Here is a 55417-nt window from a genome sequence, read left to right as displayed (position 1 = left end):
CGACGCGCCGGACCTCGTCGATGCGCTCGACGAATTGCTGGCAAGCATGTCCGAGCGAACCCGCAGGCCCATTCGCTTTCTGGAGCCTGAAGTCACGCAGCCGGCGCCGCTCGAGGCAGATTCAGCGCTGCCGGGAGAAGCCGACAGCCTGCTGCCTACTGAAGTGCTGGAACTGGGCCCGCGCGACGAAGCCGCTGCTAAGCAAACCGCCACCCGGCACTGACCGCCTGGCCGACGCGAAGCGTCTGGTCGATTCCGTTCACGATGATCAGGTTCATGCCGAACGTCACGGCCCCATCGACCACCGGGTTGCTGCGGTACGCCTGAAGTGCATCACTGACGAACGGCGCCGAGACTGCCGTCGCAGGATCGACATTCGGGATCGGGCAGCGGGCACACGGCTTCACGGCTTTGAGCACCACCTCGCCATCGGCGGCGATCGTGATCAGGTCGAAGCGATCCTCGTCATGCGCCTCCAGGCCCTCCAGCACGATATTGGGCCGGAATCGCTCCATGCCCACCGCATCGCGGCCTGATGCCTGCAAGCGCCGGTTCAATTCGGCGAGCGAGCCCTCGCTGGCAACGAGGATGGGAAAGCCATCGCTGAACTGGTTCAACGCCGGCGCACCACCCGTCCACTTCAGGCTGGACAAGCGCCGCTCGTCGGGATCGAAGCGCACCAGCCGCAGCTTCTGGCCCAGGAAATCCGTGAACCACTGCGCCGCCGTGTCACCCATGTCGAATGCGCTGACTTCGTCGTTCCAGATTCGCACGCGTGCAGGCGCCTCGACCGTGTCGATCTGAAGGTGCAGCGCCAGCATGCCGGGCGCGCGCAGGATCACTTCGCTGAACTTCATCTGCACCTTCACGAGCGCCATGCGCGGCAGCTCGCGCTGGCTCACGAATTCGCCCTCGCTGTCCACCACCATCCAGGCGCGGTCGAGGTCGAGGCCGGTTTCCGTGAGCACGGCCTCGTTGACCTCCACGCCCGCGCAGGACTTGATCGGGTACACGAACAGGCGGGCGATCCGGGTGGTGACGTCACTCATGGCGGGGCTTCAAAAGGTTGAGCCACGATTGTGCCTGCCGCTGCCTGCCTACAATGGCCCGATGGCCTTCGATGTATGTATCCGGGGCGCCGGCATTGTCGGGCGCACGCTCGCGCTGCTGTTGGCGCGCGACCGCCTGCACGTGGCGCTGGTGCGCGACAGCGCGCCCACCCACGACGCCAACAGCGATGTGCGCGCCTACGCACTCAACGCCGCATCCCGCGAATTGCTCGAAACACTGCGGGCCTGGCCCGACGCGCAACACGCCACGCCGGTGCTGGGCATGCGCATCCACGGCGACGATGGTGGTGAGGTCGCCTTCGATGCCGTCGCGCACGGCGCCAGCGCCATGGCATGGATCGTCGACGTGCAGGGGCTGCAGGCGCGCCTGGGCGATGCGCTGCGCTACCAGCCGACGGTCGAGTGGGTCGACGCTCCTGTCGAGGCGCCGCTCACCGTGGTGTGCGAGGGCCGCGCCAGCGTCACGCGCAAGCAGTACGGCGTGCAGTTCTCTGTCACCCCTTATCTCCAGACCGCGATTGCCGCGCGGCTGGATTGCGAGCAGGCGCATAGCCAGCTCGCGCGGCAGTGGTTCGACGACGGCGAGATCCTGGCCTTCCTGCCGCTGGGCGGGCCAGCGGGTGGAAGGAACTCCGTGGCCGTGGTGTGGTCTGTCAGTCCGACGCACGCTGACGCATTGCAGGCAGCGCCCGCCGAAGAGTTTGAAAGCCAGATCGCAGCGGCCAGCCACAACGCCCTCGGAAAAATGAGCCTCACCTCTGCACGCGCTGCCTGGCCGCTGCAGCTGGCCACGGCAGACAGGTGGTGCGGCACAGGCTGGGCACTGGCCGGGGACGCAGCGCACAACGTGCATCCGCTGGCCGGGCAGGGGCTCAACCTCGGGCTGGCCGACGCACGGGAATTGGCCCGTGTGCTGCACGAGCGCGAAGACTGGCGCAGCATTGGCAGCCTGGCCCTGCTGCGCCGCTACGAGCGCGCGCGCAAGGCCGACGTGCTGGCGATGGGTGCGGCAACGGATGGCCTCGCGCAGCTGTTTGCGCAGCCGTCGCAGCCGTGGGCCACACTGCGCAACTGGGGCATGACTGCGTTCGACAGCAGCGGCCCACTCAAGCGGTGGGTCGCCCGGCGGGCAATGGGGCAGTCGTGAGCAGGCAGACGAGTTTGACGTGACAACTGGAACAACAATGAAACTGAATTTTCGAGCGGCCATGGCGGCCATGACTTGCCTGATGGCGCTGGCCGTGACACTTCCCGTGCAGGCACAAACCGCAGCGCAGGAAGCAGCGATCCGCAAGAACCTGACAGAGCGGCTGCCGCGCATGGGCAAGATCGACGATGTGGCCACCTCGCCCATCAACGGCCTGTTCGAAATCCGCGTCGGCACCGAAATCTTCTATACCGACGCCGAGGGCAACTACCTGATCCAGGGTGCGCTTATCGACACCAAGCAAAAGAAGAACCTGACGGAAGAGCGCCAGGAAAAGCTGCTCGCCATCGACTTCTCGAAGCTGCCGCTGGCTGACTCGTTCACCATCGTGCGCGGCAACGGCAGCCGCAAGATGGCCATGTTCGAAGACCCCAACTGCGGCTATTGCAAGCGCTTCGAGCGGGACCTGCAAAAGATCGACAACGTGACGGTGCATGTGTTCCTGCTGCCGATCCTCGGGCCAGACTCTGTCGAGAAATCGCGCAACCTCTGGTGCACCGCCGACAAGGGCAAAGCCTGGCTCGACTGGATGCTGCGCAACGTGGCCGCACCGAAGAACACCTGCGACACCTCGGCGCTCGCGCGCAATGTGGAATTCGGCAAAACCCATCGCATCAGTGGCACTCCCACGCTCTTCTTTGCCAATGGCACACGCGTGCCGGGGGCGATCGGCGCCGCCGACGTGGAGAAACTGCTGGCCGAAGCGAAGTGAAGACGGCATTGCGCAACACAGCGGGCATTCACTACCGCGTTGAGGCGGCAGACCTTCACGCCCACCTGTTCCGTATCACGCTGGTCATTGTGCAGCCTGCGGCGCAGCAGCGAGTCTCGCTGCCGGTCTGGATTCCCGGCAGCTACCTTGTTCGCGAATTCGCGAAGAACCTGCAACGCCTGGCCGCAAAGCAACGCGCCAAGGCTGTTGCTGCCCAGCAGCTCGACAAGGCCCACTGGCAGATCGACTGCGTGCCTGGCAGCCCACTGGAGCTGACGTACGAGGTGTACGCATTCGACAATTCCGTGCGCACCGCATGGCTGGACACGCAGCGCGGTTTTTTCAACGGCACGAGCGTTTGCCTGCGAGTGCACGGCCAGGAAGAAAGCGCTCACTCACTGGAACTGATGCCTGTTGCGGGCAAACCCGCCTGGCAGGCCGCAACGGGCCTGCCCGCGCACAAGGTGGGCAAGAAGGGCTTCGGCACCTACCTTGCCGCCGACTACGACGAACTTGTCGATTGCCCGGTCGAGCTGGGCGCTTTCTGGTCGGCAGAATTCAAGTCGGGCGGCGTGCCGCATCGCCTTGTCGTGGCTGGCGCCACCGAGGCATTCGACGGCGCGCGCTTCACCGCAGACGTGCAGAAAATCTGCGACACCGAAATCCGCTTCTGGCACGACCGCAAGAAGCCGCCGTACAAGAGCTACCTGTTCCTGCTCAACGCCGTGGACGACAGCTACGGCGGCCTCGAGCATCGCAATTCCACTGCGCTCATTGCCTCGCGCCGTGACTTGCCGCGCATCGGCGAATCGAGGATGACCGATGGCTACATCACGCTGCTGGGGCTGGTGAGCCACGAGTACTTCCACACCTGGAACGTCAAGCGGCTGAGGCCCTCGGAATTCACGCGCTACGACTACGAGCGCGAGAACTACACGCAGATGCTGTGGTTCTTTGAAGGCTTCACGAGCTACTACGACGACTTGCTGCTGCGGCGCGCCGGGCTGATCGACGACACGGCGTACCTCAAGCTGCTCAACAAGACGATCAACCAGGTGATGCAGGCGCCGGGGCGCGAAGTGCAATCCGTGGCGCAAGCCAGCTTCGATGCCTGGGTGAAGTACTACCGGCAGGACGAGAACACGCCCAACGCCACGATCAGCTACTACACGAAGGGCGCACTGGTCGCGCTGTGCTTTGACCTGACGTTGCGTGCGGAAGGCCACACCAGTCTCGATGAAGTCATGCGCGCCCTGTGGCTGCGCTGCAAGTCCGGGCCGATGGCGGAAACCGACTTTGCCCTCGTGCTGAAGGAGCTCGGCGGCCGCGCCTTCACGCGCGAGCTGGCAGCCTGGGTGCATGGCACACGGGAGCTGCCGCTCGAATCGCTGTTCAAGCCCTTCGGCGTCGACGTGACGCAAGACCCGGCGCAGTTGCAGCAACGTCTGGGCATTCGCGCGACAGAGGCATCAGGCATCCAGATCAAGACCGTGCTGCGCGGGGGCGCCGCCGAGCAGGCCGGCATGGCGGCGGGCGACGAATGGATCGGCATTGAAGTGGCCGGCTGCGCGTGGCGCATGAACAAGATCGACGACCTGCTGCTCTACTGCGGCGGCCACCGCAAGGCCATTGCCCTGGTCGCGCGCGACAGGCGTTTGCTGCGGCTCGAGCTCAACCTGCCGCCCGCGGTCACGACGTGGCGGCTCGTCCTGCGCGAGCCTGCGCTCGCCCAACCGTGGCTGGCAGCCGCCCACTGACAGCGGCGCCGCGAGGCGTTCGCTTCGCCGTGCTGTGCGCGGCGGTGGTGGTGGCCCACATTCTCGTGCTGGCATGGGTGCGTTACGTGATCGATGCGAGCTCATTGTTGCGGCCGATGCCAGCGCCGATGTATTCGCGCCTGCTGCAGCCGGACGCACCAGCGCCCATGCCCGTGCCGCAGGCCAAGCCCGACACGCGCGTGACGCGGCCCGCCCGTCCGAGCGTCACGTCGATCACTTCCAAGGCTTCGCCCGCGCCGCCTGTCGCGCTTGCGAGCGACGCAGGCACAACCCCGGCGGACAAGCCCGCGTCGCAGCCAACGCCAGAGCCTGCGCTCCAGCCAGCATCTGCCGCTTCAGCGGCTGCCGATCCAGTCAACGCGCCGGATGCTGCGACGGTTGCCACGGCGCCGACAACGGCCGGCAGCCAGGTGAACACCACTGGCCCCACCAATCCGGAGACGTGGCCGACCGACACGCAACTCACGTACAACGTGACCGGCTACTTTCGCGGCCCGCTCAATGGCACCGCCCACGTGCAATGGCAGCGTGACGGCACGAAGTACCAGGTGCGTGTGGACGTGAAGGTGCAGCCGATCTTCACGTACACCTTCACGAGCCAGGGCGACATCGAGCCGGCCGGTCTCTCACCACGCGCCTACGAAGAAGTGCGGCCAGGAGGCAAGGCGCGAGGCGTGAAGTTCACTGCCGACAGTGTCGTTCGCGACAACGGCAGCAGTGAGCCGCGCCCGCCGGGCGTGCAGGACACCGCCAGCCAGTTCATCGAGCTGAGTCATCGTTTCCAGATGGGGCAGGAGCCGCTGCAGGTTCCTGGCGTGGTCAGCGTGCACCTCGCCCGCCCCGGTGGCGTCGACTTGTGGACCTACGACATCGTCGCGCGCGAAGTGCTGACGATCTACGCCGGCCCGACCGACACGTTCCACCTCAAGCCGCGCCCGCTCGCCAATCCGCGCGGCAACATCTACCCCGAGATGTGGTTCGCGCCGAGCCTGCTGTACTTGCCCGTGCGCATCAAGCTGAACATGGGTGAGGACGTGTATCTCGATCTGGTTGTCGAGAAGATTGAGCAGGCGCGGTAGCTTCCGTTGCCGGGGTTTTGGTTCGTTCCGGGGGCGTGCTTTGCGGACCGGGGTGGACTGCGAGCGACGGGCGGCCTTTTCCCTCCGTGTCATTCCGCCGGCCACGAGGCCGGGCTCCCTTCTTTACCTGCGGGAAAAGGCCGCCCATCGCTCACAGTCTGAGCAGTGCGGTGGTGGATCAACTCGGTGATTGCGGCTCTGAGCGACAAGACAATTCACCGCGCCGGTGGAGGCCGTGGCTGAGAAGCCGAGACGTCGCTTCGCTCTCTTCACTAACAGCCCGGAATCGACCCTTTCACAACACGCCGGGCTTCGACACTTGGGCTCGCGCCTGTTGCCGCCCGCAACACATTCATCCGCGACGCTCGCATACGCTCCTTACCACCGCGCGTGTACTCCTCCCACGACATCAGGGTGTATCGAATGCGCGGCGCGCGGGTGTCTACGGCACTGGTTGGCAGATCCTTCCCGTCCAACATGAAGAATGCCCTGTTGGACGTGCCAGGCTCCCGTGCTCCTTCTTGAAACACTGGCGCCAGCCACTCGGTGTAGCTGCCGCTCGCTATTCGCTGCGGCGGCTTGAACCAGAAGGTAGTCATCTCCTTCTTGCCGCGTCGCTCCAAGTGCAGCTCCACATTCAGAGCAACGAGTTCGCCTTGCTGTTTCGTCGTGATGGCCTGATACACCGGCTGCTCTCGGTCGGTGCTGTCAGCAAGGGGCAGCGTGGGAAAACCGACACTGCCCACGCCCCGACTGATCGCCACTTCACCCATGCCAAGTCTGGGTGGTACAGCATCAGGACCTTCGGCCGGGCGAGCGGCGCGCATGGTTACCACTGCGCGCTGGGCCGCTTCGGGCCTGTCGTAGCGGCCGGTCACTTTGGCCTTCAGCAGCATGTCTTGCCAATCCTGCTGCGACAAATCCTCAGGAATGTCGGTCACGTCAACCGTTATCTCCTCGACAACTGCCTTGCCGTCAGGCACACATATCTGAATGTAAACCGCACGTTTTTCTAGAGAGGTCGAGAGAGGGTCAGAGTTGGCATTTGGCACCGCGCCGCCGCCGACATGCGATGCGGCAACGAGCGTCAAAGCACAAATTCGAAAAACCTTCAGCCCAGTGAATATCCCCATCTTGCCTCTTTGCTGTTGACTGCCTATTTCGCGAAGAGGGAAACGTAAACCAGACTGTTTACGCATCCCGCACCCTCTCCATCCCACCCCAGATCGGCCCAAGGACGTGGACGTCCGGTGGCCGATTCACGCAGGTAAAGAAGGGAGCCCGGCCTCGTGGCCGGCGGAATGACACGGAGTGAATCGGCCACCGGACGGCCGCGGCCCCGTCAACGAATGGTCATACGGGCGGCGACAAACCAACGCCGCGCAAAACAAGAACATCACTTGCGAAGATCCACCACCCGCTTGGCCTTGCCCATGCTGCGCTCGACACCGCCCGTCGCGCGCAATTCAATCCGCGCACTCGTGCCGATGTAGGTCTTGATCTCGTACGCAAGGCGCTCGGCGGCAACAAGCGCTTCGCTTGAATCGTGTGCGACGTCATGCCGCGTTTCAACAGCGACGGTGAGCGCATCGAGCGGGCCTTCCTTGCTCAGGATGCACTGGTAGTGCGGCGCGAGCTCTGCGAACTTCAACAGCAGCTCTTCGATCTGCGTGGGGAACACATTCACGCCGCGCACGATCATCATGTCGTCGCTGCGGCCAGTGATCTTTTCCATGCGGCGCATGGTGCGCGCGGTGCCGGGCAACAGACGCGTGAGGTCGCGCGTGCGATAGCGAATGATCGGCAGCGCCTCCTTCGTCAGGCTGGTGAAGACCAGCTCGCCCAATTCACCATCAGGCAGCAACTCGCCCGTGTCGGGGTCGATGATCTCGGGGTAGAAGTGGTCTTCCCAGATCGTCGGGCCGTCTTTGGTTTCCACGCACTCGTTCGCCACGCCCGGGCCCATCACTTCCGACAGGCCGTAGATGTCAACAGCGTCGATGCCCATTCGCGTCTCGATCTTCACACGCATATCGTTGGTCCACGGCTCGGCGCCGAAGATGCCGGTGCGCAAACTCGAGTCACGCGGGTTGAGCCCCTGCCGCTCGAATTCGTCCGCGATCGCCAGCATGTAGCTGGGCGTGACCATGATGATGTCGGGCCTGAAATCGTTGATCAGCTGCACCTGCCGCTCGGTCTGGCCACCACCAAATGGCACGACCGTGAGGCCGAGCTTCTCGGCGCCGTAGTGCGCGCCGAGGCCACCCGTGAACAAGCCGTAGCCGTAGCTCACATGCACCAGGTCACCGGGCCGCGCGCCCGATGCGCGAATGCTGCGCGCGACCAGGCCCGCCCACGTATCGATATCGTTCTTTGTGTAGCCCACCACCGTCGGCTTGCCTGTGGTGCCGCTGGATGCATGGATGCGCGCGCACTGCTCGCGCGGCACGGCGAACATGCCGAAGGGGTAGCTGTCGCGCAAGTCCTTCTTCGTCGTGAACGGAAACTTCGCCAGGTCTGCGAGTGACTTACAGTCGTCGGGCCGAACGCCAGCCTCATCGAACTTCGCGCGGTACACCGGCGAGTTGGCATAAGCGTGCTGCAGTGTCGATTGCAGGCGCTTGAACTGCAGCGAACGCAGTTCATCGATCGATGCTTTCTCAATGGGTTCGAGCGGAAAACTTTTCATGATTCTTTCGCTACTGGCGGGATCACGTGCCCCTGGATCTGAGCGCTCTTGCCGCGAAACATGGCCACGACTTCACCGCGCTGGTTGCTCACCTTCATGTCGTAGATGCCGTGCCGGCCCTGCAGCATCTGCTCGACGCCTTCGCACGTCAACACATCGCCCAGCTTGCCGGGCTTGAGAAATTCGATGCTGCAACCGGCTGCGACCGTGACGTGGTTGCGGCTGTTGCAGGCGAATGCAAACGTCGAATCAGCCAGCGTGAAGATCAGGCCGCCATGGCAGATCTCATGGCCGTTGAGCATCGGCTCGCGCACTGTCATGCGCATGGTGGCGCGGCCGGGCGCACAACTGACCAGTTCCATCTGCATGAATTCGCGGCTCGCACGGTCTTGCGCGAACATCGTCGCGCCCACGCGGGCTGCCAGATGGTGGTCGCTGTCGTTGTCGTTCGATGGCTGCTGCGACATCATTCGCCCTTGAACTGTGCCGGGCGTTTTTGCAGGAATGCCGTCACGCCTTCGATGTAGTCGTGCGTGCGGCCCAGCGCCGACTGCACGTCACGCTCCAGGTCAAGCTGGCGGTCGATGTCGTTGCTCGCCGCCGCGCGAATGAGGTTGCGTGTTTCGACAAGTGCCTTGGTCGGCATCGTTGCAAGTCGCCCGGCCAGCTGCATCGCCGCCTCAACGCAATCCTGGCCCTCGGGCGCAACGTCCCAGATCATTCCCCACTCTTTCGCGTCTTTAGCGCTGACCTTGTCGCCGAGCATCGCGGTGCCCAGCGCGCGCGCCAGGCCCACTTTCTTGATCAGCAACCAGGTGCCGCCGGTGTCAGGCACCAGGCCGATCTTGGCGAAGGCCTGGATGAAGCTGGCCGCAGGCGCAGCAATGGCGAAATCGCATGCCATGGCAAGCGACGCGCCTGCACCGGCAGCGACGCCATTGACGGCGGCGATGGTCGGCACGCGCAGCGCGAGCAGCTTGCGCGCGGTGGGATTGAACGTGGCTTCAATGAGCGGACCCGGGTCCGCGCGCTCGATGAGGTTCGGGCCTTCGGAGAAATCAAACCCCGACAAATCGGCGCCAGCGCAAAAGCCGCGCCCTGCACCGGTGATGACGGCCACGCGAATCGACGTGTCGGCCTCGATCTTGTCGAAGCATGCCCACAGGTCATGATGCATTTGCCGCGAAAAGCTGTTCAGCGACGCAGGCCGGTTCAGCGTGATGACGGCGACTGCGCCGCGCTTGTCGAAAAGAACCGTGTCTTCACTCATGGGTGGATGCTCCTTTGCCTGCTGCACTCTAGCATTCCCGGTTTATGCGGATGGACACAAATGCGTCGCGGCTATAGTGACGCGAACCCATGAAAACGAGGAGCACCGGATGACCTACGAAGCAATCGAAGTCCGCACCGAGGCCGGCAAAGTCGGCATCGTCACACTCAATCGCCCACAGGCGCTGAACGCGTTGAACGACCAGCTGATGGACGAGTTGGGCGCTGCGCTCAAGGCCTTCGACGCTGACCCCGCCATCGGCTGCATGATCGTCACCGGCAGCGCGAAGGCCTTTGCCGCGGGCGCCGACATCAGCGCCATGGCGAAGTTCACCTTCAAGGACAGCTACGGCAGCGACTTCATCACGCGCAACTGGGAAACGATCCGCACGATCCGCAAACCGGTCATCGCTGCCGTGAGCGGTTTCGCACTCGGCGGCGGCTGCGAGCTGGCGATGATGTGCGACTTCATCATCGCCGCCGACAACGCAAAGTTCGGCCAGCCCGAAATCAAGATCGGCATCATCCCCGGCGCGGGCGGCACGCAGCGGCTGCCGCGCGCCGTCGGCAAATCCAAGGCGATGGATATGGCGCTGACGGCCCGGATGATGGATGCGACTGAGGCCGAGCGCTCGGGGCTCGTCAGCCGGGTCGTCGCGCTCGACAAGCTGATGGAAGAATCGCTGGCCGTCGCACTCACCATCGCCGACATGCCGCGTCTGGCAGTTTTGGCTGCCAAGGAATCAGTGAACCGCGCCTTCGAGAGCGGCCTGTCGGACGGGGTGATGTTCGAGCGGCGCCTCTTCCACTCGATGTTTGCCACGCACGACCAGAAGGAAGGCATGGACGCCTTCCTGGGCAAGCGCAAGCCTGCGTTCAAGAACGAATAGTTGCCGGGCGCGTTGCGCTCGGCCTTGTCGCCAGGTCGACGTCCGGTCAGCGCCCGAGCAGGCGATCAGCTTCGGCTTGCAGCGCCTGGAGCTGCGCGGCGTTGGGTGTCAACACGGTGACGGCTTTGGGCTGGCCATCACGCAGGCGCGTGTACCGCACTTGCGCGCCCATGATATCCACGGTGTCAGCGCTACCCGGGCCGGTGAGTTCAATCGTGAGCGACGGCTGCAAATCGGCCGCTGATGGCGGCGCAGCCGGGCCACGCACGACTGCGTTCAACAACGCCGGCAGGCGATCTGCTTGCGCGCGCTGCAGGCGCACACTGCGGCCGCGCGCCTGAACCATCGCCTCAGCCCAGTTGTCGTCGATCACGGCAGACCCCGCACGCGACACAGTCGCCGCCTCGCGCGTCACCGATGGTGCAAGGGCAGATGGCGCGAGGGGCGCTTGCACAGCAGTAGGTGGTGGAGGGGCAAACGCGGGTGCTGGTGCGGCCGCCGGAGCCGGGGCCTGCGGCGCGGCGTTGAGGCCCGCTTCCGCCTTTGCTTCAGGCGCAGCAGCCTTCGACAGGGCGGGCGCGGCCTGATCACGCAGGGCATCTTGCCTGCGTGGCGAGTCTGGCGATGAGCCTGCCGATGGCGTGCCGCTCCTGGCGGCCTCTTTCGCGACATCCTTCGCGCGCCCTGCCGCGGCAGGTGCGGCTTGCGGGGCCACCGGCGATTGCCCCTGCGCTGCCTCTGCCACGGAGGAGGCCGGACGTACCGGCACCGGCGCCTGCTTGTCCGCGCTCGGTGGCGTCACCCCCGCATCGGGGATCTCGCGGTCATACCAGAGCAGGGTGACCAGCGTGGCCAGCGCAAGGCTGGCAAGGGCGGCGCCCCACACGGGCCTGCCGCTGCCCGTCGCCTTCCACCACTTCACGCTGCGCGAAGGTGCTGCCGCACGGGCCGCATCGCGAATATAGGCGCGCACGCGCGCATCCGGACGCAGCTGCGCATCGGGCGCGGCATCGAGAGCGCGCTTGAAGCGGGCATCGCGAAGCTGCGTCATCGCTGGCCTCTCATGCCGGGTGCCCCAGCACATCGAGGTAGCCACGCATGCAGCCACGCAGCTTTTGCAGCGCGTAGCGCAAGCGGCTCTTGGCGGTTTCGAATTGCAGGCCCAGCCGTTGCGCCAGGTCTTCCACGGTCGCGCCGTCTTCGTGGTGCAGCAGGAAGGCCGCGCGCTGTGCGTCGGGCAGCTCGTCCAGGCAATGCAACAGCTGCAAGCCCGCCGCGCGCCAGAACGCCGTGTCTTCGCTCGACGGATGAGTCTGGTCGAGCGAGGCAGCGATCCAGTCGAGCGGCTCATCGCTGGCGTCGTCCTGGGCGGGCAAGTCCACTTCACGACCACTGGTGCGCAGGCGGTCCATGGCCAGGTTGTGCGCGATCGTGAACGCCCACGTGCGCCATGCCGCGCCCTGCGGCGAAAAGCTCGCGCGCGCCGAGACGATGCGCAGCCAGGTGTCCTGGAATACTTCATCGGCCTGCGCAGCGAGGCGCACGCCGAGCAGGCGCCGCACAAAGCGGTAAAGGCCAGCCTCATGACGGCTGTAGAGCTCGTCGAACGCGTCTGTGTCGCCGGCTGCGTAAGCGAGCATCAGCTGGTCGTCCGGCATGTCGCGGCGCGCGAGGGGCATGGGGGGATTTTCACACCAGGTGATACGTGCGGCGGCGGGGTTCGGGGTCAATCGCGGATGCACAGCGACCTGACACCAGATCAGCCATGCTGACCGCCGTGCCGCTCATTGGCTATAATTGCTGGCTTGGCGCGAATCAAAAAAGCGCCAGAGATGGCGCTTTAGCTCAGTCGGTTAGAGCGATGGAATCATAATCCACAGGTCCGCGGTTCGAATCCGTGAAGCGCCACCAGACATCCCCGAAGGGCCAGCACACGCGTGCTGGCCCTTTTTCATGGGCCGCGATCATCAATAATCGATGCTTACGCACCCAACCAGACGGAGACGCACGTGCCCAGCGATCAAGAAGTATTTGAAGATTTCAAGTTCAAGATCAGTGAAGACCGCCAGTCGGTCACGCTGTCGAGCCCCGGCTCGAACATGACTGCGCAGCAGCTCGACCACCTGATCCACTCGCTGGCGATGTTGCGCACGACGCTGGAGCCGCAGCATCCCTACACAATGCCCGCGCTCGACGAGTGGCTCTACTACCCGATCGACGGCTGGTATGTGCTGCCGCGCAAAGAGGCCAAGGGCACACCGGCCGAAGAAGGCTTCCTGCTCACGGTGCGTTCACCGGGCATCGGCTGGTGCCAGGCAGAAATCCCGCCCGAGCAGGCCCAGTCGATTCTGGCGTTCCTCAATTCGAAGCGGCCTGACGGCACTTGACCCAAGCCATGGGCCTGCGCCAAAAACTGGCCCTTTGTTAGACTGCGCCGCATCCCGCGAGGTGCGCCGCACTTCGTTTTTCCCTTCAACAGCCTCTGGATGTAAACCATGAACCGCTGCCACAAGACCGGGGCCCGACTCGCCAGCGCACTGATGATGTGTGCAGCACTTGCCGGCGCCTCCTTGTCGATCGCCCCCGCACCCGCCTTCGCGCAAATGATCCGCAGCGTGCCCGCTGACGTGAAGCTGGCCAAGATGGTCATCACGCAGCCGCCTGTCATCACGCTGAACGGCCAGGTTGATCGCCTCTCGCCCGGCTCGCGCATCCGCGACCTGAACAACATGGTCGTGCTCTCGGGCAGCATCACCAACCTCGAGCTGCCAGTCGTTTACAAGCGCGATGCCGCGGGTCTTGTACATGAAGTGTGGCTCCTCACGCCCGCCGAATACACCAAGCTCGGCGGCGTGAACACGGGCGACCCTGAAGGTGTCGTGCGCTTTGCGGCATTGCTCGCCGCCATCTTCGGCGCCCGGCCCTGAAGGTGGCGAAGATGACCAAGAAAGTCTTCATCAAAACCTTCGGCTGCCAGATGAACGAGTACGACTCGGACAAGATGGCAGACGTGATGAACGCAGCGCAAGGCTATGAGCCCACGCAGGACGTCGAAGAGGCCGACCTGATTCTCTTCAACACGTGCTCGGTGCGCGAGAAAGCGCAAGAGAAAGTCTTCAGCGATCTCGGCCGCGTGAAGCATTTGAAAGCCAAGGGCGTGCTCATCGGGGTGGGCGGCTGCGTGGCCAGCCAGGAGGGCGCGGCGATTGTCGAGCGCGCGCCGTTTGTCGATGTGGTGTTCGGCCCGCAAACGCTGCACCGCCTGCCGCAACTGCTGGAGCAGCGCGCGCGCCTGCACAAGCCGCAGATCGACATCAGCTTTCCTGAAATCGAAAAGTTCGATCACCTGCCGCCCGCACGCGTCGAAGGCGCCAGCGCCTTCGTGAGCATCATGGAAGGCTGCTCGAAGTACTGCAGCTATTGCGTTGTGCCCTACACGCGCGGCGAAGAAGTGTCACGGCCGTTTGACGATGTGCTGACCGAGGTCGCCGGCCTGGCCGACCAGGGCGTGAAAGAAGTGACGCTGCTCGGCCAGAACGTGAACGCCTATCGCGGCGCGATGACCAGCAGCACCAGCGCGGCAGGCACGGGCGAGATCGCCGATTTCGCCTTGCTGCTCGAGTACGTGGCGGACATTCCGGGCATCGAACGCATCCGCTACACGACGAGCCATCCGAACGAATTCACGCAACGCCTGATCGACGCCTACGCAAAGATCCCGCAGCTCGTGAGCCATTTGCACCTGCCGGTGCAGCATGGCAGCGACCGCATCCTGATGGCAATGAAGCGCGGCTACACGGCGATGGAATTCAAGAGCACCGTGCGCAAGCTGCGCGCCATCCGCCCGGACATCGCGATGTCCAGCGACTTCATCGTCGGCTTCCCGGGCGAGACCGATGAAGACCACACCAAGCTGATGAAGCTGATCGACGACATCGGCTTTGACAACAGCTTCAGCTTCATCTTCTCGCCGCGGCCCGGCACACCCGCTGCGGCGCTGCATGACGACACGCCGCATGAGGTCAAGCTCAAGCGGCTGCAGCAGGTGCAACAGACGATCGACGCGAACATGAAGCGCATCAGCGAACAGCGCGTGGGCACCGTGCAGCGCATCCTGGTCGAAGGCCCTTCGCGCAAGGACGCGAGCGAACTCGCTGGCCGCACGGAGTGCAACCGCATGGTGAACTTCAAGGGCGACGCGCGGCTGGTGGGTCAGCTCGTCGATGTGCGAGTGACGTCGGCTGCGACGCACTCGCTGCGCGGCGAGGTGTTGATCAAGGAAGAGGCTGCGGCCTGAGTCTGCATTTCTCCCTCCTCCTCTGGGGGAGGGCTGGGGTGGGGGCACGACGGCGGCTGGGGGGGGGGGGGGGGGGGGGCCCCCCCCCCCCCCCCCACGACGGCGGCTGTGCCCCCACCCTAACCCTCCCCCAGAGGGGGAGGGAACAGATAGCGCTAAAAAGGAAGCTTCGGCATTCCCTTGCCGCCGCCCATGCCGGCCATGCCGCCCATGCGCTTCATCATCTTCATGAGGCCGCCGCCCTTCATCTTCTTCATCATGTCCTGCATCTGGCCGAATTCATTGAGCAGGCGATTGACTTCCTGAACGTGCACACCGGCGCCGGCGGCAATGCGGCGCTTGCGGGTGGCCTTGATCAACTCGGGCTTGCGGCGCTCCAGCGGCGTCATGCTCTGGATGATGCCTTCCTTGCGCTTGATGTCTTTCTCGGCCTTGTCCATGTCGACGCCGCTGGTCTTGGCCTGCATCTGCGCCGGCATCTTGTCGAGCAGGCTCGACAGGCCGCCCATGCTCTTCATCTGCTGGATCTGCGAGAGGAAGTCGTTCAGGTCAAACCCTTCACCGCTCTTGACCTTGGCAGCGAGTTTTTGCGCCGCAGCGATGTCGACACCGGCCGTGACTTGCTCGACCAGCGCGACGATGTCGCCCATGCCCAGGATGCGACCCGCATGACGCTCGGCGTCGAACACTTCCAGGCCATCGAGCTTTTCGCTCACGCCCGCGAACTTGATCGGCGCGCCAGTGACTTGCCGCACCGACAGCGCCGCGCCGCCGCGCGAATCGCCGTCCATCTTCGTGAGGATGATGCCGGTGAGCGGCAGTGCTTCCTTGAAGGCCTTGGCCGTGTTCACCGCGTCCTGGCCCTGCATCGCATCGACGACGAAGAGCGTCTCGACCGGGTTCAACGCCGCATGCAGTTCCTTGATTTCCGCCATCAGCGCTTCGTCGATCGCGAGGCGGCCTGCCGTGTCAACGAGCAGCACATCGAAGTACTGCTTGCGCGCGAAGTCCAGCGCAGCGCGCGCGATGTCGACCGGTTTTTGGTCGGGCGTGCTCGGAAACCATTGCGCGCCCGCTTGCGCCGTCACGGTTTTCAACTGCTCGATGGCCGCCGGGCGGTACACGTCGCCAGAAACCGTCAGCACTTTCTTCTTGCGCTTTTCGATCAGGTGCTTGGCGAGCTTGGCGGTAGTCGTCGTCTTGCCCGCGCCCTGCAGGCCAGCCATCAGGATCACGGCGGGCGGCTGCGCTGCCAGGTTGATGTCGGCAATGCCCTCGCCCATGGTGGCGGCGAGCTCGCGGTTGACGATGCCCACCAGCGCCTGGCCGGGCGAGAGCGATCCCATCACCTCCTGCCCGAGCGCCTTCTCCTTGACGCGCGCGATGAAGTCGCGCACGACGGGCAGCGCGACATCGGCTTCGAGCAACGCCATTCGAACCTCGCGCAGCATGTCCTGCACGTTGGTTTCGGTGATTCGGGCCTGGCCGCGGATTTCCTTGGCGAGTTGCGAGAGTTTGTCGGTGAGAGCGGAGGCCATGGGGGGAAGGTTGAGCGTTGAGCGTGGGGCGTTTAGCGGGAATTCGCTCAACGCACAACGCTGAACGCTAAACTGCTGCCATGATACTAGCGAGTGCCTCCGCAGCAAGCATGGTGATGGCCCTGTCCACCGCCGCCGCTTATGCCGTTCCGGCCGTCGGTGCACGGCATCTGTCCAACGCAGCGTCGCGCCTGACGCTGATCGTTGCATGGCTGCTCCATGCGTCCGTCCTCGCCTGGGGACTGATGGGCGAGACGCCCCGCTTCGGCTTCGCGCCCGCGCTTTCAGTCACGGCCTGGCTCGTCCTGACGGTCTACGCCATCGAGCGTGAAATGTTCCCGCAACTTGAAGCGCGCTGGGCCGTTGCCAGCCTCGGCGCAGCTGCCGTGATTCTCGCGATGGTGTTTCCGGGCAGCGAACTGCACAGCGCATCGCCGTGGCTGCCTTTGCACTGGGCGCTTGGCATCTCATCCTATGGGCTCATTGCAGCCGCGGTGATTCACGCGTGGCTCATGACACGCGCCGAGCGCAGCATCCGCGCCGCGGCCGATCCGCGGGCCGGCTTGCCGCTGCTCACGCTCGAGCGGCTCACGTTCCGCTTCGCGATGGCCGGGTTCGTGCTGCTGTCGGCAACGCTGGCAGCCGGCATCTTCTTCTCGGAAACCATCTACGGCCCTGGCCACGGCATGAAGTGGGACCACAAGGCCGTGTTCTCCGTGCTGGCGTGGCTGGTGTTTGCCACGCTGCTGGTGGGCCGCTGGAAGTTCGGCTGGCGCGGCCGCCGGGCCGTGCGCTGGCTCTATATCGGCTCGATCCTGCTGCTGTTGGGCTACGCAGGTTCGCGCTTCGTGCTCGAAGTCATCCTGGGGCGCACGTCATCGTGAAGTTCGTCATCCTGGTTGCGGTCGTGCTCGCGGTGGTCTGGCTGCTGCGCGGCAAGCGCGGCAGCAGCCAGCGCGGCGCCCCAGGCGCCCAGCCGCAGGCCAGGGTCGCGCCGCCAGAAGACATGGTGAGCTGCCCGGTGTGTTCGGTGCATCTGCCGCGCACCGACGCCTTGCCCGGACCCGGCGGCCTGATGTATTGCTGCGCCGAGCATCGCCAACGCGGCGGGAGCTGAAGTGCCCAGCGATGCCGCCCCGCCGAGCTGGGACAGCAGCGCCCGCGGGCTGACACTCAACTCTGCTTTCGCGCGCTTGTGGCGCGGCTTCATGACCGCGCGTGTCGCGATCGCCACCGTGCTCCTGCTGCTGCTGGGCACGCTGTTCTCGATGTCGCCCGCGCTCAATATCAGTGAATGGCTGGTGGCGCTGTGCATTTCCTACCTGGCAGCGGCACTGGCGGTGCGCGTGCTTGGCCGCGAAAGGCCCCCCGGGCATGCGTTCGATCCGCAGTGGGTCTCCACGATCGGCGTCGACCTGGTGGCTTTCTCGACGCTGCAGTTCCTGCAAGCCGGCGGCATCAACTACGCGCCGCTATTCGCACTGCCGGTATTGATGGGCGCGGTGCTGGGCTCTGCGCTGCTTGCATTGGGCACGGCAGCCGGTGTGACGCTCATCCTGCTGACAGACGCCTGGGTGCAGTCGCTGCACACGCCGGTCGAATCCGCTGCCCGGTTCCTGCAGGCAGGGCTTACCGGCACCGGCTACTTCGCACTCGCTTTCATGGTGAACCAGCTCGCCTCGCGTCTGGCGCGCGAAGAGCTCGCCGCACGTGAAGGGCAGCAGGCAGCGCGCGTGCAGGCGCAGGTGAACGAGCTGGTGATCGAGTCCTTGACCGACGGCATCCTGATCGTCGATGCGCAGTGCAGCGTGCGCGCGGCCAACCCTGCCGCGCGCTCGCTGCTGGGCTTCGGGCAGTCAGGCGGCAACGCCGTGTTCAACCTCACCGCGCAGCCCGCCTGGCAACCGCTGGTGCAACTCGCGCGCTGGACGTTCGAGCAGCGCAGCCCCATGCGCGGTGAAGCCGCCTTTGACGAAACAGGCGCGAGCCCGCGCCGCATTTATGTGCGCACGCGGCTGACGAACTCCGAAGGAGATGAGAGCCTGTGCGTGATCTTCATGGAAGACCTGCGCGAAATGGAAGCGCGGCTGCGCACCGAGAAGCTCGCCGCGATGGGCCGCATGTCAGCCGCTGTCGCGCACGAATTCCGCAACCCGCTCGCGGCCATCGCACAGGCCAACGCGCTGATGGAAGAAGACCTGACTGATCCGGGCCAGAAGCAACTCGCCTCGCTGGTGCGAAAGAACACGCAGCGCCTGGCGCAGATCGTCGATGAAATCCTCGATGTCTCGCGCGTCCATCACGACGGCATCCACGGCACGGTGCTCGATCTCGACCCGCACGTCGCCTCGACCTGCACTGACTGGGGCCTGCAGACCCGCAGCAGCGCAAGGCTTGAGCTCGCGCTCGCAGCGCCTGGTGAGCGCGTGCCCTTCGAAGCGGATCACCTGCGCCGCGTGCTCGTGAACCTGCTCGACAACGCACTGCGCTACGCAGACGACCAGCCCGACTCGATTCGCGTCACCACCAGCGTGATGGACGGCCAGCGCATGCTGCATGTGTGGAGCGACGGCGGCCCGCTGGAGCCCACCGTGCAGGAGCACCTGTTCGAGCCCTTCTTTTCCTCTGAAAGCCGCTCCAGCGGCCTGGGCCTGTACATCTGCCGCGAGCTGTGCGAGCGGCATGGCGCCACGATGGGCTACCGCCGTGTGAATGGCGGCAACGCAGGTCAAGCGCGCGAAGGCAACGACTTCTTCGTGGCGTTCGCAGCGGCAGGGCCACTTGCGGGTATGCCCTCGTTTGACACAATGGCGGCCTGATGCCTTCCTCCCCCGTCCCCGCCCAGGTGCTCGTCGTCGACGATGAGCCCGATCTGCGCACGCTCTACGAGCTCACGTTGCTGCGCGAGGGTTATCGGGTCGATGCAGCCGGGTCATTGGCCGAGGCGTGGGCACAGCTCGAATCGAAGAAATTCGACGCCGTGATCACGGACATGCGCCTGCCCGACGGGCAAGGCCTTGAGCTGCTTCACCGCATGCTTGCGCGCCAGCGCACAGAGCGCTGCATCGTGATGACGGCCTATGGCTCCGCAGAAAACGCGGTCGAGGCACTGAAGGCCGGCGCGTTCGACTACCTCACCAAGCCGGTCGATCTCAAGCAGTTCCGCACGGTGGTCGCCTCTGCCATCCAGGAGACGGGCGGTACCGGTGCACGGCCTCGCACAGCGCCCGGCATCGCCAAGCAGCCGCTCACCGCAGCCGCAGATCGCCCGCCCAACAGCCAGCTGGCGCTGGAGCGGCTCGTCGGCAATTCACCTTCCATGCGCGACGTCAAAGAGCGCATCGCCAAGGTGGCGCGCAGCATGGCGCCTGTGCTGGTGCGTGGCGAGTCGGGCACCGGCAAGGAACTCGTCGCACGCGCGGTGCATGCTTGCAGCCATCGCAGCGAAGGGCCGTTTGTCGCGGTGAACTGCAGCGCCATCCCCGAGTCGCTGCTGGAGGCTGAGTTCTTCGGCGCGAAGAAGGGCTCTTACACCGGCGCTGCTGCGGATCGCGAAGGCTATTTCCAGGCCGCACGTGGCGGCACTCTGTTTCTCGACGAAATCGGCGACCTGCCGCTTGCCATGCAATCGAAGCTGCTGCGCGCGATCCAGGAGCGTTCCGTGCGGGCGCTGGGCTCCACGCAGGAGGACATCGTCGACGTGCGCATCGTGAGCGCCACCCACCGCGACCTCGCTGCCGACGTGCACGCGGGCCTGTTCCGCCAGGACTTGTATTACCGGCTCAACGTGATCGAGATCCTGGTGCCACCGCTGCGCGAGCGCCGCGAAGACCTGCCGGAGTTGTGCCAGGCGCTGCTCACCCGGATCGCGCAGGAGTCGGGCATGCCGACGCCTGTGCTGTCGCAGGCAATCTGCACGCAGTTGATCGGGCATCCGCTCACGGGCAACGTGCGCGAGCTCGAGAACTTGCTGCACCGCGCCGTCGCGCTCTACGACGGCGAGGAACTGCAGGTGGACTTCGCGCCGACACAGCTGCCCGTGCGCGAGGCCGACTCATCATCGCCGGCACCATCGAGCCTGCCGCTGACTTCAGCGTCGGCGCCCCTGGCGCTGCCTGACGACTTGCAGGCGTTTCTCGACCAGCAGGAGCGCGAGATTCTTGTGCGCGCGCTGCACGAGAGCGGCTTCAACCGTACTGCCGCGGCCCAGCGGCTGGGCCTGTCACTGCGGCAAATCCGTTATCGCATCGCGCGGCTGGCGATTGCCGCGCCGGGCGATGAAGCGAATGGCGACGCCGCCTGACAAGTTGCATCCGGCGTGCGCACCGGGTGCTGCGCCTGGCGGCTCTGCCTTATGGACGGGCGGCTGGTACAACTTTGCGCGCCGCCTCGACTCACCCAACTTCGGCCCGCGACCCGAAGGCGCAAACATCGACCTGGTCGTCGTGCATTCGATCAGCCTGCCACCGGGCTGCTACGGCGGCGACGAAGTGCAGCGCCTGTTCACCAACACACTCGACTGGAATGCGCATCCGTACTTCAAGTCGATCGAGGGCATGCAGGTCTCGTCGCACTTCTACATCAGGCGCGGCGGCGAGCTGTGGCAGTTTGTCAGTGGCGACAACAGAGCCTGGCATGCGGGCGTCTCGTCCTGGCGCGGGCGCAGCAACTGCAACGACGACTCCATCGGCATCGAGCTGGAAGGCGTCGAGGGCGAGCCCTTCGAGCAGGCGCAGTATGAAGCACTCGTCGACCTCACCTGCGCCCTGGCGCAGCGCTACCCGATAGCGCATGTCGCGGGGCATGAACACATTGCGCCCGGCCGCAAAGGCGACCCCGGTGGCGCCTTCGACTGGGCCGCGCTCCAGCGCGGGCTGGGCTGGGAGCGCGACGCGTTTCCCGATGCAAGTGGCGTGACCTAACGCGACACAGCGCGCGTCATCAGAGGTACTTTTTCCCCCATTTGCCTATTTGCTAGGCACCGCCCGCGCACGCTCGCGCTTTCACTGTGAAGCCGCCTTCCGCCGCGGCCCAGGCATGGGGACATCTCTGTGGAATTCCTGTCAGCAGGCGCGCCGGAGCCTGTGGTCAACAAAAAAGGGTAAACGCTACCCGTAGGGGCTTGCAATTGTTTCAGCACTATCTATAGTGCTTGGCTGTACACTCTGTGATGCGCTGATCGGAGGCGGAAATGAACAGGAATCTGATAATGGCAACGCTCGAAACCCATGCAGTTCGCAGCAACCGTCCGGCATCTCTTGTTTCCAGTCCCGTCCCATTTCGATCCAGCTGCCAACGCCCTGCCGTCCCGCTCGCGTTGATCGTTCTTCCGCACTGACCGTACACGTGCCTGCAGGCACCCCCCACCAACCGCTCGTCGCGAGCTAATTGCCCGCGAGGGGCATATCTTTTGCCACTCAAGAAAAACACGTAGGACCTCAAGACCATGCAAACAGTTGCCGCCGCGAACCAAGACACGTCACCAGCCCTGTCCTCGATGAAGGCTGAGCCACATTCGCAGGCCGCACCGAACTCGCTGGCGAATTACCAGATCATTCGCCGCAACGGCGCCGTCGTGCCGTTCGAGCCGAACAAGATCGCCATCGCCATGATGAAAGCGTTCCTGGCTGTGCATGGCACGCAGGGCGCCGCGTCTGCTTCGGTGCGCGAGACAGTCGACCAGCTCACACAGGCCGTCATCCGCGCCATGGTGCGCTCGCGCCCGGGCGGCGGCACGTTCCATATTGAAGACGTGCAAGACTCTGTCGAGCTTGGCCTCATGCGCGGCGGCCACCATGAAATCGCGCGCGCCTATGTGCTCTATCGTGAGCGCCGCACGCAAGAGCGTGCCAAACAACACCAGACCGAAGCGCCCAAGGCACCTGAGCTGCACGTGATCGACGGCGGCCAGCGCGTGCCGCTCGACATGGCTCACCTCAAGGCCCTCATCACCTCGGCCTGCCAGAACCTCGGCGCCGACGTGAAGCCCGAGCCGATCCTCGCCGAGACGATGCGCAACCTGTACGACGGCGTCCCGATGGACGAGGTGTACAAGGCCTCGATCCTCGCGGCCCGCACGCTGATCGAGAAAGATCCTGACTACACCTACGCCACCGCACGCCTGCTGCTGCACACGATCTTCAAGGAAGTGCTGGGCCGCGACCTGCCGCCCGCCGAAATGGCCGGCAGCTACGCCGACTACTTCCCCGGCTTCATCAAGAAGGGCGTCGAGAACGAACTGCTCGACGAGAAGCTCCTTCAATATGACCTGAAGAAACTCGGCGCTGCGCTCAAGGCCGACCGCGACCTGAAATTCGACTACCTCGGCCTGCAGACGCTGTATGACCGCTACTTCCTGCACCTGCGCAAGACGCGCATCGAACTGCCGCAGGCCTTCTTCATGCGCGTGGCCATGGGCCTGGCCCTCAACGAGATCGACCGCGAAGCGCGCGCCATCGAGTTCTATGAAGTGCTGTCGAGCTTCGACTTCATGTCTTCGACGCCCACGCTGTTCAACAGCGGCACGCTGCGCTCGCAGCTGTCGTCGTGCTACCTCACCACCGTGCCGGACGACCTGGACGGCATCTACGAATCCATCAAGGAAAACGCGCTGCTGTCGAAGTTCGCGGGCGGCCTGGGCAACGACTGGACGCGTGTGCGCGCACTCGGCTCGCATATCAAGGGCACCAACGGCGAATCGCAAGGTGTCGTGCCTTTCCTGAAAGTCGTCAACGACACGGCCGTCGCCGTGAACCAGGGCGGCAAGCGCAAGGGCGCGGTCTGCACGTATCTTGAAACGTGGCACCTCGACATCGAGGAATTCCTGGAGCTGCGCAAGAACACCGGCGACGACCGCCGCCGCACGCACGACATGAACACGGCCAACTGGATTCCCGACCTGTTCATGCGCCGCGTCATGGAAAAGGGCGAGTGGACGTTGTTCTCGCCCTCCAACGTGCCTGACCTGCACGACAAGTTCGGTGCCGATTTCGAGAAGGCCTACATCGCCTATGAAGAGAAGGCGCGTCGCGGCGAGATCAAGCCTTCGCGCACGCTGCAGGCCACTGACATGTGGCGCAAGATGCTCTCGATGCTGTTCGAGACCGGCCACCCCTGGATCACGTTCAAGGATGTGTGCAACATCCGCTCGCCCCAGCAGCACACGGGCGTCGTGCACTCGTCCAACCTCTGCACCGAAATCACGCTGAACACGAGCGACACGGAAACAGCTGTGTGCAACCTGGGTTCCGTGAACCTGTTGCAGCACCTGAAAGACGGCGCCGTCGATCACGAAAAGCTGCAGCGCACCATCAAGACGGCCATGCGCATGCTCGACAACGTGATCGACATCAACTACTACGCCGTGAAAAAGGCGCGCGACTCCAACATGCGCCATCGCCCGGTCGGCCTGGGCATCATGGGCTTCCAGGATGCGCTGTATGAACTGCGCATTCCCTATGCCTCGCAGCAGGCAGTGGAATTTGCCGACAAGTCGATGGAAGCCGTGTGCTACCACGCGTACTGGGCATCGACCGAGCTCGCCAAGGAACGCGGCAAATACTCGAGCTACAAGGGCTCTCTCTGGGACAAGGGCATCCTGCCGCTCGACACGCTCGACCTGCTGACCACTGCACGCGGCGGTTACGTGGAAGTTGACCGCTCATCCTCGCTCGACTGGGACGCCCTGCGCAAGAAGATCGCCCAGGACGGCATGCGCAACAGCAATTGCGTCGCCATCGCACCGACAGCCACCATCTCGAACATCATCGGCGTGGACGCGTCGATCGAGCCGTGCTTTGGCAACCTCTCGGTGAAGTCGAACCTCTCGGGCGAGTTCACCGTGATCAACCACTACCTCGTGCGCGACTTGAAGCGCCTTGGCTTGTGGGACGACGTGATGGTCATGGACCTCAAGCACTTCGACGGCTCGCTGCGCCCGATCGACCGCGTGCCGCAAGAGGTCAAGGCCCTGTACGCCACGGCGTTCGAAGTCGAGCCGGTGTGGCTGGTTGAAGCAGCTGCGCGCCGCCAGAAATGGATCGACCAGGCACAGTCGCTCAACATCTACATGGCCGGCGCATCGGGCAAGAAGCTTGACGACACGTACAAGCTCGCATGGCTGCGCGGCTTGAAGACGACGTATTACCTGCGCACGACGAGCGCGACGCACGCCGAGAAATCCACTGTGCAATCGGGCCGCTTGAACGCAGTGTCTTCGGGTGGAACGCAAGGCGGCATGAGCGCGCTTGAAGCAGCGGCAGCAGCAGCGCAAGCGCAGATGAATGCAGCAGCACCTGCGACCGACATCAAGTTCTGCGCGATCGATGACCCCGGATGCGAAGCGTGTCAGTGAGCGAAATTTTTTGAGCGGCGCATCGCAATTTTTTTGTCGGTGTTCTCCGACAGATCGCGATGCAATTGAGCAACAAAATCATGCAGTGATGTGAACGGACACTTTTCAATTCGCATCACTGCTCACATAATTCGAGCATTGGAAAACTTATGCTGACCTGGGACGAAGAAGTCACGCCCACATCGCCAAAGCAAGACATCGGTTCAACGCAAACGAACCGTGAGGCACGCGACTCTCTGACACATCCTGCACTGCGACCGTTTGCATCGGCCGCGAATGTGCAACCGGTGTTTTCGTCGGCGCCCGTCATGACATCCCCCGCTCCTGTGACTGCACCCGCCGCGCATCGCCGCGTGAATGCCGCAGACAAGCGCATCATCAACGGCCAGACCGACGTCAACCAGCTCGTACCGTTCAAGTACAAGTGGGCCTGGGAAAAATATCTGGCCACCTGCGCCAATCACTGGATGCCGCAGGAAGTGAACATGAACCGCGACATCGCCTTGTGGAAAGACCCGAACGGTCTGACCGAAGACGAGCGCCGCATCATCAAGCGCAATCTCGGCTTCTTCGTCACGGCCGATTCGCTCGCTGCCAACAACATCGTGCTCGGCACGTATCGCCACATCACCGCGCCCGAGTGCCGGCAATTCCTGTTGCGTCAGGCCTTTGAAGAAGCGATCCACACGCACGCCTACCAGTACATCGTCGAGTCGCTCGGCCTGGACGAAGGCGAGATCTTCAATGCCTACAACGAAGTCCAGTCGATCCGCGACAAGGACGAATTCCTGATCCCGTTCATCTCGGCCATCAGCGACCCGAACTTCCACACTGGCACGCACGAGGCCGACCAGACGCTGCTGAAGTCGCTCATCGTCTTCGCCTGCCTGATGGAGGGCCTCTTCTTCTACGTCGGCTTCACGCAGATCCTGGCGCTCGGCCGCCAGAACAAGATGACAGGCGCTGCCGAACAGTACCAGTACATCCTGCGCGACGAGTCAATGCACTGCAACTTCGGCATCGACCTGATCAACCAGCTCAAGCTCGAGAACCCGAACCTCTGGACGGCCGAATTCAAGGCGGAGATCAAGCTGCTGTTCCAGAAGGCCGTCGAGCTCGAATACCGCTACGCCGAAGACACCATGCCGCGCGGTGTGCTCGGCATGAACGCGTCCATGTTCAAGGGCTACCTGCGCTACATCGCGAATCGTCGCGCGACGCAGATCGGCCTGGAAACGCTCTTCCCGAACGAGGAAAACCCGTTCCCGTGGATGAGCGAGATGATTGACCTGAAGAAAGAGCGCAATTTCTTTGAGACCCGCGTGATCGAATACCAGACCGGTGGCGCGCTTTCATGGGACTGATTTGGCAACTGCGGTAGTGAAGTAGTACGGGTTCGTGATTCGTTCGTGGTGACCTCCATGGCCAACAGAGCCAAAGGCACGACGGACAACGGTGTTCATGCGGCTGGGCAATTCCGCCCAACTTCATGAATCTCTCTGCGCAACCAACAAGCGCGGGGTGACTCTTGTTGATGATTGATCAACTTGTACAGGAGATATGAAAATGGCAACTGCGAAAAAACCGGCCGCCAAGAAGGCTGTGAAGAAGGCTCCGGCCAAGAAGGCGGCAGCAAAGAAGGCTCCGGCGAAAAAGGCCGCGGCAAAGAAGGCTCCGGCGAAGAAGGCCGCTGCCAAGAAGGCTCCGGCCAAGAAGGCGGCAGCGAAGAAGGCTCCGGCGAAAAAGGCCGCGGCAAAGAAGGCTCCGGCGAAGAAAGCCGCTGCCAAGAAGGCCCCTGCCAAGAAAAAGGCTGCCAAGAAGGTAGCCAAGAAAGCAGCCAAAAAGGCGCCTGCGAAAAAGGCTGCCAAGAAGGCTGCGAAAAAGCCAGCCAAGAAAGCTGCGAAAAAGCCTGCTGCCCCCAAGCCCGTAGCGAAGGCAGCCCCAGCGGCAGCCCCAGCAGCGCCGGCGGCGCAGACAACGCTGAACCCGCAGGCCGCCTGGCCTTTCCCGACGGCTTCCAAGCCTTAAGGGGCCAAGCCTCTCGAAAACCCGGCGCAGTGCGTCGGGTTTTTTTATGAGTCACCTGAAAAACACTGCGTGTTTTTCAGGTGGTTTGATTAGTTGGTCGGGACCGGCAAAGCCGGATCCCTCGCAAGGTGCGGGCGTCCTGCGCTTCGCTCCGGTCGCCCCAGGTGTCCCTGCGGGGGTCTGGAAGCAAATGCAGGCTTGCCTCCCATGAAAGGGCCTGATTCGGGCCATGGCAAGTCGGTAATCGGCGGTGCACTCGCTTCGGCTTTGCCCTGCTGCGCCATCCACGCCAGGAGCCGCACACAACGCTGCGTGTCTTCGATCGTGTGCACGTCATCCACCTTGCCCCAGCGCATGCGCATCAGCTGCATCACGTCGTTGCGGTAGATCGTGCCGTCTTGCATTGGCATGCGGAATTCCAGGCGGGTGTGGATGCGCAGGTCCCAGGGCCATCCGGCTACGGCCACATCGCGCACCACGATCGAAAAGCCGGGGAAAAGGCGATACATCCGCTCCCACCACAGCTGCATGCTCTCGCGGCGGGTGCGCACACCGCCGATCGGCGAATCACCTTCGAAGCGATAGACAAAGCGATCGGCCAGCGCATCGATCATCGGCCAGAAGTTACCTGCGCTCACGGCCGCAAAAATCGCGCGCAGTTTGCGCTCTGTGAAGTAGCGGATCATCGACAGCCCTCCTGATGGCTTGCATAATAAAAGTGAATTAAACCAGATAGCTTTTAAAATGCAAGCAAAAAAGACGGCGCCCGGATTCTCGGATTTCAGCTGCTCGATCGCGCGCGCGCTCGACGTTGTTGGCGAGTGGTGGACGCTGCTGATCGTGCGCGACCTCTTCGCCGGCATGAGCCGCTACGACGACATCCGCGAAGACCTGGGCATTGCATCGAACATGCTGGCCGCTCGCCTGAAACGGCTGCTCGATGCCGGCATCGTCGAGCGCGACGTTGCGCCGGACGACGCACGCTCGTGGGAATACCGGCTCACGCCCAAGGGCCGCGACTTGTATCCGGTGATCCTGTCGCTCATGGCCTGGGGCGACAAATGGGCGACTGAGCCCGGCCAGCAGCCGGTGATGGTCGTGCACAAGTCATGCGGCGAAGTGACTGCGGCTGTGCCCAGTTGTTCGGTGTGCCGCGAACCGCTGGCACTGGCCGATCTCACGTTCCTGCCGGGCCCGGGCGCACGATCGGGTCCGGGAACGGCGCGCGTGGGGCGCTATCTCACGAGCCGCCCGTAACGAGCGCCATCCGCCGCCGGATGCTCGCAGCCTCGTGAATTGCTCCTGCCGCTTCAGCGCGCTGTGCCTGCACGCCAAGCCAGGCGAGCAGCGGGCGCCGCCATCCTTGCTGCGACGCCGTGTCGCTCGCAATGGCCAGCACCTGCGGTGAGGCGCGGCCCGTGCGGAACAGCACGCCCGCCGCAATCAGGCGCGAGACCGGATCGGTGATTGCCTGCAGCGCTGCTGCGTCGCCGCCGTGGGCCACCGCGACATACTGCGCGGGCAGCAATGCGGCGTCCGGCGGCGCAATGCGCCCCGCCAGAAAATCTGCATAAGCACGCTCGGGCGCTGGCGCGTCGTCGCGCAACCGGTCAAAGCCGGTACACGGATCGAGCACCAGGCTTGCAACTTGCGCCGCGCAACGCGTGAGTTCAGCGCGTGCCACCAGGCCCGGTTGCCCGGTGCTACGCAGCTCACCCAGCGCGCGATCGAACTCCGCGCCTTCAACGCGCGTATTGCCCGCCATGTACGCCTTCACGTAGCGCTCGAGCGCGCCCTGCGCGTTGATCTGCCAGTCAGGCGCGACGGGCTTGCTTGCACACGCGGCCGTGAGCACCGCAGCAGCGGCGAGAGCCAGCAGGTCAATGCGCTTCATGGCAGCTTCACCTCGGTATCTTTGGCGAACGGCCACTTGCGATTGAGCTCGTTGATCATTCCCTCCACCTTACGAAGGTTGGCCTCCACGTCGGCACGCAGCGCGCCCAGGTCAGTCGTCGCGCCCCGCACATTCGAGCTGATGCCCTGTGCTTCGACCAGCACGGCATCGACTTTCTTCAGGCTCGCGCGCGTGTCGGTGAGCAGCGCGTTCAGCTGCTGCATGGACGCGCGAGCGTCCTTCATCACGCCCTCCGGGCCGAACACCTGCGCATCGGCCTTGCCCGCCATGGCATCGAGCCTGGCGAGCAACGTGTTCGCACGCTCGAGCGCCGTGACCAGCTTCTGCGCATCGGTTTCGTTGCCGAACACCGCGCCCAGCGCGCCGCGCGGGCCTTTCATGCGCTCGGTGACTTCGCGCAGGTTGGCGATCGACGTGCGTAGCGCCGCGTCTTGCGCGGTCATGGCGCTCATGTTTTCAAGCGTCTCGCGCGCAGCTGCCAGCACGCGCGGCAACTCGGCAGTTGCATCACCGCGCAGCACGGGGCGCTCGGCGTCGTCCGGCAGCGGTGGGTCGGTGAGGATGCCGCTGTAGGCCTTGATCGTCGTGCCACCCACCAGCCCGTGCACGAGCGTGAACACGCTTGTCGTGCGAAGCCAGTGCGCATCCTTCTTCGCGACGTCCACCACGATATTGACGTTGCCCGTCTTGGCCAGCTCCACCTTGCGGACGCGGCCAATCGGAAAGCCAGAGAACGTCATGTCCATGCCGACGATCACGCCCTCGGAGTCGTCGGTGACCAGCACGAGGCTCTGTGTTGGCTCAAATGCGCCACGGGCATGCAGCAGGAACAGGATAGATCCCGCAATCAGCACCACTGTGAAGATCAGCAGCAGCGCGGCCTTGAATTCAAGGTGCGCAACAGGCTGGGCCGCCGGCTCGGACTTGGCAAGGGGCGTGACGTTCGGTAGATCAGACATAGGGGGTATCAGGCGTAGTTACCGGCCAGCGACACGGCTTCCAGAATCAGCAACACGGCGAACATGCGCACCAGGCCCTGCAGTGCCGCGCTCTCGCGCGAGCCATCGCCTTCGATGTCGTACAGGCCCGACGCCATCGGGATGACCGAGACGGCCAGGCTGAACAGCAATGTCTTGAGCCCGAAGATCAGCGCGACGGCCGGATTGAAGATGTGGCCGAACACGCGCGTGTAAGCGGGCAGGCCGGCTGTCGATGCGCCGTATACCGCGAAATAGGCAATCACCAGCGCCACCACGCAGCTGAGCGCAGCCAGCGTGATCGTGGCGTAGATGCCGGCCAGTGCACGCGGCAGCACCTGCGTCACGACAGGGTCCTCGCCCGCGCGGCTCAATTCATCGAAGCGGCCGGCCTTGCGCATGGTTGCGAGCATGGCGCCGTTCGGTATCGTGCAGCGCAATGCAACAAACAGTGCCGCTGTGAGCGGAATCAGTTCAAGCACCAGCACGCGGATCACCATCTCGAGCGCATACTGCGACAGCCCGTAGCTCACTGCCGTGACGATCACGATGCGCGTGATCACCAAAGTGAGCAAGGCGCACAGCACCGTGAACCAGGCAAGAATGGGCGCGGTGTCGAGGTAGAGATGGCGGATCAGCGCGCTGCGCGTCTTGGGAACATAGCTGGAGGGCGCCAGGGCCAGCACGAGAATCGTCGCGCCAAAGAACACGATACGCCACCAGCCCAGCAGCCAGCGCAGCGGCGCCAGCGCCGCATGGCCAAGCCAGTGATGGTGAGTAAGTGAAGGCGCATTCACCGCGCCATGATAGGTCAGGACTGCGCGCTTGCGCCCCAGTTTCCTGTCGGCGCGAGATGCGGCGACAGTGTTGCGGCACCCCACTTCAAAGCCACGGCCCGGCGGCGGCGAACCACCGCTTCAACATGCAACCGCACCAGCCGCTGCGCGCCGGCAAATGCATCCACTGCCTGCGGGTCCGTCACGATCTCGCCGCGTGCGGCCACATGCAACAAGTCGCCCGTGGCGTAGTCGATGAACACCAGGCCGCAACGTGGATTGACCAGCAGGTTGCCCAAGGTGTTGAAGAACGCGTTGCCCGTGAAGTCGGGCACGGTCAACACGCTGCCCGACGCATCGACATGCACAAACCCCGGCTTGCCGCCGCGGTGCGACACATCAACGCCGTGTGCCGGGTCATCACTGCCTTGCGACTGAGGGTGCGCCGTGGCAATGAAGAACGTGTCGGCCGCTGCAATGAATTGCCTGGCCTGCGCGTCGAGCCCCGTCATCGATTCGCGCGTTGACACCCGGGCGGTATCCGGCACATACGCCACCTCGCGCGCCTGGATGTACTTCGGGCAATTGCCGAAGCTCTGTTCCACATGCACGGTGAAGCCGCTTGCATCAACGATGTCGATGCGGCCGTTCGCGCGATTGCGTCTGCGCGTGTGCGGCTGGATGCCCAGCAAGCCGACGCGCTGGCCCGGCACCATCGAGGCGGCAACCGGGTCCTGCGCGAGTGGCAGCGCCGCTATCTGCAAGAGATCGTCGCGCGGCGACGCAACAAAACCGGCTGGCCCTGCGATCACCGAAGCCCAGGGCTGGCCACCTGCATCGACAGCGCCGATGACGATGAACGGCAGCAGCGAAAAAAAATCGCGGTGCTGCTGCGGCATGAACTCGCGGATCACGTGCGGGCCGACTTCGGCAAGCATGTCGTGCGAGCCAGCGCGCTTTTGCAGCGTCCGCTCGCCTTCATGAAATGACGCGCGTGCCACCGTGTTCATGCTGCCATCCCCACCTTCGTGACGACCATGGGAACAAAGCGCGGCAGCGCCTCGATGCGAGCCAGCCACGCGCGCACATTCGGATACGGCTCCAACGAAATATTGCCCTCCGGCGCACGTGCCACATAGCTGTACAGCGCGACGTCGGCGAGCGTCGGCTGGCCATTGACCAGGAACGGCGAATCCTTCAACTCCAGCTCCATCACATCGAGCAGCCGAGTTGCACGGGCAAGGGCCGGCGCCGGATCGTCGGGGCGCTTGAAGATCACGGCTGCGCGTGCCGCCGCCGGGCCAAAAGCCAGCAAGCCAGCCGCGGCCGAGAGCCAGCGCTGCACGCGTGCTGCCCCCAACGGGTCGCGCGGCAGCCACTGGCCCGTGCCGTATTTGCTTTCCAGATACACCAGGATCGCGTTGGAGTCAGCCAGCACCACGTCGCCGTCTTCGATCACGGGCACCTGGCCAAACGGATTCAGCGCGAGGAATTCAGGCCGCTTGTGCGCGCCTTTCATCATGTCCACCGTGACGAGTTCATAAGGCAGATCCAGCATCGCCAGGAACATTTCCACCCGGTGGCAGTGGCCCGAAATGTCGAGGGTGTGCAGGCGGATCGGCTGTTGCGGCTTGGGTGCGGTCATGGGGGCTCCTGGCAGGGTTGTTGTGGTTGAAGGCCCGATTGTGTTTGCTGCATGCAGATGGATCAATGCCGCCATCTGCACAAAACTGCTGCGTTTTATGGATTAATCGGGGCATGGACAAATTCAAGGCCATGCAGACGTTCGTGCAGATCGCCGACGAGGGCAGCCTCACCGCTGCGGCGCGGCAAATGGGCTCGTCCCTGCCCGCCGTGGTGCGGGCACTGGCTGCCTACGAGGCCGCGCTTGGCGTGCGCCTGTTCAACCGGACCACACGCCGCATTTCCCTCACGGAAGAAGGCAAGCTCCACCTTGAGAATTCGCGGCAAGTACTCGCCGCACTGGAGGAGTCAGAGGCGTCGCTCACCGCCGGTGCCACAGAGCCTGCCGGCCACCTCACGATCACCGCGCCCGTGCTGTTCGGCCAGATGCATGTGGCGCCATGCGTCACGCGCTTTGTGCAGCAGCACGACAAGATGCGCTGCAGCCTGGTGCTGCTCGACCGCGTGGTCAACCTGCTCGAAGAAGGCATCGACCTGGGCATTCGCATCGGCACGCTGGAGGATTCGTCGCTCGTGTCACAGCCGCTCGGCCACATCCGCCGCGTGGTCGTTGCCACGCCCGCTTACCTGCGAAAGCACGGCACGCCGAAGCATCCACGCGACCTGCAGCGCTTCAACTGCATACGCAACCTGTCGCCTGCGCAGCAGCAGTGGGGCGACTTCCAGGAAAGCGGGCGGACGTTCCGGGTGGCCGTCAAGGGCAACCTGGAGTTCAACCACGTGCTGCCGGCCGTGCAGGCGTGCGCGGCAGGCGCCGGCTTCGGCATGTTCTTCTCATACCAGGTTGCGCCTTACCTGGCGACACGGCAGCTGAAGATTGTTCTGGAATCGTTTGAAAGACCCGCGCGGCCCATCAGCATCGTCTATCCGCATGCAAGGCTGCTGCCCGCACGAACGCGCGTGTTCATCGACTGGATTCGCAACGACCTGACAGCGTTCAGGCAAGGCCCGCTCAACACTACCAGTCGTGCTGCGTGAACTGCGTGGCGGCGGCGTCGAAGGCCTTGCTGCGATCGTCATTGCGGTGCAGGAAGGTCTGCACTGCGCCCATGGCAACACTCACGGCGGCGAAGAGGCACAGGTACATGACCGAGAACGTAGCGCTCCACAGGACGAGCCGCATGTCGTCACCCACGCCGACAAGCCTGTCGACGACGGCAGGCGCCCCAATGAACCACCAGTAGAAAAGACCTGAATGATCGTGCGTGACGGTCAGGTCGAATACGCGGGCGATCTCGGGCGAGATCACGCCCAGCGAAATGGCGACCGCCACGTAAATGAAAAGGCGCTGGCCCATGCAATACCTCCAACGTTTCCCGACTGTAGGAGCAAGCCTGGCCGCGGCTGAACGAACTAGCACCCGCGAAGTTGTGACTTCTTCACAGTAAGGGTGCCTGCGGGCTGAATCAGTTGATCGACTCGAGTTGCGGGGTGCGAACCACGGGCGCCTTGTCTTCGTCAGGCGGGAGGTAAACGGTGGTGCGGTCGATCTTCGCGTCGTAGGCCGCCAGCTCTGCACTCGCACTGCGGATCACCGCGCGATCGAGGGGATGGCACTGGCGCTGGCTCAAAGCGCCGAGCTCTTCGGATTGGTCGATCATGGCGCGAACCGCTGCCGGGTCCATCATCAGTGCGAAGGGGTTGTTTGCCAACGTCTCGGTTCTCATGTCGCTCGGCTCCAGTGCATGGTTCGTTGTGATGAACGCACTGTCGCCCCTGCACCCGATTTGTAACGTCAGGACCGTTCTTCACGCCCTGTAGGACGCTTGCGCATCCGCACAAAATGAGCCCGCCGGCCAGCACGCAAGGCGCAGGCACAATCCGGCTCATGCCCTACATGCCGCCCTTCATCGCACCCACGAGGCACACCGATCCACAGGCCGCGCTCGAGCAGGTGCAGGCGATCTACACCCAGCAGATCAACCACCTTCGCGATGCCATGCACCGCTTCGTCGCCGGCGAAGCCCTGCCGGGCCACGTGCGCGCCTGCTACCCCTTCGTGCGCATCCACACCGACACCGGCGCGCCGCAGAACCTGCTTGAAAATTCCGGCTTGTCGTACGGATTCGTGTCGGCAGCGGGCCGCTATGAAACCACGCTGACACGGCCCGACCTGTACGCGAGCTACTACCTGGAACAGTTCCGGCTGCTGCGGCTGAACCACGGCGTCGAGCTCGAAGTCGGCACCAGCACACAGCCCATTCCCGTGCATTTTTCGTTCGCCGAGAACGACCACGTCGAAGGCTCGCTCACACCCGAGCGGCGCCAGCTGATGCGTGACCTGTTCGACCTGCCCGACCTGGGCGCGATGGACGACGGCATTGCCAACGGCTCGCAGCACGCGCGGCCCGGCGAGTCGCATCCGCTGGCGCTCTTTACCGCCGCGCGAGTGGACTATTCGCTGCACCGGCTGCGCCACTACACGGGCAGCGCGCCCGACTGGACGCAGAACTTCGTGCTGTTCACCAACTACCAGTTCTATATCGACGAATTCGTGCGGCTCGGCCATGCCGAAATGGCCAACCCCGACAGCCCCTATATCGCCTTCGTGGAGCCGGGCAATGTGGTCACGCGGCGTACAGGCCTGCCCGCAGAGCCTGCCGACAGCCTGGGTGCCGCGCCGCCGCGCCTGCCGCAGATGCCGGCCTATCACCTCATGCGGGCCGACCGCAGTGGCATCACGATGGTGAACATTGGCGTCGGCCCTGCCAACGCCAAGACGATCACCGATCACATCGCCGTGCTGCGCCCGCATGCGTGGATGATGCTCGGCCACTGCGCGGGCTTGCGCAGCAGCCAGCAGCTAGGCGACTACGTGCTGGCGCATGCCTATGTGCGCGAAGACCACGTGCTGGATGAAGAACTGCCGCTGTGGGTGCCCATCCCGGCGCTCGCCGAAATCCAGGTCGCACTTGAGCAGGCCGTGGCCGACGTGACAGGCTTTGCAGGCCCCGACCTCAAACGCATCATGCGCACAGGCACCGTGGCGAGCACGGACAACCGCAACTGGGAGCTCTTGCCCGGCAACGAGCCGCAGCGGCGCTTCAGCCAGAGCCGCGCCGTGGCGCTCGATATGGAAAGCGCCACGATTGCAGCGAACGGCTTTCGCTTCCGGGTGCCTTACGGCACGCTGCTGTGCGTGAGCGACAAGCCGCTGCATGGCGAGATCAAGCTGCCGGGCATGGCGAATCATTTCTATCGCGAGCGGGTGGACCAGCACTTGCGCATTGGCATGCGGGCCATTGACATCCTGCGCGCCGAAGGCAGCCAGCGGCTGCATTCACGCAAGCTGCGAAGCTTCGACGAAGTGGCGTTTCAGTAGGGCCCGCCACAGGGCGGCGGATGCCTCAGGCCTCGGCGTCCAGCGGCGCTTTCTGGCTGGGGGCATGCTTGTTCGCCATGCTCTTGAACCGCACGGCGCGCCCGAGCAGCACGAGCACGACGATGCCTGTGACCATGCCTATTGATAGTGCGTAGCCACCGGAGATGATCGGATCGGAGATCGTCAGGGTAATGAGGTACAGCGCGCTCAATGCCATGACCAGCATCGACACGGCTGCCATGAAGAACGCCAGGAAGTCCCCCAGCATCACTTTCTGGCCGCACGACTTGCAAGCCGAGATGTCGCTGAAAAACAGCTTGGGCACGTTCAAGATCTTCGAGCACTGCGGGCAACGGTAGTGCATGGCGCGTCTTCCTTGGTAACCAGACGGAAGTTATAGCCAGATTCGTGCCCGGAGGGAAGAGGCACAGCCGGCCGGAGCGCGCATGCACATCACGCCTGAGCAATGGTCCCCATCGCCTCGCCCAGCCGCACCGGCCTGGTCGGCTGCCAGTCGCCATTGAACGTCACGACGTTCTTCGGAAACAGCATGACAACGGTCGAGCCCAGCAGGAAGCGGCCCATCTCTTCGCCCTGCTTCAGCACGATGTTCTGGTCGTCATAGCGCCACTCGCGAACGTCACGCGTGCGCGGCGGATTCACGACGCCGTGCCATACCGTCGCCACGCTGCCGACGATTGTCGCGCCGACCAGCACATTGATGAACGGGCCGAACGCCGTGTCGAACACGCACACCACGCGCTCATTGCGCGCGAACAGGCTGGGCACGTGCCGCGCCGTCAGCGGGTTCACCGAGAACAAGTCGCCGGGCACATAGATCATCCGCGTGAGGCGGCCGTCGCACGGCATGTGGATGCGGTGATAGTCTTTGGGCGCGAGGTACAGCGTGGCGAAGTGGCCGTGATCGAACTGGTGCGCGAGCTGCTGGTCGCCACCGACCAGCGCGCGTGTGGAATAGCTGTGGCCCTTGGCCTGGAAAATCTGGTCGTGCTCGATGGGGCCGAACTGGCTGATGGCGGCGTCCACCGGGCAGATCAGCGGCGCATCGGCAATGGGCCGTGCGCCTTCGCGCAAGGGCCGCGTGAAGAACTCGTTGAACGAGGCGTAACTGGCCGGGTCCGGGTTGGCCGCTTCGGCCATGTTGACCTTGTACTTGCCAATGAAGTTACGGATGATCCAGTGGGTGAGCGCACCCCCCTTCATGTTCGCGACAGCACCGGCAAAAACGGTCAGCGCGCGCTTGGGAAGGAGATACTGGGGAACGACGGACAGGCGGGTACTCATGGAGCCGCAAGTTTAGGGCCTCTGACACAATCACTGCCGCCATGGCCAACCCAACCATGATTCCTGCCGACCTTCTCGCGCTGATGAAGCGAGGCGTCTCGTGCATCGTCGCCTCACGAGACGCGGCCATGAAGCCGAGCGTCATGCGCGCGCTGGCCAGCGATGTGACCAACACGTCCATCACCGTATTCGTCGCGCGGCGCCAGTCGCGCCAGCTCGTGCAGGACATCGCCGCCAACGGGCACATCGCTGTCGTATTCAGCCACCCGGCATCCCATCGCACGGTACAGGTGAAGGCCACGCGCGCATCGCTGCGCAACGCCACGCAGCAAGACAAGCCCCTATTCGAGCGCTATCTCGCATCGATGGAACACGAGCTGGCTCAAATCCACATCCCCGTGCCGCTCACGCGGGCGATGCTCGCGCACTGCATCGACGACGTGGTGGCCATCACCTTCGAGCCTGAACAGGCATTCGACCAGACCCCCGGCCCGCAGGCAGGAGTGGCTCTGCGATGAACCCGACGCGCGATCCCGGCCTCGCGGACATCCGCCCGTGCCTTGAAGGCGCGATACCGGCCGTGATGTCCACCTGCGCGGCGGACGGCACACCCAACGTCGCCTACATCTCGCAGGTGTACTACGTGGATGAGCGTAGCGTCGCGCTGTCGTTCCAGTTCTTCAACAAGACGCGGCAGAACATCCTGGCCAACCCGCGCGCCACGCTGCTGCTGCTGCACCCAGTGACGGCAGCATTCTTTCGCCTGCACATCCGCTACCTGCGCACTGAAACCGAAGGGCCGCTCTTCGAAGGCATGAAGGCGCAGCTGGCGGGCATTGCCTCGCATTCGGGCATGGAGAACGTGTTTCGCCTGCTCGGCTCGGACGTGTATGCCGTCGAGCAGATCGAGCCCGTAGAAGGCGACCCACTGCCCGAGCCGCCTGCGCGGCGGGGCATGTTGACCGCCGTGCGCCGCGCCAGCGAGCGGCTCGCGCGCTGCACGTCGCTCGACGAAGCGCTGAACGCCGTACTCGCGACACTGACCGACAACGCCAGCGTGCCGCACGCGATGGTGCTCATGCTCGATGCCGGCACCCAGCGCCTCTACACCGTGGCGAGCTCGGGCTATTCAAGATCGGGCGTCGGCTCCGAGATAGGCGTGGGGCAAGGCGTGATCGGCGTTGCTGCCCGCGAACGCACGCCGGTGCGCATCATGCACATGACCAATGCATCGCTGTACAGCCAGGCGATCCGCAGCAGCCTGGAAGCGAACGTGCCCGACCTGGACGCGGCCACCGAAATCCCCTACCCCGGCCTCGCACAGCCGCGCAGCCAACTGGCCGTGCCCATCGTGTCGAGCGACCGCGTGCTCGGCGTGCTGTTTGTGGAGAGCCCACAAGACCTGCAGTTCGGCTATGAAGACGAAGACATGCTCGTCGCCATCGCCGGGCACCTGGGCGCGGCCATTGAGTTGCTGCAAACCGCAGCCGAGCCCACCGAACTGACCGACGCCGGCCCTGCGGTGCAGCCGACAGCAGGCGGCACACCCCTGCAGCTGAGACGATTCGCCAGCAATGACAGCGTGTTCATTGGCGACGCGTATCTGATCAAAGGCGTAGCCGGCGCGATTTTCTGGAAGTTGATGACCGACTACGTGAAGTCGGGCCGTACCGAATTCTCAAATCGCGAACTGCGACTGGACCCGTCGATCAAGCTGCCCGACGTGAGCGACAACCTGGAAGCGCGATTGGTGTTGCTGAGAAAACGGCTCGCGGAGTTCGGGCCGGATATACGGATCGAGAAGACGGGGCGGGGGAGGTTTCGGGTGGAGGTAGCGAGGGGTGTGGAGATGGGGGAGGGGTGAGGACGAGAAAACAAAAGCCTGACCTGCCAAGCGACCGCTATTGCAGTGCCCTTCATCACAATGATCTGCGATTCTTCAGACAACGAAGCCTGCGCAGCGTGTCACACAGCTATCTCGGTGGCAACCGGAACACCGATCTGCTGCGCGACAATTGCATATAGGTCTTGCTCCACTTCCGGCGCTTCGATCGACACCAAGAGTGAGTAGCGGGCGCCGCGGTCGAAGCGCCCGTGGCGTGGTCGATTTCGCCACCATCCCATCGCCGGGAAAACGGCCAATTGCCCCCTGTTCGCGAGCTGGGCAGCCGCACCAGTCCAGCTGTCGCTGAGTATTGATCCACGAGCACGAGTTCGCTCGCCAATCGCCCAGCCCGCATCGGCACCACTGCTGCCTGGAAGTCCGTGTTCTTCGGCCACGGCCTGGGCGTTGATACGACCTCGGAACGCCATCTCGGTTTCAAGTGGCCGACGAACCGCAAACCTCAGAGCATGCGACTGGTAGGCGTATTTATCGATTCCACCTCGATCCCCTGGGTTCGGCTCGATGAAGTACGACAACGTGACGCGGAGCGTGACTTGGATCTCTCCCAACGCCTGCAGCTGTTCAATTGGCCAGGGAAGATCATGCAGATGCATGTCGCGCGTGCGAATGTCAGAGCCAACTTTGTGATAGGGCTGCAGCTCGTCTTGTACGATAAGAGTAAGGGAGTTGGCCGCGCTGTACAGCGCACGGCCCAGGGTCGGAACCCCGTACCCGCAGTGCCTCAGTAGCTGTCGCATGTTGACTTGGTTTCGCACGCCATTTGGCGTGTACGCGTCCAGCATCGGCTGCGTCCAGCGGGCTGAGTGCACCATCAGTGCACGGACCGTCTCTGGCCAAAAGGCGGGATACGAGGCTTGAATCCGCGCCGCCATACCAGCTGCCAGCGCAGTTGCTGCGCTTGTTGCCCAGCTTAACGAGAAGAGGCGCTGATGCGGCTCATGGCTGGTAGTGAGCAGCGACAGGCTATCCATCTGGCTTGTGAAGCCGGCCGCATCGATAGCCGCATTCCCGCCCTCCATGACGATGTCAGGCTTGAAGGGCCAGCTCGTTTGCCAGGACGCGGATGTTGTCGTGAACGGACTCAATCCGCCGGCGCCCGCAATTGAGTTGTACAGATGTCCGTAGGGTTCGGAGATGATTGTGAGCTCCGAATACGCTCCGACGGTCAGCGCATTCCACGCCTGCCCAGGGTCGTGGATAAGGTTTGTCGAAAGGGCCGCAGGATAGTCCCCCCAGACATTCGGATCTCGGGTATTGCCAGCGCAAAGCACAAATAATCGTGGCTTCTCGCCTTGGCCCTCGAAGTCGCATGCCAGCCTGTCAATCTCGGCGGACCAGGACGATGGACGCCCACGGTCGCGCCCGTCCGTGGAGGACACTGCCATGGCAAAAACGCGTCGACGGTTTGGCGCGGTGACCTCTACCCGTGCGACCGCTTCTGCGGTAATCGCGCCGTGCGACTCTCCCTCGTTGTCACCGGCCCACCGAAGTACCTTCACGGACTCCAGTCGGTGAGGCACCGACAAAACGCCGTTGTCGGCCAGAGCCGGTGCCAGATCGCCGAGCAATGCCAGGCCTGCTAGTTCCGTCCCGTGGCCGTCTCCGTCGTCCGGGCCCCATGCAGGCTCCACACTGTGACGGTCGACGTTGTCAATCATTTGCGCAAGCAATGGGTGCCCGTGATTTACGCCCGTGTCCAACAGGGTTACATATGAATTGCCTGCGTGCTGGGGTGCAATACGCCCTTGTAAGTCATTGCCCCACTCAACCTGTTCGTCCAGCGGTAGCGCGCCGAAGAACTCTGCAGTTGTCTTGGCTCGGCGCAACTCGGCGATCATGTTCAGAACCAGTGCAGACTGCAGCAACTGAAGCTTGCTGGCATGCATGTGCACGACGGATCGTTCAGGGAAGTGAAGCACTCGCTCGCGCACCAGCAAACCCGCAAATTCGCACAGCTTCCGGAAGTCAGCGATGGCAAGCAGTCGGCTCTCACCACCCGGCAGCCATACTTCCCACCACACAACCTCTGCATCATCGGCAGGCAGTGCATCGGCGCTATCCGTCCAGAGCGACTCGAACGTGGCAACCCTGACTTCTCTGATTGCATCAATTAGACGCCGGTTGTCCAGGGGGGCGCCGTTCACGTTCGTCCGGTGTTCCGCGTACGCCGTGATCAGGTTCTCGAAGTGGACCAGTTTGCCTTGTGGCACAAACACCGTAGCGAGCACTTGGTCACCGCGCTTACGCACATTCATGAGCTCGATACCTTGGTTATCACGAGCAAGGCTTTCCGCCGCAAACTCGACGGCGTGCTGGCTCTCAAATTCGATCTGGATTCCGATCGCCGTTTGAACTTGCACTGCCAGCTGTTCCCCGACGCGTTCTTGTTGAACAAGTGCTATCTCAGCAAGCTGGGTGCGAAGATTTTGCGAATGCTGCCCACGCGGTTGGGCAGGTGCATCGGGTCTGCCACCTCCGCCGGCGCTTTTGGCCGTGTACCCCTCCGTCGATCTTGTGTCGTGGGGGAAGAGATGTGGACGCTGATGATCCTCGATAGCCATGCAGGACGGTCGCGACTACGCGTTGCTGGTAGCGGTCCGCCGGCGCACAGACTGGCGTTGCTGTAGCAAGATGTGTAAGCCTTCGGCAGCGATGGCGCGCTCATCGTGCATCACTGCCTCCTTCAATGCGTCATCAATGGCGCGCGCGACTTCTGCGTGGCTAAGTCCGGTCGCATCTTTGGCCAAGTCAGCAATATCCTTTTTCGACTTGATGTATCCGGACAGCCTCATGCGCAGCAGTACCTGGACCTCGGTGGTCGACGGAACGTGGTACTCGATGACATCATCGAAGCGCCGAAAAAGCGCCTCGTCCAGAATATCTGGATGATTTGTCGCGGCGACGATCAGGCTGTTCGATTCGTCCTGCTCGATCATGAGCAGAAAGCTGTTCAGGATTCGCCGGACCTCCCCGACGTCATTTGCCATGCCACGCTGGCTACCGATCGCGTCGAACTCGTCGAAGAAGTAAACCCCCCGAGTCGTCAAGACGGCGTCGAACACTTGCCGGAGCTTTGCCGCAGTCTCACCCATGAACTTGGTTATCAGCGCGTCAAGACGCACGACAAAGAGAGGAATGCCGAGCTCTCCGGCGAGAGCGGACGCAGTCATGGTCTTGCCCGTGCCCGAGGGACCGACAAGCAACAGTTTGCGGCGGGGATGGAGACCATGGGACCGCAGCTTTGACAGGTGCCTCTGCTCCTTGAGCACGCGTTGAAGGCTGCTTAGCAACGGCTCAGCAAGGACCATATCAGCCAGCCGTCGGGAGGGATAGGAAACATTCAGGAGCCCCGCCAACTCGCCCTTAGGGCGTGCAATTGGCACTGGGCCGTCCACGCTGCCAATGGCCCGGCGAGACTTGGCTGCGTCAATCAGGCCACGCAACTCCTCCGCCAGCTTGCCATGCCCCTGTTTTGCCTCATGCGCCGCCATCTGCATCGCAACGGAGAAAAACTGGCGATCGTCCCCCTCTGCGTGCGAGCGCAGCAATGCTTTGAGCTGGTCGCTGGTTGCCATGTTGGTCAAATTGTCGCTCACTTCAGCGGTCGCCGCAAAGTTAAAGACTCATGCAGGTCAGATCGCGCGCCTCATCAGCTAGTGGTTCTGAGCGAACACGGCTGGAAATTCTATAGTTGCCGTATGTCTTCCTTCACCCTCTATGCCCGCGCCCTGCTCGCCTATTCCATCCACGAACATCAAGAGGGACACGTGAAGCGCATCGACGTGTGGATCACGCCACGTTCGTTCACCGTTCAGGATGACGGACGCGGCATGGGTTTGCATCGCGATGGTTATGTCACGAACTTGATGGGCACCATCTGCGACACGCACGGCCCCGTGCAATTGCATGGCGTGGGCCTGTCGATCGTTGCGGCCTCTACGCCGTTGCTACAAGTCGAGTCGCGCCGCGACGGCAAGCTATGGAAGCAATCGTTCGCGTGGGGCAGTGCCATCGGCAACCCAACCAGCGAGCCCTGCGACGCAAGAGCAGGCACGCGCATCACAGTGGCGGTCCCACCCGATTCGCAAGACATCAACGCAGCCGACGTCATCGACCAAATCAGTGTCTGGCGCGCGCTCTATCCATCGTTAGCGATCGAAGTGAATTAGCGGCACCGCCCTGAACAGACGGCAGCCTAAGCGCCCGTCTTCATCCGAACCAGACGCGCAGCCTCCTCCGCCCGCGCGTCATCTACTTCACGCATCACACCCGTCAGGTCCACCGCCCGCTCATCGCGCGCAAACTTTCCAGTCAACACAGTCTCCGTCGACAGCAAGCCGCGCTGGAACAAATCCCACATTTCCGCGCCGTAGTGCGTCTTGAGCAACTCCGGCGCGAACTGCCCGAAGAAGCCGCGCAGGTTGTTCACATCGCGCAGCAGCATCGCCTGCGCGTGGTTGTTGCCCGCAGCGTCCACGGCCTGCGGCAGATCGATGATCACCGGGCCATCGGCACCCAGCAGCACGTTGAACTCGGAAAGATCGCCGTGAATCGTGCCAGCGCACAGCATGCGCACCACCTCCTTGATCAGGAAGGCGTGATGCGAGCGCGCTTCGTCAGCCGTCAACTCCACATCATTGATACGCGGCGCAGCATCGCCATCCGCATCGACGACCAGCTCCATCAACAACACGCCATCGTGAAAGTTGTAGGGGGTGGGAACACGCACACCTGCGTCGGCCATCTTGTAGAGCGCCTGCACTTCCGCGCTTTGCCACGCGGCCTCCTGCGCCGCCCTGCCGAAACGCGTGCCCTTGGCCATTGCGCGGGCCTGCCGCGAATTTTTGACCCTGCGGTTCTCGGTGTAATCCACCGCCTGGCGGAAGCTGCGGTGCGTCGCTTCCTTGTAGACCTTGGCGCAACGCGTTTCATCGCCGCAGCGCACGACATACGCCTCGGCTTCCTTGCCGCTCATCAGCTGCCGCACGACTGAATCAATCAGGCCTTCATCCATCAGGGACTGCAGGCGGGGTGGAGTTTTCATCCCCTATTGTCGTGATTCACTCCACGCGTGTGTAAGTGCGCCGCACAAGCTCACGGTCCAGCATGTCGAAATGCCACCACTCGTTGTCGATGCCCTCGAAGCCGCCGGCGTTCATCGCGCTGCGCAACAAGACACGATTGCCATGCTGCGCGGGCGTCAGCGCACCCGACGCAAGGTGCTGCTCATCCAGCCGCGGATGCGACAGCTCGGTCATCTCATCGAAGCCGCTGCCCATGTCCAGCTCGCGGCCCTGCGCATCGATCAGTGTCACATCCAGCGCCATGCCGAAGGAATGGATCGAGCCGCGCGCAGGGTCCGCCACGTACTGGCGCAGGTCCGTTCCTTCGAGAAAGTCCCACAGCTGCAACTGCACGCGGTGGGGCCGCAGTGCATCGAGCACCAGCACGCGATGCCCCGGTGCTTCGCGCGCGAGCCACTTCACCGCTTTCTCCAGGCCAGTTGCCGCGCGATGATGCAGCCACGCACAGTCGAGCATGCCGTACAAGTCGCGGCCGACGAAGTTGCTGGTGCCCGCATAGCGCAGGTCCACCACCACATCATCGATCGCGCAAAGACGCCGGAACTCGGCGTTGGATGCAATGTCTTCGCAGCGCATCAGGCCTTATACGTCACGTCGAACCGGTCGAGGTTCATCACCTTTGTCCAGGCGGCGATGAAGTCATGGACAAACTGCGCTTGCCCATCACTGGATGCGTAGACCTCGGCCAGCGCACGCAACTGCGAGTTCGACCCGAACACAAGGTCAGCCACCGTCGCCGTCCAGCGCAGCTCGCCACTCTTGCGGTCGTGGCCCTCGAACACGCCGGGCTGCGCTTCGGATTTCTTCCACGCCGTGCGCATGTCGAGCAGGTTGGTGAAGAAGTCGGGCGTGAGCGCGCCGGCCCGCTTCGTGAAGATGCCGTGTTGCGTGCCGCCGTGATTCACGCCCATCGCCCGCATGCCGCCCACCAGCGCTGTCATCTCCGGCGCCGTGAGTGTGAGCAGCGCCGCCCGGTCGATCAGTGCCTTTGCGGCGGCGGCCTGCGTATCGGCACGTGCGTAGTTGCGAAAGCCATCGGCAGCCGGCTCGAGCACTTCGAATGAATGCGCGTCGGTCTGGTCTGCAGACGCATCGGTGCGCCCCGGCGTGAACGGCACCGTGATGTCGTGGCCCGCCTTGCGCGCCGCTGCCTCCACTGCCGCGCAACCACCAAGCACGATCAAGTCGGCCAGCGACACCTGCTTGCCGCCGGCTGCCGTGCTGTTGAATTGCTGCTGCACGCCTTCAAGCTTGCCCAGCACTTGCGCCAACTCGGCTGGCTCGTTCGCCTCCCAGTCTTTTTGCGGCGCGAGCCGGATGCGCGCACCGTTCGCGCCACCACGCAAATCCGTGCCGCGGAACGTGGACGCCGACGCCCACGCCGTTTTCACGAGCTGCTGCTCGCCCAGGCCGCAAGCCAGCAAGGCCTGCTTCAGCGCCTTGATATCGGCATCGTCGATCAGCGGATGCGTCGCGGGCGGCACCGGGTCTTGCCAGATCAGGTCTTCCTGGGGCACCAGCGGCCCGAGATAGCGCACCTTCGGGCCCATGTCGCGGTGCGTCAGCTTGAACCAGGCGCGAGCAAACGCATCAGCAAAGGCCTGCGGGTCCTGCATGAAGCGGCGCGAAATCTTTTCGTATGCGGGGTCGAACCGCAGCGCGAGATCGGCGGTGGTCATCGTGGGCTGGTGGAACTTGCCGGGGATGTGCGCGTCAGGCACGTTGCGGCCGGCATCGCCCTTCGGCTTCCATTGCTGCGCGCCGGCCGGGCTTCTGGTGAGCTCCCATTCGAAGCCGAATAGGGTTTCAAAGTAACTCATGTCCCACTGGGTCGGTGTGGCCGTCCATGCACCTTCGATACCGCTCGTGGTGGCATGCGCACCGATGCCGGATTCAAATGCGTTCTTCCAGCCCAGGCCCAGCTCTTCGATGTTCGCGCCTTCGGGCTCGGCGCCAACAAGCTTGGCATCGCCTGCGCCATGGCTCTTGCCGAAGGTGTGGCCGCCTGCGACCAGCGCGACGGTTTCTTCGTCGTCCATCGCCATGCGCGCAAACGTGTCGCGGATGTCACGCGCAGAGCCAAGCGGGTCGGGCTTGCCGTTCGGCCCCTCGGGGTTCACGTAGATCAGGCCCATCTGCACGGCAGCCAGCGGGTTGGCCAGCTCGCGCTCGCCGCTGTAGCGCTCATCACCCAGCCAGGTCGACTCGGGGCCCCAATCCGTGGCTTGCGGCTCCCAGATGTCTTCACGCCCGCCGCCGAAGCCGAATGTCTTGAAGCCCATCGACTCCAGCGCAACGTTGCCCGCAAGAATCATCAGGTCGGCCCACGAGATCTGGCGGCCGTACTTCTGCTTGATCGGCCAGAGCAGCCTGCGCGCCTTGTCGAGGTTGCCGTTGTCAGGCCAGCTGTTGAGCGGCGCGAAGCGCTGCTCGCCCGAACGCGCACCGCCGCGGCCGTCAAAGATGCGATAGGTGCCCGCAGAGTGCCACGCCATGCGGATGAAGAACGGGCCGTAGTGACCGTAGTCGGCGGGCCACCAGTCCTGCGAGTCGGTCATCAGTGCGTGCAGGTCTTTGATAACAGCAGACAGGTCGAGCTTGGCGAATTCGCTCTTGTAGTCGAAGTCCTGGACCATCGGGTCCGACAGTTCGGAGTGCTGGTGCAGCACCGACAGGTTCAGGCCCTCAGGCCACCAGCTCGCGTTATTGCGCGATGGCTTGGGCTTGTGGGCGACCGGGCATTGGGCTTGTGAATCCATGGGGAACTCCATTGACGTTGTGACTGGCCTGCATCGTGCCCCAGCGCGCAGCGCTGCGTCAAAAGGCTGAGTCAATGAGCGAGATAGGTTTTCTCAGGCGGCAAAGAAAATCTGTTGATGAGCAGCGCGCGCCCTCAGCTGCCCGCAGCCGGCCTCGACGTCTTGCCCCGCAGACTGCCGCAACTTGGTGAGCACACCGCGCCGGTGCAGCACGCGCGCCATTTCTGCAGCGCGCTCCCAGCTGGGCCGCTTGAAGTCAAGCCCTTCCACCGTGTTGTACGGAATCATGTTCAGCACGCCGTACTTGCCTGCGAGCAGCCGGACGATGCCTTCAATTTCATCGTCACCGTCGTTGATGCCTTCGAGCAGTGTCCACTGGTACTGGATCGGGTAGCCCGTTGCGCGCGCATAGGCTTGCCCGCGCTCCACGATCTCTTCGCCTGTCATGCGCGGCGCACGGGGCAACAGGCGCTCACGCAATTCGTTGTTCGTGGTGTGCAGCGACAGCGCGAGCGCCGGCTTGACGGTTTGCTGCGCGAGCCGCTCGAACACGCGCGGATCGCCCACGGTGGAGAACACGATGTTCTTGTGCCCGATGTTGCCCGCCGTGCCCAGCAGGTCGATCGCCTCGATCACGTTGTCCAGGTTGTGCGCAGGCTCGCCCATGCCCATGAACACCACCTTCTTCACGGCCCGGCGCTGGCGCGCCAGCACCACCTGCGCAACCATCTCCGCGCTGCCCACCTGGCGCACAAGGCCACCCTGGCCCGTCATGCAGAACACGCAACCCACCGCGCAGCCCACTTGCGAAGAGATGCAAAGGCCGTCGCGCGGCAGAAGAACACTCTCGACAGTCTGCCCATCGGCCAGGCCCACCAGCAGCCGCTCGGAGCCATCTTGCCCCGGGTGAGTGGACACGATGCGCGCAAGGCCCTGTAGTTGCGATTCGATCCCCGGCAACGCTTCACGCAAGGCCTGCGGCAGGAAGTGCTCGATGCGCCGCTTGCCGCTCGTCTGCGGCAATGCCTGCGCCCATAGCCGCAGCACGCGTGCTTCGTGTCTGGGCAACGCGCCGGCGGCGCGCAGTTGCTGGCGAAGGTCAGAGATGCGCATGTGCCGGGCCGCTCACGTCACATTCGTCACGTCAGTCGAAGCCACCAGTTCACGCGCCGTGAGCCACAGCCGCAAGTCGAACTCCAGCTGGTGATAGTCGGGCGCCATGTGCTGGCACAGCGCGTAAAACGCCTTGTCGTGATCGCGCTCCTTCAGGTGCGCAAGCTCGTGCACGACGATCATCCGCAGGAAGTCCGCTGGCGCTTCCTTGAACACCGACGCAATGCGGATTTCGCGCTTGGCCTTGAGCTTGCTGCCCTGCACGCGCGAGACAGCGCTGTGCGTGCCCAACGCGTTCTTCACGATATGCAGCTTGGCGTCGTAGGCCACCTTCGACAGCGGCGGCGCGCTGCGCATGTGGCGCGACTTGAGCTCGTTCACGTAGTCGTAGAGCGCGCGCTCGGTGCGCACCTCATGCGTCTCGCTGTGGCGCTTTGCCACCGTCTGCGCAAGGCGGCCAGACGCGATCAGCCCGCGTACTTGTGCGAGCAGCTCAGGCGCATAACCCTGCAGGTACGGAAGGCGAAGCTCTGCAGACATTGCGGTTCAAGCCCCGTGACACTTCTTGTACTTCTTGCCGCTGCCGCACGGGCACGGGTCGTTGCGGCCCGGCCCGGCCTCTTTGCGCATGGGCTCGACGCGCGGGCCCAGGCTTTTCCAGAGCTGGCGCAGGTCGTACACACCCCACACGGCCTCATGGAATTGCTCCATACGCAACGCGCTCACGCTCGGCGGGCCGTCTTCGGCAAACATCGAGAACGCGGGCTTGGCAGTGTCGTCTTCGGTGAGCGTGACGATCTGGCTGAGCGACACGTCGAGCATGCGTGCAGCGTCTGCATCGCGCGGCGGCTCCCAGTCTTGCGGCCACGCCTCCACCGCGTACATGAAGCCCAGCGCCCAGACTTGTGCGTAGGCGGGCAAGCTGGCAAGGTCCGTATCGCCGCGCTCTTCTTCGGGCAACGACATCACGGCACCACGCGTATCGAGCACTTCAGGGATGTAGGCGCGCTCGTCTTCCAGCGTTTGCACAGGCGCGTCGAGCGCTGCCTCCACCTCGGCCCAGCGGCGGCGCCAGCGCAACACGAATTCCATGTGCTGCATCGGCTGGAACTGCTCGCTCAGCAACACCTCCCAGTACTCTTCGGGCGCGATCACGCGGCGCGAGCAGACCAGCGCTGCCAGGAAGCCCTCGCAGAATTCCCACTGGGGGATCTCGTCGTCATTCACGCGCATGGCGTCAAGCTCGGCGTCTTGCGCGTCGAAGTCTTCGGGGGTCAGCGGTGCAGGGTGTTCTGTCGTCATGTGAAGACTGTGTGAATGTGCAAATTGTGACTTGCAATCGCTGCCCGGGGGCGCATCTTGGCTAGGGCAAAGCCGCCAAGGAGCACTCAGACATGTTCATCCGCCAACTCAAAGTCATGCTGGTCGCACTGCTGGCCATGACATTTGCCGCCTTTGCGTCTGCACAGGGCGAGCCAACGATCAAGCAGATCTACGAGACCGCGCAGGCCGGCCAGCTCGACAAGGCGCGGCAGATGACGCAGGAAGTGCTGCGCCACCACCCCAAGAGCGCCAAGGCCCATTTCGTGATGGCCGAGCTCGACGCGGCGCAGGGCCATCGCGATGACGCGCGCGAATCCCTCGCCAAGGCAGAGTCGATTGCACCGGGCCTGCCCTTCGCCAGGCCTGAAGCAGTGCAGGCGCTGCGCTCGCGGCTGGCAGCGCCGCAAGCGGCTGCACGCACGCCGAAGATGGTCGATGCGCCTGCCACGGTTGCACCGCGTGAATCGCCGCGGCCGGCGCCCTCATTCCCGTGGGGAATGCTGCTGATCGCAGGCATGGTGGCGATCGTGGTCGCCTACGTGATGCGCTCACGTGCGCAGGGCAATGCGGCGAACGCCGCCAACGCAGCGCCCGTGGCACCGATGCCCGACAACGCCTGGGGGCGCCAGCCCGAGTTCGGCACGCAGGCAGCTTATGGCAACCAGCCGGGGTACGGTACACCACCTGCCTACGGCACCCAGCCCGGCTATGGCGCGCCGCCTGCTTATGGCCAGCCGCAGGGCAGCGGCCTGGGCGGGCGCGTGATGGGCGGCCTCGCAACGGGCCTTGCCGTGGGTGCTGGCGCACTCGCAGCGCAGGAGATCGGCCGCCGCATCATGGGCGATCACGAGTCGCATCGCTCGGGCGCGCCGGGCAACACCGCCGGCTCTGCCAGCCATTCGACGCTGGCGGATGACGCAGGCTTTGGTGCAATCGACGAATCGCGCGCCGGTGCCAGCCTGCCCGACAACTTCGGCATCACCGATGGGGGCTCCTGGGACGACGGTGGCAGCGGCGGCGGCTTCGATGGCGGCGGCGCGGATGGCGGCAGCTGGGACAGCTGACGCCTTTTGACAAGCCCTAGGCCACCAGCGGTGCCTGCTTGCCCAGCAGCAAGCGCGACAACGGCCGCGTCAGCATCATCAGCATGAAAGCCGTGTTGCCTGCGGCTGGAATCCACCAGGCGATCACGCAGGCCAGAATGCTGATGAAGATCAACAGGCCGATGCGCAGCTTGGCTGCGCGATACGCGTCCAGCGGCATCGCCGGCTCGCACAGCTCGGGGTGGCGGAACACGTAGCGCCACAAGGCCAGCGCCGCAAGCGCATTGAGCGCCATGGTGGCCGAGTAAACGACCTGCGCCGGAAAGTGGCTGCCGTGCCCGCCACTGAGCGACGACGCGAACGGCATGAAACTCGCAGCGCCCAGGAAGAGCAGGTTGATCAGCACCAGCTTGCCGTCGATTTGCCGCACGTAGTGAAAGGCGCGGCTATGGCCCCACCAGAAGAGCGCCAGCACCAGGAAGCTGATCACCCAGGAAATCAGTTTGGGAAGCAGGTCGGCCAGGCCCTGCAGGATGGCTTCTGTTGTCATGTGCGCCGCCGTCTCGGGCAGCTTCAGGTCGATGACGAGCAGGGTCATGGCCACGGCGAAGATGCCGTCGGTGAGCGCGTCCAGGCGGTGCTTGTGCATGGTGACTAAGTGTGGGAAAGACAGCCCTGACGGTATCGGCAAGCCCCCACCCGGTCAACCTGCACGTGCCCCCTCCCCCTCTGGGGGAGGGTTGGGGTGGGGGCACGCGGCGCTCGTGCAAGCGGGCCTGCTGTACCCGGCACTCGCCTTCAGCTGCGTTGATCGCTCGAATGATCGATCAACAGCCCCGCACTGGCGCCGCCACCACCCACCGATTGGCCGCCACCAGCAGCACCACCACTGCGTCCGCCACCACCTGATCGATCAACCTCGCCGCGCGGGCCCCGTCCACCGCCACGACCGCCACCGGCAACGGGCCGCGTCGGCCCTTGCATCGGAATCGCCAACTCGGGCAACGGCTCCAGGTCGAGCGCTTCGCGAATGAAGTTGCGCAGCGAGACGACCAGCTCGCCCGTCTCTACCTTGCGCCCGGCCACCAGGTCGTTCGCCGCAGCAACCGCCAGACGGACATGCTCGGTGTTGCCCAGCAGGATCACGTCCGACAGTGATGCTTCCACGTTGTCGCGGATACGCCGGCGCCGCTCGCCCTTCACCGTGATCGAAATGTTGCCCTCGCCGTCACGGCTCTCGCGAGACTCCAGCGTCTGGGTGCGCAGATGCGCGGGGTCCACCGTCAAGTCGCCAGTGAAGGACCCGCCAAGCGTCTTGTACGCCGCGATGAGCGTGCGCAGGCGCTCGTTGATCTGGCGGTTTTCGCGCTCGCGCCGCCGCTGCACTGTCTGCATCACGACCAGCCGCAGGCCAACCATGATCAGCGTGACAAGCGCCAGCCCGAGCAGCGACGTGGCAACGGATTGCCAGCTGGCGAAGTCGATGGCGCTACGCATGGGGCGCCGCGCACCAAGTGAGGAAATGAAGAATCTGGTTCATATCGCGATGCTGCCTGACGAACGGCCTTTGCGGTGGACCTGGCGCCGCCAGATTGCCGGTGACCACATGTAAACGACCTTTCGGCCTACACGGATCAGTTCGACGCTCGCTTAACCTATGCATGAGCTTCGGGCCAGTCCCTGAAAAAACACGAAAGGTCACCATGAAATTCACTTCCATTTCCCTTGCCACTGCCACACTGGCTGCGATCACGCTGGTTGCACCCCTGGCAGCTCAGGCACAAGGCAACGACTGCAACAACTGCGGCACGGTGCAATCGGTCAAGGCCGTGCAACGCAACGGCGGCACGAATGGCATCGCCGGCACGCAGGTCACGCCAGGCATGGCCATCGGCGGTGTCGTCGGCGGCCTGCTCGGCAACCAGGTCGGCCACGGCAATGGCCGCGCGGCAGCGACTGTGGTTGGTGTTGCAGGCGGCGCGTACGCGGGCCACCAGATCGAGAAGAACCGCAACCACTACACGGCGTACGTCATGCGTATCCGCATGAACGACGGCAGCATGCGCACCATCGAGCAGCGCACGGCGCTCGCACGCGGCTCGCGCGTCGTCGTCGACGGACAGTCGGCGCACCTGCGCAGCACCAACCCCAACGCCAATCGCGGCTAAAGAGCGGCGAAGCGGCCCGGCCAGTCGCCACGGCGCTCTGGCACACTGGGCCGCATGGCCAAGGCTCCCCGTTTCCTGAACGAGCTGCGCGGCGGCATTCGCCTCGCAGTCGATGGCGTGAAGGGTGTGACGCGCATCGTCGAAGGCGTTCACGGCAGCGTCGTGCGCGTCGCGCCGCCAGTGGGCCGGCATGACGAGCGGCAGTTGGGCGGGATTCCAGGGCTGGTGTACCGCTCGATCCACGGCACGACGAATCTCGTCGGCGCGAGCCTGGACGCCGCCATCGCAGGCGCAGAAAAACTCATCACGGCCCTGCCGGGCCAAGCCAGCGTCACCCGCGATGACAGCCCTTCGATGCCGCAGCGCGACGCGATCGTGAGCGCGCTCAACGGCGTGATGGGTGACCACCTCGAACGCACGAACAACCCGCTCGCCATCCAGATGCAGATCGCGCGGCGCAGCCCCGCAGGCGCGAAGCCGCTGCTGCTCATTCACGGCCTGTGCATGAACGACCAGCAATGGACGCGCGACGGCCATGACCACGGCCAGGCGCTGGCTGCATCGCTTGGCTTCAACCCCTTTTACCTGCGCTACAACACGGGCCGCCACATCTCGTCGAATGGCGCGTCGCTGGCCGCGTTGCTTGAAGAAACGCTCGACGCGTGGCCCGTTGCCATCGACAGCTTCACCATCATTGGCCACAGCATGGGCGGGCTCGTGGCGCGCAGCGCGATCGAACAGGCAACGGCCGCCGGCATGAAGTGGCCGGCGCTGCTGCGCAAGCTGGTGTTCCTGGGCTCGCCGCAGCAGGGTGCGGCGCTGGAGCGCGGCGGCAACTGGCTGCACCGCGGGCTGGGCGTGAGCCCTTATGTCGCGCCGTTCACGCGGCTGTCGGGCCTGCGCAGCGAAGGCATCACCGACCTGCGCCACGGCAACCTGCTGGACATCGACTGGGCCGACGGCCGCTTCGTGCAGCGCGACACACGCACGATGGTGCCGCTGCCGCGCGGCGTGACTTGCTACGCGATTGCCGGAACGCTGGGGCGCAATGCGCAAGGCGAATGGCGAGGCGATGGGCTTGTGTCGGTCGAGAGTGCGCTGGGGCGGCACGAGAAGACGACGCGCAACCTGGGCATTCCAGCGTCGCGCACGTGGGTGGCGGCGGGTGTGAATCACCTTGACTTGCTGTCGAGCGATGCGGTGTATCGAAAGCTTCGCAAGTGGCTGGCGGATGAGAGGGCTTGAACATGATCCCCACAACTGCACCCGCCGGATTGTTTGACCCCGCACGTCACTCGCCAGTGACCACAACGCCATGGAGCGAAGCAGCTGCACGCGCGGCCATCACGCGCATCGTCGATGCAGCGCTGGCCGCTTTCACGCCAGATGGGCTGTGGCCCACCCACCCGCGCGACGATCCTGAAAGGCCCGATGAGCGATTCGCGATGCTGTACTGCGGCGCAGGCGGCGCGATCTGGGCGATCCAGCGGCTGGCGCAGCGCGGCTTCGTGCCCGCGCCCTCCATCGATTTCGCGGCGACCATCGCGACGCTTGTCGAGCGCAATGCCGACCCGCAACGCCCGCCCGACCGGGTTGCGTCATTCCTGATCGGCGACTCCGGCCTGTTGCTGCTGCAGTTCATGTCGCGGCCAGACAAAGACGTCGCCGACCGCCTGTTCGCGATGGTCGAAGGCAACATGGAGCACCCGACGCGCGAACAACTCTGGGGCTCGCCGGGCACGATGCTCGCGGCGATCTTCATGGCAGAAGCGACGGGGCAAGCGCGCTGGGCACAGCTGCTCGAACGCGCTGCGCGCCTGCTGTTGCAGCAAATGGAATTGGATGCCTCGATTGGCGCGTGGGTCTGGCAGCAGGACATGTACGGCCGCGTGAGATGCTTCCTCGGCGGCGGTCATGGCCTGGCGGGCAATGTGTTCGCAGTGCTGCGCGCGTCGGGGTTGCTGCCCGCCGATCTCGTCAGCACGTTCACGCAACGCGCCTACGAAACGCTGGACGCGCTAGCGCTGCGCGGCGACGGCTGCATCAACTGGCACCCCGTGCACGATGCGGCGGCCGTGGCGGGCAAGCTGCCACTGGTACAGGATTGCCACGGCAGCGCAGGCATCGTAGTGCGGCTCGCGTCCGTGCCGCGCACGCCTGAATGGGACGCGATGCTGACGCAAGCCGCTGAGCTCACCTGGCGCGCCGGGCCGCTGAGCAAAGGCGCCGGGCTGTGCCATGGCACTGCTGGCAATGGTTATGCGCTGCTCAAGCTCTGGGCGCGCACGGGCGATGCGATATGGCTTGATCGGGCACGCGCGTTTGCGATGCATGCCATCGAGCAAGTCGAAGCCGGACGCATCAAGCACGGCCAGGGCTGGCACACGCTGTGGACAGGCGACCTCGGCGTTGCGATGTTCCTGGCGAGTTGTGTGGCGGGGGACAGTGAGTTTGGGACGCTGGATGTCTTTTGGCGACTCACTGCTTATGGCGATTAAGCACTACTTGACAGAGCGAACCGACAGGCTGGATTCTCTCGGGTAGGGCCGCTTTGCGCGCTGGCGCTAGTCCTCTAGCCGCTAGCTATTGCTTGCCGCCTATTACCACATGGATACAGGACTTATCGAAGTTCGGGCGTATCTCGGCATCAGGAATGATTACCGCCGACACCTTCAGACCATTCGCGACTAGCCCATCGCGCAATGCGACGGCAGCACCCTCTAATGCACCTCGCTGCGACTCGGCGATCTCAATGTGTATTCCCGTCGAAACGAGTAGTGCGACCTCTGGTTTCCCCGGAATACTCAGCGCGAAATCCCCGTTTTTTGACGGCTTCCAAATCCAGCCAGCATCCTCCAAAGCAGAGGCAACCCTAGCTACCAACTCGTTAACTTCGACACTAGAGGACGAGCCGGCGAACATGTCGAATGGGGTCTTTGGGAACTTCCTTAGCCTGTTCTTGAGGTCAGCAAACTGCAAATCTGACTGACCTTGCCCCCGAAAAACGGATTCCTTGCTGAGGTGTAATTTGGCAAGGAGAAACGACAAATGGGTAAGAAGCCGAGGGCGAGGTACACGCTCGAATTCAAGCTGGAGGCGCTGAGGCAGATTG

General features: G+C 64.1%; 56 protein-coding genes and 1 tRNA gene (1 of these 57 cut by a window edge). 28 read left to right on the top strand and 29 right to left on the bottom strand.

The features are described 5' to 3' along the window. Positions 1–223: the 3' end of a sensor domain-containing diguanylate cyclase gene (locus tag GHT07_RS13550; protein ID WP_194792936.1), read on the top strand. The gene continues 1694 nt to the left of window position 1, outside the view; the window shows 223 of its 1917 coding nt (coding positions 1695–1917); its start codon lies off the left edge, out of view; it ends in the stop codon at positions 221–223. On the opposite strand, the gene GHT07_RS13545 is transcribed toward GHT07_RS13550, so the two are convergent. Continuing rightward, positions 198–1049: an MOSC domain-containing protein gene (locus GHT07_RS13545; RefSeq protein WP_153585632.1), complete on the bottom strand. Its 852-nt coding sequence runs from the start codon at positions 1047–1049 to the stop codon at positions 198–200. The genes GHT07_RS13550 and GHT07_RS13545 overlap by 26 nt on opposite strands. Before the next feature lie 61 nt (positions 1050–1110). Between GHT07_RS13545 and GHT07_RS13540 the strand changes: the two genes are divergently transcribed. From GHT07_RS13540 to GHT07_RS13525, 4 genes are all read left to right on the top strand, one after another. After that, positions 1111–2217: an FAD-dependent monooxygenase gene (locus GHT07_RS13540; protein ID WP_153585631.1), complete on the top strand. Its 1107-nt coding sequence runs from the start codon at positions 1111–1113 to the stop codon at positions 2215–2217. A gap of 61 nt (positions 2218–2278) precedes the next feature. Next, positions 2279–2989 (top strand): DsbC family protein, encoded by a 711-nt coding sequence (locus GHT07_RS13535; protein WP_153585727.1) that lies wholly within the window; start codon positions 2279–2281, stop codon positions 2987–2989. Further along, complete coding sequence (locus tag GHT07_RS13530; RefSeq protein ID WP_323740932.1) at positions 2986–4746, top strand: M61 family metallopeptidase; 1761 nt, start codon at positions 2986–2988, stop codon at positions 4744–4746. The genes GHT07_RS13535 and GHT07_RS13530 overlap by 4 nt, the downstream gene beginning before the upstream one ends. Then, complete coding sequence (locus tag GHT07_RS13525) at positions 4725–5846, top strand: DUF3108 domain-containing protein (RefSeq protein ID WP_153585630.1); 1122 nt, start codon at positions 4725–4727, stop codon at positions 5844–5846. Before GHT07_RS13530 ends, GHT07_RS13525 begins: the two co-directional genes overlap by 22 nt. 272 nt (positions 5847–6118) lie before the next feature. Here the strand turns inward: GHT07_RS13525 and GHT07_RS13520 are convergent, their stop codons facing one another. The 4 genes from GHT07_RS13520 to GHT07_RS13505 all read right to left on the bottom strand — a co-directional run bounded on the left by GHT07_RS13520 (position 6119) and on the right by GHT07_RS13505 (position 9805). Continuing rightward, a complete protein-coding gene (locus GHT07_RS13520) occupies positions 6119–7045 on the bottom strand; it encodes a hypothetical protein (protein ID WP_153585629.1) in 927 nt (308 codons plus the stop codon). 197 nt (positions 7046–7242) lie between these two features. After that, complete coding sequence (gene paaK / locus GHT07_RS13515; protein WP_153585628.1) at positions 7243–8535, bottom strand: phenylacetate--CoA ligase PaaK; 1293 nt, start codon at positions 8533–8535, stop codon at positions 7243–7245. Next, positions 8532–9002, bottom strand: coding sequence for a hydroxyphenylacetyl-CoA thioesterase PaaI (paaI, locus tag GHT07_RS13510; RefSeq protein ID WP_153585726.1), 471 nt, complete (start codon positions 9000–9002; stop codon positions 8532–8534). Before paaI ends, paaK begins: the two co-directional genes overlap by 4 nt. Continuing rightward, the gene (locus tag GHT07_RS13505) at positions 9002–9805 is read right to left on the bottom strand and encodes an enoyl-CoA hydratase-related protein (RefSeq protein WP_153585627.1); all 804 of its coding nucleotides are present in this window, start codon (positions 9803–9805) and stop codon (positions 9002–9004) included. The genes paaI and GHT07_RS13505 overlap by 1 nt, the downstream gene beginning before the upstream one ends. Positions 9806–9914: 109 nt before the next feature. Between GHT07_RS13505 and GHT07_RS13500 the strand changes: the two genes are divergently transcribed. Further along, positions 9915–10694, top strand: a complete 780-nt coding sequence (locus tag GHT07_RS13500; protein WP_153585626.1) for an enoyl-CoA hydratase — start codon at positions 9915–9917, stop codon at positions 10692–10694. A 46-nt stretch (positions 10695–10740) separates the two neighbouring features. Here GHT07_RS13500 and GHT07_RS13495 read toward each other — a convergent pair whose 3' ends face one another. Both GHT07_RS13495 and GHT07_RS13490 read right to left on the bottom strand, forming a co-directional pair. After that, complete coding sequence (locus GHT07_RS13495; RefSeq protein WP_153585625.1) at positions 10741–11745, bottom strand: hypothetical protein; 1005 nt, start codon at positions 11743–11745, stop codon at positions 10741–10743. A 10-nt stretch (positions 11746–11755) separates the two neighbouring features. After that, positions 11756–12373: a sigma-70 family RNA polymerase sigma factor gene (locus GHT07_RS13490; RefSeq protein WP_228488341.1), complete on the bottom strand. Its 618-nt coding sequence runs from the start codon at positions 12371–12373 to the stop codon at positions 11756–11758. Positions 12374–12528: 155 nt separating this feature from the next. Between GHT07_RS13490 and GHT07_RS13485 the strand changes: the two genes are divergently transcribed. From GHT07_RS13485 to miaB, 4 genes are all read left to right on the top strand, one after another. Next, a tRNA-Met gene (locus tag GHT07_RS13485) sits at positions 12529–12605 on the top strand. A gap of 98 nt (positions 12606–12703) precedes the next feature. Then, complete coding sequence (locus GHT07_RS13480; protein ID WP_153585624.1) at positions 12704–13081, top strand: hypothetical protein; 378 nt, start codon at positions 12704–12706, stop codon at positions 13079–13081. A gap of 108 nt (positions 13082–13189) precedes the next feature. Then, positions 13190–13621, top strand: a complete 432-nt coding sequence (locus tag GHT07_RS13475) for a hypothetical protein (RefSeq protein ID WP_153585623.1) — start codon at positions 13190–13192, stop codon at positions 13619–13621. 11 nt (positions 13622–13632) lie between these two features. Continuing rightward, entirely contained in the window at positions 13633–14991 is a 1359-nt protein-coding gene (miaB, locus tag GHT07_RS13470; protein ID WP_153585622.1) for a tRNA (N6-isopentenyl adenosine(37)-C2)-methylthiotransferase MiaB, read from the top strand. A 155-nt stretch (positions 14992–15146) separates the two neighbouring features. Here miaB and ffh read toward each other — a convergent pair whose 3' ends face one another. Then, positions 15147–16529, bottom strand: coding sequence for a signal recognition particle protein (gene ffh, locus GHT07_RS13465; protein ID WP_153585621.1), 1383 nt, complete (start codon positions 16527–16529; stop codon positions 15147–15149). A gap of 80 nt (positions 16530–16609) precedes the next feature. Here ffh and GHT07_RS13460 point away from each other — a divergent pair, with 80 nt between their 5' ends. The 8 genes from GHT07_RS13460 (at position 16610) to GHT07_RS13425 (ending at position 26910) form a co-directional block, all read left to right on the top strand. Next, positions 16610–17413, top strand: coding sequence for a cytochrome C assembly family protein (locus tag GHT07_RS13460; RefSeq protein ID WP_153585620.1), 804 nt, complete (start codon positions 16610–16612; stop codon positions 17411–17413). Next, the gene (locus GHT07_RS13455) at positions 17410–17646 is read left to right on the top strand and encodes a PP0621 family protein (RefSeq protein ID WP_153585619.1); all 237 of its coding nucleotides are present in this window, start codon (positions 17410–17412) and stop codon (positions 17644–17646) included. The genes GHT07_RS13460 and GHT07_RS13455 overlap by 4 nt, the downstream gene beginning before the upstream one ends. A gap of 1 nt (position 17647) precedes the next feature. Next, the gene (locus GHT07_RS13450) at positions 17648–19348 is read left to right on the top strand and encodes a sensor histidine kinase (RefSeq protein ID WP_456151239.1); all 1701 of its coding nucleotides are present in this window, start codon (positions 17648–17650) and stop codon (positions 19346–19348) included. Then, positions 19348–20832 (top strand): sigma-54-dependent transcriptional regulator, encoded by a 1485-nt coding sequence (locus GHT07_RS13445; protein ID WP_153585617.1) that lies wholly within the window; start codon positions 19348–19350, stop codon positions 20830–20832. The genes GHT07_RS13450 and GHT07_RS13445 overlap by 1 nt, the downstream gene beginning before the upstream one ends. Then, on the top strand, positions 20816–21451 hold the full coding sequence (ampD, locus tag GHT07_RS13440) for a 1,6-anhydro-N-acetylmuramyl-L-alanine amidase AmpD (RefSeq protein WP_153585616.1): 636 nt from the start codon (positions 20816–20818) through the stop codon (positions 21449–21451). Before GHT07_RS13445 ends, ampD begins: the two co-directional genes overlap by 17 nt. Positions 21452–21975: 524 nt before the next feature. Beyond that, on the top strand, positions 21976–24882 hold the full coding sequence (locus GHT07_RS13435; RefSeq protein WP_153585615.1) for a ribonucleoside-diphosphate reductase subunit alpha: 2907 nt from the start codon (positions 21976–21978) through the stop codon (positions 24880–24882). A gap of 308 nt (positions 24883–25190) precedes the next feature. After that, positions 25191–26246, top strand: a complete 1056-nt coding sequence (locus GHT07_RS13430; RefSeq protein ID WP_395687615.1) for a ribonucleotide-diphosphate reductase subunit beta — start codon at positions 25191–25193, stop codon at positions 26244–26246. A gap of 202 nt (positions 26247–26448) precedes the next feature. Further along, entirely contained in the window at positions 26449–26910 is a 462-nt protein-coding gene (locus tag GHT07_RS13425) for a histone H1-like DNA-binding protein (RefSeq protein WP_153585613.1), read from the top strand. Positions 26911–26999: 89 nt separating this feature from the next. Here GHT07_RS13425 and GHT07_RS13420 read toward each other — a convergent pair whose 3' ends face one another. Continuing rightward, positions 27000–27596 carry a nuclear transport factor 2 family protein gene (locus GHT07_RS13420; RefSeq protein ID WP_194792935.1) on the bottom strand — a complete coding sequence of 199 codons (597 nt, stop codon included), beginning with the start codon at positions 27594–27596 and terminating at the stop codon, positions 27000–27002. Between the two features lie 58 nt (positions 27597–27654). Here GHT07_RS13420 and GHT07_RS13415 point away from each other — a divergent pair, with 58 nt between their 5' ends. Further along, positions 27655–28167: a winged helix-turn-helix transcriptional regulator gene (locus tag GHT07_RS13415; RefSeq protein WP_153585611.1), complete on the top strand. Its 513-nt coding sequence runs from the start codon at positions 27655–27657 to the stop codon at positions 28165–28167. On the opposite strand, the gene GHT07_RS13410 is transcribed toward GHT07_RS13415, so the two are convergent. From GHT07_RS13410 to GHT07_RS13390, 5 genes are read right to left on the bottom strand one after another with little or no spacing between them, the layout of a single operon-like run. Beyond that, entirely contained in the window at positions 28151–28804 is a 654-nt protein-coding gene (locus tag GHT07_RS13410; RefSeq protein WP_153585610.1) for a hypothetical protein, read from the bottom strand. The two genes, GHT07_RS13415 and GHT07_RS13410, sit on opposite strands and share 17 nt — an antisense overlap. Beyond that, positions 28801–29784: an MlaD family protein gene (locus GHT07_RS13405; protein WP_153585609.1), complete on the bottom strand. Its 984-nt coding sequence runs from the start codon at positions 29782–29784 to the stop codon at positions 28801–28803. The genes GHT07_RS13410 and GHT07_RS13405 overlap by 4 nt, the downstream gene beginning before the upstream one ends. A gap of 8 nt (positions 29785–29792) precedes the next feature. Beyond that, positions 29793–30599, bottom strand: a complete 807-nt coding sequence (locus GHT07_RS13400) for an MlaE family ABC transporter permease (RefSeq protein WP_323740931.1) — start codon at positions 30597–30599, stop codon at positions 29793–29795. Between the two features lie 14 nt (positions 30600–30613). Next, positions 30614–31588 (bottom strand): pyridoxamine 5'-phosphate oxidase family protein, encoded by a 975-nt coding sequence (locus GHT07_RS13395; protein ID WP_153585608.1) that lies wholly within the window; start codon positions 31586–31588, stop codon positions 30614–30616. Then, complete coding sequence (locus GHT07_RS13390) at positions 31585–32223, bottom strand: glutathione S-transferase family protein (RefSeq protein ID WP_153585607.1); 639 nt, start codon at positions 32221–32223, stop codon at positions 31585–31587. The genes GHT07_RS13395 and GHT07_RS13390 overlap by 4 nt, the downstream gene beginning before the upstream one ends. Positions 32224–32336: 113 nt before the next feature. Between GHT07_RS13390 and GHT07_RS13385 the strand changes: the two genes are divergently transcribed. After that, positions 32337–33260 carry a LysR family transcriptional regulator gene (locus GHT07_RS13385; protein WP_153585606.1) on the top strand — a complete coding sequence of 308 codons (924 nt, stop codon included), beginning with the start codon at positions 32337–32339 and terminating at the stop codon, positions 33258–33260. On the opposite strand, the gene GHT07_RS13380 is transcribed toward GHT07_RS13385, so the two are convergent. Both GHT07_RS13380 and GHT07_RS13375 read right to left on the bottom strand, forming a co-directional pair. After that, the gene (locus GHT07_RS13380) at positions 33241–33579 is read right to left on the bottom strand and encodes a hypothetical protein (RefSeq protein WP_153585605.1); all 339 of its coding nucleotides are present in this window, start codon (positions 33577–33579) and stop codon (positions 33241–33243) included. The genes GHT07_RS13385 and GHT07_RS13380 overlap by 20 nt on opposite strands. A gap of 109 nt (positions 33580–33688) precedes the next feature. Next, the gene (locus tag GHT07_RS13375; protein ID WP_153585604.1) at positions 33689–33949 is read right to left on the bottom strand and encodes a hypothetical protein; all 261 of its coding nucleotides are present in this window, start codon (positions 33947–33949) and stop codon (positions 33689–33691) included. A gap of 161 nt (positions 33950–34110) precedes the next feature. Between GHT07_RS13375 and GHT07_RS13370 the strand changes: the two genes are divergently transcribed. After that, positions 34111–35604 (top strand): AMP nucleosidase, encoded by a 1494-nt coding sequence (locus tag GHT07_RS13370; RefSeq protein WP_153585603.1) that lies wholly within the window; start codon positions 34111–34113, stop codon positions 35602–35604. A gap of 25 nt (positions 35605–35629) precedes the next feature. On the opposite strand, the gene GHT07_RS13365 is transcribed toward GHT07_RS13370, so the two are convergent. Both GHT07_RS13365 and asd read right to left on the bottom strand, forming a co-directional pair. Beyond that, positions 35630–35968 carry a hypothetical protein gene (locus tag GHT07_RS13365; protein ID WP_153585602.1) on the bottom strand — a complete coding sequence of 113 codons (339 nt, stop codon included), beginning with the start codon at positions 35966–35968 and terminating at the stop codon, positions 35630–35632. Positions 35969–36057: 89 nt separating this feature from the next. After that, complete coding sequence (gene asd / locus GHT07_RS13360) at positions 36058–36909, bottom strand: archaetidylserine decarboxylase (RefSeq protein ID WP_153585601.1); 852 nt, start codon at positions 36907–36909, stop codon at positions 36058–36060. 41 nt (positions 36910–36950) lie between these two features. On the opposite strand from asd, the gene GHT07_RS13355 reads away from it, so the two are divergent. Both GHT07_RS13355 and GHT07_RS13350 read left to right on the top strand, forming a co-directional pair. Continuing rightward, positions 36951–37427, top strand: a complete 477-nt coding sequence (locus tag GHT07_RS13355) for a hypothetical protein (protein ID WP_153585600.1) — start codon at positions 36951–36953, stop codon at positions 37425–37427. Further along, a complete protein-coding gene (locus GHT07_RS13350; RefSeq protein ID WP_153585599.1) occupies positions 37424–38773 on the top strand; it encodes a GAF domain-containing protein in 1350 nt (449 codons plus the stop codon). The genes GHT07_RS13355 and GHT07_RS13350 overlap by 4 nt, the downstream gene beginning before the upstream one ends. A 101-nt stretch (positions 38774–38874) precedes the next feature. On the opposite strand, the gene GHT07_RS13345 is transcribed toward GHT07_RS13350, so the two are convergent. Both GHT07_RS13345 and GHT07_RS13340 read right to left on the bottom strand, forming a co-directional pair. Next, positions 38875–41175, bottom strand: coding sequence for a S8 family peptidase (locus tag GHT07_RS13345; RefSeq protein ID WP_323740930.1), 2301 nt, complete (start codon positions 41173–41175; stop codon positions 38875–38877). A gap of 216 nt (positions 41176–41391) precedes the next feature. Next, positions 41392–42390, bottom strand: coding sequence for an AAA family ATPase (locus GHT07_RS13340; protein WP_153585597.1), 999 nt, complete (start codon positions 42388–42390; stop codon positions 41392–41394). Positions 42391–42513: 123 nt separating this feature from the next. Between GHT07_RS13340 and GHT07_RS13335 the strand changes: the two genes are divergently transcribed. Further along, positions 42514–42984: a hypothetical protein gene (locus tag GHT07_RS13335; protein WP_153585596.1), complete on the top strand. Its 471-nt coding sequence runs from the start codon at positions 42514–42516 to the stop codon at positions 42982–42984. A 26-nt stretch (positions 42985–43010) separates the two neighbouring features. Here GHT07_RS13335 and GHT07_RS13330 read toward each other — a convergent pair whose 3' ends face one another. The 6 genes from GHT07_RS13330 to GHT07_RS13305 form a co-directional block, all read right to left on the bottom strand. Next, entirely contained in the window at positions 43011–43859 is an 849-nt protein-coding gene (locus GHT07_RS13330; RefSeq protein ID WP_153585595.1) for a PA4780 family RIO1-like protein kinase, read from the bottom strand. Positions 43860–43875: 16 nt separating this feature from the next. Next, positions 43876–44475 (bottom strand): M15 family metallopeptidase, encoded by a 600-nt coding sequence (locus GHT07_RS13325; RefSeq protein WP_153585594.1) that lies wholly within the window; start codon positions 44473–44475, stop codon positions 43876–43878. Next, entirely contained in the window at positions 44475–46658 is a 2184-nt protein-coding gene (gene katG, locus GHT07_RS13320; protein WP_153585593.1) for a catalase/peroxidase HPI, read from the bottom strand. Before katG ends, GHT07_RS13325 begins: the two co-directional genes overlap by 1 nt. Positions 46659–46751: 93 nt before the next feature. Beyond that, entirely contained in the window at positions 46752–47771 is a 1020-nt protein-coding gene (locus GHT07_RS13315; protein WP_153585592.1) for an RNA methyltransferase, read from the bottom strand. A gap of 12 nt (positions 47772–47783) precedes the next feature. Next, complete coding sequence (locus tag GHT07_RS13310) at positions 47784–48311, bottom strand: M48 metallopeptidase family protein (RefSeq protein WP_153585591.1); 528 nt, start codon at positions 48309–48311, stop codon at positions 47784–47786. Between the two features lie 6 nt (positions 48312–48317). Beyond that, positions 48318–49073 carry a YecA/YgfB family protein gene (locus GHT07_RS13305; protein ID WP_153585590.1) on the bottom strand — a complete coding sequence of 252 codons (756 nt, stop codon included), beginning with the start codon at positions 49071–49073 and terminating at the stop codon, positions 48318–48320. Between the two features lie 92 nt (positions 49074–49165). Between GHT07_RS13305 and GHT07_RS13300 the strand changes: the two genes are divergently transcribed. Further along, the gene (locus GHT07_RS13300; protein WP_153585589.1) at positions 49166–50158 is read left to right on the top strand and encodes a tetratricopeptide repeat protein; all 993 of its coding nucleotides are present in this window, start codon (positions 49166–49168) and stop codon (positions 50156–50158) included. Between the two features lie 16 nt (positions 50159–50174). Here GHT07_RS13300 and GHT07_RS13295 read toward each other — a convergent pair whose 3' ends face one another. After that, positions 50175–50786, bottom strand: coding sequence for a TMEM175 family protein (locus GHT07_RS13295; protein WP_153585588.1), 612 nt, complete (start codon positions 50784–50786; stop codon positions 50175–50177). Positions 50787–50935: 149 nt separating this feature from the next. Next, entirely contained in the window at positions 50936–51634 is a 699-nt protein-coding gene (locus GHT07_RS13290; RefSeq protein ID WP_153585587.1) for a hypothetical protein, read from the bottom strand. 206 nt (positions 51635–51840) lie between these two features. On the opposite strand from GHT07_RS13290, the gene GHT07_RS13285 reads away from it, so the two are divergent. Genes GHT07_RS13285 through GHT07_RS13275 form a run of 3 tightly spaced genes read left to right on the top strand, consistent with a single transcriptional unit; the run spans position 51841 to position 54803 of the window. Further along, the gene (locus tag GHT07_RS13285) at positions 51841–52305 is read left to right on the top strand and encodes a glycine zipper 2TM domain-containing protein (protein ID WP_228488340.1); all 465 of its coding nucleotides are present in this window, start codon (positions 51841–51843) and stop codon (positions 52303–52305) included. Positions 52306–52359: 54 nt separating this feature from the next. Beyond that, the gene (locus GHT07_RS13280; RefSeq protein WP_153585585.1) at positions 52360–53550 is read left to right on the top strand and encodes a lipase family alpha/beta hydrolase; all 1191 of its coding nucleotides are present in this window, start codon (positions 52360–52362) and stop codon (positions 53548–53550) included. Between the two features lie 2 nt (positions 53551–53552). Further along, positions 53553–54803 carry a lanthionine synthetase C family protein gene (locus GHT07_RS13275; RefSeq protein WP_153585584.1) on the top strand — a complete coding sequence of 417 codons (1251 nt, stop codon included), beginning with the start codon at positions 53553–53555 and terminating at the stop codon, positions 54801–54803. Positions 54804–54888: 85 nt separating this feature from the next. Here GHT07_RS13275 and GHT07_RS21320 read toward each other — a convergent pair. After that, positions 54889–55417 (bottom strand): hypothetical protein (locus GHT07_RS21320; protein ID WP_194792934.1); only part of this gene is annotated, 529 nt, incomplete at its 5' end.

The organism is Caenimonas koreensis DSM 17982 (assembly GCF_009646335.1).
Classification (GTDB): Bacteria; Pseudomonadota; Gammaproteobacteria; order Burkholderiales; family Burkholderiaceae_C; genus Ramlibacter; species Ramlibacter koreensis.
This window is presented reverse-complemented; position numbering and strand designations above follow the sequence as displayed.

What these genes read in the sequence shown, in the direction of transcription:
- GHT07_RS13435 (WP_153585615.1), top strand. Translation starts at nt 21,976, where the DNA reads ATGCAAACAGTTGCCGCCGCGAACCAAGACACGTCACCAGCCCTGTCC.
- GHT07_RS13370 (WP_153585603.1), top strand. Translation starts at nt 34,111, where the DNA reads ATGCCCTACATGCCGCCCTTCATCGCACCCACGAGGCACACCGATCCA.
- GHT07_RS13325 (WP_153585594.1), bottom strand. Translation starts at nt 44,475, where the DNA reads ATGCGCTGCGAAGACATTGCATCCAACGCCGAGTTCCGGCGTCTTTGC.
- GHT07_RS13355 (WP_153585600.1), top strand. Translation starts at nt 36,951, where the DNA reads ATGGCCAACCCAACCATGATTCCTGCCGACCTTCTCGCGCTGATGAAG.
- GHT07_RS13490 (WP_228488341.1), bottom strand. Translation starts at nt 12,373, where the DNA reads ATGCCCCTCGCGCGCCGCGACATGCCGGACGACCAGCTGATGCTCGCT.
- GHT07_RS13420 (WP_194792935.1), bottom strand. Translation starts at nt 27,596, where the DNA reads ATGATCCGCTACTTCACAGAGCGCAAACTGCGCGCGATTTTTGCGGCC.
- GHT07_RS13425 (WP_153585613.1), top strand. Translation starts at nt 26,449, where the DNA reads ATGGCAACTGCGAAAAAACCGGCCGCCAAGAAGGCTGTGAAGAAGGCT.
- GHT07_RS13385 (WP_153585606.1), top strand. Translation starts at nt 32,337, where the DNA reads ATGGACAAATTCAAGGCCATGCAGACGTTCGTGCAGATCGCCGACGAG.
- paaK (WP_153585628.1), bottom strand. Translation starts at nt 8,535, where the DNA reads ATGAAAAGTTTTCCGCTCGAACCCATTGAGAAAGCATCGATCGATGAA.
- GHT07_RS13535 (WP_153585727.1), top strand. Translation starts at nt 2,279, where the DNA reads ATGGCGGCCATGACTTGCCTGATGGCGCTGGCCGTGACACTTCCCGTG.
- GHT07_RS13395 (WP_153585608.1), bottom strand. Translation starts at nt 31,588, where the DNA reads ATGAACACGGTGGCACGCGCGTCATTTCATGAAGGCGAGCGGACGCTG.
- GHT07_RS13540 (WP_153585631.1), top strand. Translation starts at nt 1,111, where the DNA reads ATGGCCTTCGATGTATGTATCCGGGGCGCCGGCATTGTCGGGCGCACG.
- GHT07_RS13375 (WP_153585604.1), bottom strand. Translation starts at nt 33,949, where the DNA reads ATGAGAACCGAGACGTTGGCAAACAACCCCTTCGCACTGATGATGGAC.
- GHT07_RS13290 (WP_153585587.1), bottom strand. Translation starts at nt 51,634, where the DNA reads ATGCGTAGCGCCATCGACTTCGCCAGCTGGCAATCCGTTGCCACGTCG.
- ampD (WP_153585616.1), top strand. Translation starts at nt 20,816, where the DNA reads ATGGCGACGCCGCCTGACAAGTTGCATCCGGCGTGCGCACCGGGTGCT.
- katG (WP_153585593.1), bottom strand. Translation starts at nt 46,658, where the DNA reads ATGGATTCACAAGCCCAATGCCCGGTCGCCCACAAGCCCAAGCCATCG.
- miaB (WP_153585622.1), top strand. Translation starts at nt 13,633, where the DNA reads ATGACCAAGAAAGTCTTCATCAAAACCTTCGGCTGCCAGATGAACGAG.
- GHT07_RS13520 (WP_153585629.1), bottom strand. Translation starts at nt 7,045, where the DNA reads ATGCGTAAACAGTCTGGTTTACGTTTCCCTCTTCGCGAAATAGGCAGT.
- GHT07_RS13310 (WP_153585591.1), bottom strand. Translation starts at nt 48,311, where the DNA reads ATGTCTGCAGAGCTTCGCCTTCCGTACCTGCAGGGTTATGCGCCTGAG.
- GHT07_RS13340 (WP_153585597.1), bottom strand. Translation starts at nt 42,390, where the DNA reads ATGGCAACCAGCGACCAGCTCAAAGCATTGCTGCGCTCGCACGCAGAG.
- GHT07_RS13500 (WP_153585626.1), top strand. Translation starts at nt 9,915, where the DNA reads ATGACCTACGAAGCAATCGAAGTCCGCACCGAGGCCGGCAAAGTCGGC.
- GHT07_RS13410 (WP_153585610.1), bottom strand. Translation starts at nt 28,804, where the DNA reads ATGAAGCGCATTGACCTGCTGGCTCTCGCCGCTGCTGCGGTGCTCACG.
- GHT07_RS13415 (WP_153585611.1), top strand. Translation starts at nt 27,655, where the DNA reads ATGCAAGCAAAAAAGACGGCGCCCGGATTCTCGGATTTCAGCTGCTCG.
- ffh (WP_153585621.1), bottom strand. Translation starts at nt 16,529, where the DNA reads ATGGCCTCCGCTCTCACCGACAAACTCTCGCAACTCGCCAAGGAAATC.
- GHT07_RS13430 (WP_395687615.1), top strand. Translation starts at nt 25,191, where the DNA reads ATGACATCCCCCGCTCCTGTGACTGCACCCGCCGCGCATCGCCGCGTG.
- GHT07_RS13330 (WP_153585595.1), bottom strand. Translation starts at nt 43,859, where the DNA reads ATGAAAACTCCACCCCGCCTGCAGTCCCTGATGGATGAAGGCCTGATT.
- GHT07_RS13460 (WP_153585620.1), top strand. Translation starts at nt 16,610, where the DNA reads ATGATACTAGCGAGTGCCTCCGCAGCAAGCATGGTGATGGCCCTGTCC.
- GHT07_RS13545 (WP_153585632.1), bottom strand. Translation starts at nt 1,049, where the DNA reads ATGAGTGACGTCACCACCCGGATCGCCCGCCTGTTCGTGTACCCGATC.
- GHT07_RS13335 (WP_153585596.1), top strand. Translation starts at nt 42,514, where the DNA reads ATGTCTTCCTTCACCCTCTATGCCCGCGCCCTGCTCGCCTATTCCATC.
- GHT07_RS13475 (WP_153585623.1), top strand. Translation starts at nt 13,190, where the DNA reads ATGAACCGCTGCCACAAGACCGGGGCCCGACTCGCCAGCGCACTGATG.
- GHT07_RS13390 (WP_153585607.1), bottom strand. Translation starts at nt 32,223, where the DNA reads ATGACCGCACCCAAGCCGCAACAGCCGATCCGCCTGCACACCCTCGAC.
- GHT07_RS13350 (WP_153585599.1), top strand. Translation starts at nt 37,424, where the DNA reads ATGAACCCGACGCGCGATCCCGGCCTCGCGGACATCCGCCCGTGCCTT.
- GHT07_RS13305 (WP_153585590.1), bottom strand. Translation starts at nt 49,073, where the DNA reads ATGACGACAGAACACCCTGCACCGCTGACCCCCGAAGACTTCGACGCG.
- GHT07_RS13275 (WP_153585584.1), top strand. Translation starts at nt 53,553, where the DNA reads ATGATCCCCACAACTGCACCCGCCGGATTGTTTGACCCCGCACGTCAC.
- GHT07_RS13315 (WP_153585592.1), bottom strand. Translation starts at nt 47,771, where the DNA reads ATGCGCATCTCTGACCTTCGCCAGCAACTGCGCGCCGCCGGCGCGTTG.
- GHT07_RS13300 (WP_153585589.1), top strand. Translation starts at nt 49,166, where the DNA reads ATGTTCATCCGCCAACTCAAAGTCATGCTGGTCGCACTGCTGGCCATG.
- GHT07_RS13445 (WP_153585617.1), top strand. Translation starts at nt 19,348, where the DNA reads ATGCCTTCCTCCCCCGTCCCCGCCCAGGTGCTCGTCGTCGACGATGAG.
- GHT07_RS13495 (WP_153585625.1), bottom strand. Translation starts at nt 11,745, where the DNA reads ATGACGCAGCTTCGCGATGCCCGCTTCAAGCGCGCTCTCGATGCCGCG.
- GHT07_RS13280 (WP_153585585.1), top strand. Translation starts at nt 52,360, where the DNA reads ATGGCCAAGGCTCCCCGTTTCCTGAACGAGCTGCGCGGCGGCATTCGC.
- GHT07_RS13295 (WP_153585588.1), bottom strand. Translation starts at nt 50,786, where the DNA reads ATGCACAAGCACCGCCTGGACGCGCTCACCGACGGCATCTTCGCCGTG.
- GHT07_RS13285 (WP_228488340.1), top strand. Translation starts at nt 51,841, where the DNA reads ATGAAATTCACTTCCATTTCCCTTGCCACTGCCACACTGGCTGCGATC.
- GHT07_RS13405 (WP_153585609.1), bottom strand. Translation starts at nt 29,784, where the DNA reads ATGTCTGATCTACCGAACGTCACGCCCCTTGCCAAGTCCGAGCCGGCG.
- GHT07_RS13365 (WP_153585602.1), bottom strand. Translation starts at nt 35,968, where the DNA reads ATGCACTACCGTTGCCCGCAGTGCTCGAAGATCTTGAACGTGCCCAAG.
- asd (WP_153585601.1), bottom strand. Translation starts at nt 36,909, where the DNA reads ATGAGTACCCGCCTGTCCGTCGTTCCCCAGTATCTCCTTCCCAAGCGC.
- GHT07_RS13380 (WP_153585605.1), bottom strand. Translation starts at nt 33,579, where the DNA reads ATGGGCCAGCGCCTTTTCATTTACGTGGCGGTCGCCATTTCGCTGGGC.
- GHT07_RS13505 (WP_153585627.1), bottom strand. Translation starts at nt 9,805, where the DNA reads ATGAGTGAAGACACGGTTCTTTTCGACAAGCGCGGCGCAGTCGCCGTC.
- paaI (WP_153585726.1), bottom strand. Translation starts at nt 9,002, where the DNA reads ATGTCGCAGCAGCCATCGAACGACAACGACAGCGACCACCATCTGGCA.